General features: G+C 71.2%; 57 protein-coding genes (1 of these 57 cut by a window edge). 34 read left to right on the top strand and 23 right to left on the bottom strand.

Translation table 11 applies throughout. The annotated features are described in order from the left end of the window. A protein-coding gene (locus ABTW72_RS25045) for a FecCD family ABC transporter permease (RefSeq protein WP_502892243.1) crosses the window boundary here: on the bottom strand, positions 1-158 show its beginning. Its footprint begins 955 nt before the window's first position; only the first 158 of its 1,113 coding nucleotides appear in the window; its start codon is at positions 156-158; its stop codon lies beyond the left edge, outside the window. 73 nt (positions 159-231) lie between these two features. Between ABTW72_RS25045 and ABTW72_RS25050 the strand changes: the two genes are divergently transcribed. The 7 genes from ABTW72_RS25050 to ABTW72_RS25080 all read left to right on the top strand — a co-directional run bounded on the left by ABTW72_RS25050 (position 232) and on the right by ABTW72_RS25080 (position 8,091). Then, entirely contained in the window at positions 232-1,263 is a 1,032-nt protein-coding gene (locus ABTW72_RS25050; RefSeq protein ID WP_350862344.1) for an ABC transporter substrate-binding protein, read from the top strand. Between the two features lie 4 nt (positions 1,264-1,267). Then, positions 1,268-2,128, top strand: coding sequence for a siderophore-interacting protein (locus ABTW72_RS25055; protein WP_350862346.1), 861 nt, complete (start codon positions 1,268-1,270; stop codon positions 2,126-2,128). A 98-nt stretch (positions 2,129-2,226) separates the two neighbouring features. Then, entirely contained in the window at positions 2,227-3,765 is a 1,539-nt protein-coding gene (locus ABTW72_RS25060) for a pyridoxal phosphate-dependent decarboxylase family protein (protein WP_350862347.1), read from the top strand. Positions 3,766-3,800: 35 nt separating this feature from the next. Beyond that, entirely contained in the window at positions 3,801-5,078 is a 1,278-nt protein-coding gene (locus ABTW72_RS25065; RefSeq protein ID WP_350862693.1) for a lysine N(6)-hydroxylase/L-ornithine N(5)-oxygenase family protein, read from the top strand. Further along, on the top strand, positions 5,075-5,698 hold the full coding sequence (locus tag ABTW72_RS25070) for a GNAT family N-acetyltransferase (protein ID WP_350862349.1): 624 nt from the start codon (positions 5,075-5,077) through the stop codon (positions 5,696-5,698). Before ABTW72_RS25065 ends, ABTW72_RS25070 begins: the two co-directional genes overlap by 4 nt. Further along, positions 5,695-7,542 carry an IucA/IucC family protein gene (locus ABTW72_RS25075; protein ID WP_350862351.1) on the top strand — a complete coding sequence of 616 codons (1,848 nt, stop codon included), beginning with the start codon at positions 5,695-5,697 and terminating at the stop codon, positions 7,540-7,542. The genes ABTW72_RS25070 and ABTW72_RS25075 overlap by 4 nt, the downstream gene beginning before the upstream one ends. 48 nt (positions 7,543-7,590) lie before the next feature. Continuing rightward, entirely contained in the window at positions 7,591-8,091 is a 501-nt protein-coding gene (locus ABTW72_RS25080; RefSeq protein WP_350862353.1) for an anthrone oxygenase family protein, read from the top strand. Between the two features lie 37 nt (positions 8,092-8,128). Here the strand turns inward: ABTW72_RS25080 and ABTW72_RS25085 are convergent, their stop codons facing one another. Next, positions 8,129-8,602 carry a MarR family winged helix-turn-helix transcriptional regulator gene (locus ABTW72_RS25085; RefSeq protein WP_350862355.1) on the bottom strand — a complete coding sequence of 158 codons (474 nt, stop codon included), beginning with the start codon at positions 8,600-8,602 and terminating at the stop codon, positions 8,129-8,131. A gap of 137 nt (positions 8,603-8,739) precedes the next feature. On the opposite strand from ABTW72_RS25085, the gene ABTW72_RS25090 reads away from it, so the two are divergent. Then, a complete protein-coding gene (locus ABTW72_RS25090; protein WP_350862357.1) occupies positions 8,740-9,300 on the top strand; it encodes an NADPH-dependent FMN reductase in 561 nt (186 codons plus the stop codon). 56 nt (positions 9,301-9,356) lie between these two features. Here the strand turns inward: ABTW72_RS25090 and ABTW72_RS25095 are convergent, their stop codons facing one another. Next, entirely contained in the window at positions 9,357-10,295 is a 939-nt protein-coding gene (locus ABTW72_RS25095; protein ID WP_350862359.1) for an SDR family NAD(P)-dependent oxidoreductase, read from the bottom strand. A 151-nt stretch (positions 10,296-10,446) separates the two neighbouring features. Between ABTW72_RS25095 and ABTW72_RS25100 the strand changes: the two genes are divergently transcribed. Continuing rightward, a complete protein-coding gene (locus ABTW72_RS25100; protein WP_350862361.1) occupies positions 10,447-11,352 on the top strand; it encodes a LysR family transcriptional regulator in 906 nt (301 codons plus the stop codon). Positions 11,353-11,368: 16 nt separating this feature from the next. Here ABTW72_RS25100 and ABTW72_RS25105 read toward each other — a convergent pair whose 3' ends face one another. Further along, positions 11,369-12,286, bottom strand: coding sequence for an RNA polymerase sigma-70 factor (locus ABTW72_RS25105; protein ID WP_350862363.1), 918 nt, complete (start codon positions 12,284-12,286; stop codon positions 11,369-11,371). Further along, positions 12,283-13,485 (bottom strand): NAD(P)/FAD-dependent oxidoreductase, encoded by a 1,203-nt coding sequence (locus tag ABTW72_RS25110; protein WP_350862365.1) that lies wholly within the window; start codon positions 13,483-13,485, stop codon positions 12,283-12,285. Before ABTW72_RS25110 ends, ABTW72_RS25105 begins: the two co-directional genes overlap by 4 nt. Before the next feature lie 125 nt (positions 13,486-13,610). Between ABTW72_RS25110 and ABTW72_RS25115 the strand changes: the two genes are divergently transcribed. Further along, positions 13,611-14,882: an MFS transporter gene (locus tag ABTW72_RS25115; protein WP_350862367.1), complete on the top strand. Its 1,272-nt coding sequence runs from the start codon at positions 13,611-13,613 to the stop codon at positions 14,880-14,882. 103 nt (positions 14,883-14,985) lie between these two features. Here the strand turns inward: ABTW72_RS25115 and ABTW72_RS25120 are convergent, their stop codons facing one another. Beyond that, positions 14,986-15,471 carry a GNAT family N-acetyltransferase gene (locus ABTW72_RS25120; RefSeq protein WP_350862369.1) on the bottom strand — a complete coding sequence of 162 codons (486 nt, stop codon included), beginning with the start codon at positions 15,469-15,471 and terminating at the stop codon, positions 14,986-14,988. A gap of 134 nt (positions 15,472-15,605) precedes the next feature. On the opposite strand from ABTW72_RS25120, the gene ABTW72_RS25125 reads away from it, so the two are divergent. Then, positions 15,606-16,268, top strand: a complete 663-nt coding sequence (locus ABTW72_RS25125) for a fasciclin domain-containing protein (protein WP_350862371.1) — start codon at positions 15,606-15,608, stop codon at positions 16,266-16,268. Positions 16,269-16,320: 52 nt separating this feature from the next. On the opposite strand, the gene ABTW72_RS25130 is transcribed toward ABTW72_RS25125, so the two are convergent. Together ABTW72_RS25130 and ABTW72_RS25135 are read right to left on the bottom strand one after the other, a co-directional pair. After that, the gene (locus ABTW72_RS25130; RefSeq protein ID WP_350862373.1) at positions 16,321-17,337 is read right to left on the bottom strand and encodes a phosphotransferase family protein; all 1,017 of its coding nucleotides are present in this window, start codon (positions 17,335-17,337) and stop codon (positions 16,321-16,323) included. Further along, positions 17,334-18,407: a LacI family DNA-binding transcriptional regulator gene (locus ABTW72_RS25135; protein WP_350862375.1), complete on the bottom strand. Its 1,074-nt coding sequence runs from the start codon at positions 18,405-18,407 to the stop codon at positions 17,334-17,336. Before ABTW72_RS25135 ends, ABTW72_RS25130 begins: the two co-directional genes overlap by 4 nt. 93 nt (positions 18,408-18,500) lie before the next feature. Between ABTW72_RS25135 and ABTW72_RS25140 the strand changes: the two genes are divergently transcribed. The 9 genes from ABTW72_RS25140 to ABTW72_RS25180 all read left to right on the top strand — a co-directional run bounded on the left by ABTW72_RS25140 (position 18,501) and on the right by ABTW72_RS25180 (position 26,823). Then, positions 18,501-18,845, top strand: a complete 345-nt coding sequence (locus ABTW72_RS25140; RefSeq protein ID WP_091398731.1) for a cupin domain-containing protein — start codon at positions 18,501-18,503, stop codon at positions 18,843-18,845. Then, a complete protein-coding gene (locus tag ABTW72_RS25145; protein ID WP_350862377.1) occupies positions 18,838-19,554 on the top strand; it encodes a cupin domain-containing protein in 717 nt (238 codons plus the stop codon). The genes ABTW72_RS25140 and ABTW72_RS25145 overlap by 8 nt, the downstream gene beginning before the upstream one ends. Before the next feature lie 167 nt (positions 19,555-19,721). Then, entirely contained in the window at positions 19,722-20,684 is a 963-nt protein-coding gene (locus tag ABTW72_RS25150; protein WP_350862379.1) for an ABC transporter permease, read from the top strand. A 23-nt stretch (positions 20,685-20,707) separates the two neighbouring features. Beyond that, positions 20,708-21,712, top strand: a complete 1,005-nt coding sequence (locus tag ABTW72_RS25155; RefSeq protein WP_091400123.1) for an ABC transporter substrate-binding protein — start codon at positions 20,708-20,710, stop codon at positions 21,710-21,712. 43 nt (positions 21,713-21,755) lie between these two features. Continuing rightward, complete coding sequence (locus tag ABTW72_RS25160; protein WP_247669117.1) at positions 21,756-22,511, top strand: ABC transporter ATP-binding protein; 756 nt, start codon at positions 21,756-21,758, stop codon at positions 22,509-22,511. Positions 22,512-22,549: 38 nt separating this feature from the next. Further along, positions 22,550-23,701 (top strand): Gfo/Idh/MocA family protein, encoded by a 1,152-nt coding sequence (locus ABTW72_RS25165; RefSeq protein WP_350862382.1) that lies wholly within the window; start codon positions 22,550-22,552, stop codon positions 23,699-23,701. Then, positions 23,698-24,849 (top strand): dihydrodipicolinate synthase family protein, encoded by a 1,152-nt coding sequence (locus ABTW72_RS25170; protein ID WP_350862384.1) that lies wholly within the window; start codon positions 23,698-23,700, stop codon positions 24,847-24,849. The genes ABTW72_RS25165 and ABTW72_RS25170 overlap by 4 nt, the downstream gene beginning before the upstream one ends. Beyond that, positions 24,846-25,649 (top strand): sugar phosphate isomerase/epimerase family protein, encoded by an 804-nt coding sequence (locus ABTW72_RS25175; RefSeq protein WP_350862385.1) that lies wholly within the window; start codon positions 24,846-24,848, stop codon positions 25,647-25,649. The genes ABTW72_RS25170 and ABTW72_RS25175 overlap by 4 nt, the downstream gene beginning before the upstream one ends. After that, positions 25,642-26,823 (top strand): purine-cytosine permease family protein, encoded by a 1,182-nt coding sequence (locus tag ABTW72_RS25180; RefSeq protein ID WP_350862387.1) that lies wholly within the window; start codon positions 25,642-25,644, stop codon positions 26,821-26,823. Before ABTW72_RS25175 ends, ABTW72_RS25180 begins: the two co-directional genes overlap by 8 nt. Here ABTW72_RS25180 and ABTW72_RS25185 read toward each other — a convergent pair. Together ABTW72_RS25185 and ABTW72_RS25190 are read right to left on the bottom strand one after the other, a co-directional pair. After that, positions 26,820-27,344 carry a hypothetical protein gene (locus tag ABTW72_RS25185; protein WP_350862389.1) on the bottom strand — a complete coding sequence of 175 codons (525 nt, stop codon included), beginning with the start codon at positions 27,342-27,344 and terminating at the stop codon, positions 26,820-26,822. The genes ABTW72_RS25180 and ABTW72_RS25185 overlap by 4 nt on opposite strands. After that, positions 27,331-27,768, bottom strand: a complete 438-nt coding sequence (locus ABTW72_RS25190; protein ID WP_350862391.1) for a MarR family winged helix-turn-helix transcriptional regulator — start codon at positions 27,766-27,768, stop codon at positions 27,331-27,333. The genes ABTW72_RS25185 and ABTW72_RS25190 overlap by 14 nt, the downstream gene beginning before the upstream one ends. Before the next feature lie 80 nt (positions 27,769-27,848). Between ABTW72_RS25190 and ABTW72_RS25195 the strand changes: the two genes are divergently transcribed. Further along, complete coding sequence (locus tag ABTW72_RS25195) at positions 27,849-28,034, top strand: hypothetical protein (protein WP_502892244.1); 186 nt, start codon at positions 27,849-27,851, stop codon at positions 28,032-28,034. Positions 28,035-28,064: 30 nt separating this feature from the next. Here ABTW72_RS25195 and ABTW72_RS25200 read toward each other — a convergent pair whose 3' ends face one another. Then, positions 28,065-29,624, bottom strand: coding sequence for an acetolactate synthase large subunit (locus ABTW72_RS25200; RefSeq protein ID WP_350862393.1), 1,560 nt, complete (start codon positions 29,622-29,624; stop codon positions 28,065-28,067). A 133-nt stretch (positions 29,625-29,757) separates the two neighbouring features. Between ABTW72_RS25200 and ABTW72_RS25205 the strand changes: the two genes are divergently transcribed. From ABTW72_RS25205 to ABTW72_RS25215, 3 genes are all read left to right on the top strand, one after another. Then, entirely contained in the window at positions 29,758-29,895 is a 138-nt protein-coding gene (locus ABTW72_RS25205; protein WP_350862395.1) for a hypothetical protein, read from the top strand. 285 nt (positions 29,896-30,180) lie between these two features. After that, positions 30,181-33,252, top strand: coding sequence for a S8 family serine peptidase (locus ABTW72_RS25210; protein ID WP_350862397.1), 3,072 nt, complete (start codon positions 30,181-30,183; stop codon positions 33,250-33,252). Between the two features lie 172 nt (positions 33,253-33,424). Next, a complete protein-coding gene (locus ABTW72_RS25215) occupies positions 33,425-33,934 on the top strand; it encodes a hypothetical protein (protein WP_350862399.1) in 510 nt (169 codons plus the stop codon). A gap of 52 nt (positions 33,935-33,986) precedes the next feature. Here the strand turns inward: ABTW72_RS25215 and pyrE are convergent, their stop codons facing one another. Together pyrE and ABTW72_RS25225 are read right to left on the bottom strand one after the other, a co-directional pair. Next, a complete protein-coding gene (gene pyrE, locus ABTW72_RS25220) occupies positions 33,987-34,511 on the bottom strand; it encodes an orotate phosphoribosyltransferase (protein WP_350862401.1) in 525 nt (174 codons plus the stop codon). 70 nt (positions 34,512-34,581) lie between these two features. Next, positions 34,582-35,226: an alpha/beta fold hydrolase gene (locus tag ABTW72_RS25225; RefSeq protein ID WP_350862403.1), complete on the bottom strand. Its 645-nt coding sequence runs from the start codon at positions 35,224-35,226 to the stop codon at positions 34,582-34,584. Between the two features lie 196 nt (positions 35,227-35,422). On the opposite strand from ABTW72_RS25225, the gene ABTW72_RS25230 reads away from it, so the two are divergent. After that, positions 35,423-35,884: a nuclear transport factor 2 family protein gene (locus tag ABTW72_RS25230; protein WP_350862405.1), complete on the top strand. Its 462-nt coding sequence runs from the start codon at positions 35,423-35,425 to the stop codon at positions 35,882-35,884. A 39-nt stretch (positions 35,885-35,923) separates the two neighbouring features. Here the strand turns inward: ABTW72_RS25230 and ABTW72_RS25235 are convergent, their stop codons facing one another. After that, positions 35,924-37,252 (bottom strand): MFS transporter, encoded by a 1,329-nt coding sequence (locus tag ABTW72_RS25235; RefSeq protein WP_350862407.1) that lies wholly within the window; start codon positions 37,250-37,252, stop codon positions 35,924-35,926. On the opposite strand from ABTW72_RS25235, the gene ABTW72_RS25240 reads away from it, so the two are divergent. Beyond that, positions 37,220-38,293, top strand: a complete 1,074-nt coding sequence (locus ABTW72_RS25240; RefSeq protein ID WP_350862409.1) for a DUF5937 family protein — start codon at positions 37,220-37,222, stop codon at positions 38,291-38,293. The genes ABTW72_RS25235 and ABTW72_RS25240 overlap by 33 nt on opposite strands. A gap of 88 nt (positions 38,294-38,381) precedes the next feature. Here the strand turns inward: ABTW72_RS25240 and ABTW72_RS25245 are convergent, their stop codons facing one another. Continuing rightward, positions 38,382-41,846, bottom strand: coding sequence for a ThuA domain-containing protein (locus tag ABTW72_RS25245; RefSeq protein WP_350862411.1), 3,465 nt, complete (start codon positions 41,844-41,846; stop codon positions 38,382-38,384). A 233-nt stretch (positions 41,847-42,079) separates the two neighbouring features. On the opposite strand from ABTW72_RS25245, the gene ABTW72_RS25250 reads away from it, so the two are divergent. Then, the gene (locus ABTW72_RS25250; protein ID WP_350862413.1) at positions 42,080-42,925 is read left to right on the top strand and encodes an SAM-dependent methyltransferase; all 846 of its coding nucleotides are present in this window, start codon (positions 42,080-42,082) and stop codon (positions 42,923-42,925) included. Between the two features lie 95 nt (positions 42,926-43,020). On the opposite strand, the gene ABTW72_RS25255 is transcribed toward ABTW72_RS25250, so the two are convergent. After that, positions 43,021-44,148 (bottom strand): FAD-dependent oxidoreductase, encoded by a 1,128-nt coding sequence (locus ABTW72_RS25255; protein WP_350862415.1) that lies wholly within the window; start codon positions 44,146-44,148, stop codon positions 43,021-43,023. Positions 44,149-44,236: 88 nt separating this feature from the next. Here ABTW72_RS25255 and ABTW72_RS25260 point away from each other — a divergent pair, with 88 nt between their 5' ends. Both ABTW72_RS25260 and ABTW72_RS25265 read left to right on the top strand, forming a co-directional pair. Next, complete coding sequence (locus ABTW72_RS25260; RefSeq protein WP_350862417.1) at positions 44,237-44,896, top strand: TetR/AcrR family transcriptional regulator; 660 nt, start codon at positions 44,237-44,239, stop codon at positions 44,894-44,896. Between the two features lie 75 nt (positions 44,897-44,971). Then, on the top strand, positions 44,972-45,790 hold the full coding sequence (locus ABTW72_RS25265; RefSeq protein ID WP_350862419.1) for a hypothetical protein: 819 nt from the start codon (positions 44,972-44,974) through the stop codon (positions 45,788-45,790). Between the two features lie 63 nt (positions 45,791-45,853). On the opposite strand, the gene ABTW72_RS25270 is transcribed toward ABTW72_RS25265, so the two are convergent. Continuing rightward, on the bottom strand, positions 45,854-47,407 hold the full coding sequence (locus tag ABTW72_RS25270; protein ID WP_350862421.1) for an NAD(P)/FAD-dependent oxidoreductase: 1,554 nt from the start codon (positions 47,405-47,407) through the stop codon (positions 45,854-45,856). Positions 47,408-47,584: 177 nt separating this feature from the next. Between ABTW72_RS25270 and ABTW72_RS25275 the strand changes: the two genes are divergently transcribed. From ABTW72_RS25275 to ABTW72_RS25290, 4 genes are all read left to right on the top strand, one after another. After that, on the top strand, positions 47,585-48,811 hold the full coding sequence (locus tag ABTW72_RS25275; protein ID WP_350862423.1) for a hypothetical protein: 1,227 nt from the start codon (positions 47,585-47,587) through the stop codon (positions 48,809-48,811). A gap of 34 nt (positions 48,812-48,845) precedes the next feature. Beyond that, positions 48,846-49,286: an EVE domain-containing protein gene (locus ABTW72_RS25280; protein ID WP_350862425.1), complete on the top strand. Its 441-nt coding sequence runs from the start codon at positions 48,846-48,848 to the stop codon at positions 49,284-49,286. 81 nt (positions 49,287-49,367) lie between these two features. Then, positions 49,368-49,940, top strand: a complete 573-nt coding sequence (locus ABTW72_RS25285; RefSeq protein WP_350862426.1) for a GNAT family N-acetyltransferase — start codon at positions 49,368-49,370, stop codon at positions 49,938-49,940. 29 nt (positions 49,941-49,969) lie between these two features. Then, positions 49,970-50,383, top strand: coding sequence for a type II toxin-antitoxin system Phd/YefM family antitoxin (locus ABTW72_RS25290; protein WP_112725106.1), 414 nt, complete (start codon positions 49,970-49,972; stop codon positions 50,381-50,383). A gap of 204 nt (positions 50,384-50,587) precedes the next feature. Here ABTW72_RS25290 and ABTW72_RS25295 read toward each other — a convergent pair whose 3' ends face one another. The 5 genes from ABTW72_RS25295 to ABTW72_RS25315 form a co-directional block, all read right to left on the bottom strand. Then, positions 50,588-51,655 carry an ABC transporter ATP-binding protein gene (locus ABTW72_RS25295; protein WP_350862428.1) on the bottom strand — a complete coding sequence of 356 codons (1,068 nt, stop codon included), beginning with the start codon at positions 51,653-51,655 and terminating at the stop codon, positions 50,588-50,590. Next, positions 51,652-52,467, bottom strand: coding sequence for an ABC transporter permease (locus ABTW72_RS25300; protein WP_350862430.1), 816 nt, complete (start codon positions 52,465-52,467; stop codon positions 51,652-51,654). Before ABTW72_RS25300 ends, ABTW72_RS25295 begins: the two co-directional genes overlap by 4 nt. Further along, the gene (gene modA / locus ABTW72_RS25305) at positions 52,464-53,249 is read right to left on the bottom strand and encodes a molybdate ABC transporter substrate-binding protein (protein ID WP_350862432.1); all 786 of its coding nucleotides are present in this window, start codon (positions 53,247-53,249) and stop codon (positions 52,464-52,466) included. Before modA ends, ABTW72_RS25300 begins: the two co-directional genes overlap by 4 nt. Continuing rightward, complete coding sequence (locus tag ABTW72_RS25310) at positions 53,246-53,668, bottom strand: TOBE domain-containing protein (RefSeq protein ID WP_350862434.1); 423 nt, start codon at positions 53,666-53,668, stop codon at positions 53,246-53,248. The genes modA and ABTW72_RS25310 overlap by 4 nt, the downstream gene beginning before the upstream one ends. 134 nt (positions 53,669-53,802) lie before the next feature. Next, a complete protein-coding gene (locus ABTW72_RS25315) occupies positions 53,803-54,246 on the bottom strand; it encodes a winged helix-turn-helix transcriptional regulator (RefSeq protein ID WP_350862436.1) in 444 nt (147 codons plus the stop codon). Positions 54,247-54,384: 138 nt separating this feature from the next. On the opposite strand from ABTW72_RS25315, the gene ABTW72_RS25320 reads away from it, so the two are divergent. Next, positions 54,385-55,251: an aldo/keto reductase family oxidoreductase gene (locus ABTW72_RS25320; protein ID WP_350862438.1), complete on the top strand. Its 867-nt coding sequence runs from the start codon at positions 54,385-54,387 to the stop codon at positions 55,249-55,251. Positions 55,252-55,298: 47 nt separating this feature from the next. Here the strand turns inward: ABTW72_RS25320 and ABTW72_RS25325 are convergent, their stop codons facing one another. After that, positions 55,299-55,691, bottom strand: coding sequence for an SCO5389 family protein (locus tag ABTW72_RS25325; protein ID WP_179783419.1), 393 nt, complete (start codon positions 55,689-55,691; stop codon positions 55,299-55,301). Positions 55,692-55,800: the final 109 nt, after the last annotated feature.

The following is a 55,800-nucleotide window of genomic DNA, read 5'->3' on the forward strand; positions in this document are numbered from 1 at the left end:
GTGACCAGGCCGGCGGCGCGGGCCGCCCGACGGCCACGCCGGCGCGAGGGTGCGGCCGTTTGCCTGGCCGGCACGGGCGGTGCCGGTCGGGTGACGGTGGGTGTGGCGTCCAGTGTGGGCTCCGGGGTGGTGGCGACACGGCGAACCGCTGTTGACAATGACCGAGGTTAGGCTAACCTAACCCCGCTGCCCTGGTCGACACCGGCCAACCCTTGATCGAAAGACAACACCATGCCCGATGCTCTGTCCGCCCGCCGCCTCTCCCGCCGTGGCCTGCTGGCTGCCGGTGGCGCTGCCACGCTGGCCACCCTGCTCGCCGCCTGTGGCAAGGACGACGCCGCGAAACCCGCCGCCGGCAACGGAGGTGGCCCCTGGTCGTTCACCGACGACCGCGGCACGAAGGTCGAGGCGGCGGCCCGTCCGACCCGCGTGGTGGCCTTCACCGGTGTGGCGGCGGCCCTGATCGATTTCGGTCTCGACAAGCAGCTCGTGGGCGTCTTCGGTGAGACCAGGCGCGCCGACGGCACGGCCGAGCCGCAAGCCGGCGACCTGAACGTCGAGAGCGTCGAGATCCTCGGCAACGTGTGGGGCGAGTTCAGCCTGGAAAAGTACGCGGCGCTGCGCCCCGAACTGCTGGTCACCCACATGTACGACCCGGACGCGCTCTGGTACGTGCCGGACGAGAGCAAGGCCAAGATCCTCCCGCTGGCGCCCAGTGTGGCGATCACCACCGCCCGGGTGCCGATGACCAAGCCCATCGAGCGGTACGCGGCGCTGGCCGAGTCGCTCGGCGCGGACCTGTCCGCGAAGAAGGTCACCGACGGAAAGGCCCGCTTCGACGCCGCCGCCGAGGCGGTCCGGCAGGCGGTCAAGGCCAACCCCGGGATCAAGGTGATGGCCTGCTCCGGCAGCCCCGACCTCTTCTACGTCTCCAACCCGAAGGTCAGCACCGACCTGATGTACTTCGCCGAGTTGGGCGTCGACATCGTGGTCCCCACCAAGCTCGAAGCCGGCGACTACTTCGAGGCGCTGAGCTGGGAGAGCGCCGGCAAGTTCCCGGCCGACCTGATCCTGCTGGACAACCGCAGCACCGCCTTGCAGGCCAAGGACCTCACCGCCAAGCCGACCTGGCAGCAACTGCCGGCGGTCAAGGCCAACCAGGTGAGCCCGTGGGACGCGGTACCCCGCTTCTCGTACGCCGGCTCCGCGCCGCTGCTGGAGAACCTCGCCACCGCCATCCGGAACGCGAAGAAGGTCAGCTGACGCCATGAGTACGAGCGCCACCGCACCGATCGCCTCGCAGTACCGCTTCTACGCGGCGCACGTCGTCCGGGCCCACCGGGTCGGCGCCTCGCTGATCCGGGTCACGTTCGGTGGCGCGGAGCTGGCCGACTTCGCCGGCGGCGGCCGGGACCAGAGCGTCTCGCTGTTCCTGCCGCACCCCGGGCAGCACGCCCCGGTGGTCCCGGTCGAGCAGGGCGAGGACTGGTTCGGCAGCTGGCGGGCACTGCCGGCGGACGTCCGCGCGGTGCTGCGCTCGTACACCATCCGGGAGCACCGCCCGGCCGACGCCGAGGTCGACATCGACTTCGTCAGCCACGGCGACACCGGCCCTGCCTCCCGCTGGGCGGCCCTGGCCGGCCCCGGCGACCGGGTGCTGCTGCTCGGCCCGGCGGTGCCCGACAACCGCAGCGTCTGCTTCCGCCCGCCGGACGCCACGGACCTCGTGCTGCTCGCCGCCGACGAGACCGCGCTGCCGGCCGTCGAGGGCATCCTGGCCTGGCTGCCCGCCGGCACCCGGGTCCGCGCCTGGATCGAGGTGCCCGACGCCGCGGACATCACCGACCTGCCCACCAAGGCCGACGCCGAGATCAGGTGGATCGTGCGGGGCAGCACACCGCCCGGCAGTGACCTGCTGGTCAGCTCCGTTCGCGCCGCCCGGCTCCCCACCGGCGGCACCCCGTACGCCTGGATCGCCGGTGAGTCAGGCGTGGTGCGGGCGCTGCGCCGGCACCTCGTCGACGAGCGCGGCTTCGACCGCCGCAGGGTGACCTTCGCCGGCTACTGGCGACGCGGATCGTCCGAAGAGGACGTGCGTGCCGAGGCGCTGGCCGGCGCCACCGCCTGACTGACGACCCCAACCGATCGGCAGCACTGCCCCGAGGCGCACCGCCGCGCCGGGGACGGTCCCGGCTGCCCCTCGTCGAGAACGTGGAAGGACATCCCGTGACCGTGCCGACGTACCCCGTCGAGACCACCACGCCGCCACCGGCGTCAACCGCCGCGCGGGCCCAACTGCTGCATGGCGGCTCGGTCGAGCAGTACCGCCGGACGATCGCCGACGGCGTCGACCGGGTGGCCCGCCGCGTGGCCACAGTGGACCGTCCCGGCACCGGGATCACGCCGGCCGAGCTGGCCCCCCTGGTCGACCGGGTGGACCTGGACCGTCCGCTGGGCGACGCCGGTGCCGCCCTCGACGAGCTGGAGAACGTCTACCTGCGCGACGCCGTCTGGTTCCACCACCCCCGCTACCTGGCCCACCTCAACTGCCCGGTGGCCATCCCGGCACTGCTCGGTGAGGCGGTGCTCACCGCCGTGAACTCCTCGCTGGACACCTGGGACCAGAGCGCCGGGGCCACCCTCATCGAGCGCCGGCTGATCGACTGGACGGCCGAGCGGATCGGCCTCGGCCCCCGCGCCGACGGCATCTTCACCAGCGGCGGCAGCCAGTCCAACCTCCAGGCGCTGCTGCTGGCCCGGGAGGAGGCCTGCGCCGACGCCATCGGCCCGGCGGCGCGCGCCGAACTGCTGCCCCGGCTGCGCGTGCTCACCTCCGCCGCCGGTCACTTCAGCGTGCAGAAGTCGGCCAAACTGCTCGGCCTCGCCCCGGACGCGGTGATCGCGGTACCCACCGACGCCCGGCGACGGATCCGGCCGACCGCCGTCCGCGAGGAGATCGCCCGGTGCCGGCAGGCCGGGCTGGTGGTGATGGCCGTCGTCGGCACCGCCGGTACCACCGACTTCGGCTCGATCGACCCACTCACGGACCTGGCCGGGATCTGCGCGGCGGCCGGCGTCTGGCTGCACGTGGACGCCGCGTACGGCTGCGGTCTGCTCGTCTCGCCGACGCGCCGGCACCTGCTCGACGGCATCGAGCGGGCAGACTCGGTCACCGTCGACTTCCACAAGTCCTTCTTCCAGCCGGTCAGCTCCAGCGCGCTGCTGGTCCGCGACCGGCGGACGCTGCGGCACGTCACCTACCACGCCGACTACCTCAACCCGGCCCGGATGGTGGAGCAGCGCATTCCCAACCAGGTCGACAAGAGCTTGCAGACCACGCGCCGTTTCGACGCGCTGAAGCTCTGGCTCACCCTGCGGGTGATGGGCCCGGACGCGCTCGGCGGGCTCTTCGACGAGGTCGTCGACCGCGCCGCCGATGCCTGGCAACTGGTCAGCGAGGACCCGCGCTTCGAGGTGGTGACGCGCTCGGAGCTGAGCACAGTGGTGTTCCGCTACCTGCCCACCGGCCCCGGCCGGGAGTTGGCCGACGCCGCCAACCTGCACGCCCGGGAGGCCCTCGCGGCGTCCGGTCTCGCCGTGGTCGCCGGGACCCGGGTGGACGGCCGGCACTTCCTGAAGTTCACCCTGCTCAACCCGGAAACCACAGTCGACGACGTCGGGTACGTGCTCGACCTGATCGCCACCCACGCCGGCCAGTACGTGCACGACCACGTCGACGCCGACCTGACCTGCCCCGTCGGCTGACGCCGGTGACCACGAACCCGCGCCTGGAGACCCCGATGTCCACCCACGACTTCATCGCCATCGGGTTGGGCCCGTACAACCTGGGCCTCGCCTGCCTCACCGCGCCGATCGACGAGCTCGACGGGGTGTTCCTGGAGGCGCGGCCGAGCCTCGCCTGGCACCCCGGCATGCTGCTGGAGTCGGCCCGGTTGCAGACCCCGTTCATCGCCGACCTGGTCAGCCTCGCCGACCCGACGTCGCCGTACTCCTTCCTCAACTACCTCAAGGAGATCGGCCGGCTCTACCCGTTCTACATCCGGGAGAGCTTCTACCCGCTGCGCAGTGAGTACGACGCGTACTGCCGGTGGGCGGCGGCGAAACTGCCGAACCTTCGCTTCGGCCAGAGTGTGACCACTGTGGAGTACGACCCCGCCGACGAGCGGTACGTGGTGCGGGCCAGCACCGGCACGGGGGAGACCGTGCAGTACCGGGCCCGCCATCTGGTGCTCGGCACCGGCACCCCGCCGCACCTGCCCCCGGCCGTGGCCGAGTTGCCCGGTGACGCCGTGCACAACTCCCACTACCTGGAGCACCGCACAGCGCTGCGCACCAAGCGCAGCATCACAGTGGTGGGCAGCGGGCAGAGCGCCGCCGAGATCTACCACGACCTGCTCGGCGACATCGACCGGTACGGCTACCAGCTCAACTGGGTGACCCGATCGCCGCGGTTCTTCCCGCTCGAATACACCAAGCTGACGCTGGAGATGACCTCACCGGACTACGTGGACTACTTCCACGCGCTGCCCGAGGCGACCCGCTACCGGCTGGAGTCCGAGCAGAAGGGCCTGTTCAAGGGAATCAACGCCGACCTGATCAACGACATCTTCGACCTGCTCTACGCGCACAGCGTGGACGGGCCGGTGAACACCCGCCTGCTCACCAACACCGAGCTGGTCAGCGCCGAGCACCAGGACGGGCAGTACACGCTGGGGTTGCGTCAGGTGGAGCAGGAGCGCAACTTCGTGCTGCGTACCGAGGGCCTTGTCCTGGCCACCGGCTACCACTACCGGGTGCCGGAGTTCCTCACGCCGGTGTCAGACCGGATCCGCTGGGACGCGCACGGCCGCTTCGACGTGGCCCGCAACTACAGCATCGACCACAGTGGGCGGGGCATCTTCCTGCAGAACGCGGGCACCCACACGCACAGCATCACCTCACCGGACCTGGGCATGGGCGCCTACCGCAACTCGTGGATCATCCGTGAGCTGCTCGGCCGGGAGTACTACCCCATCGAGAAGAGCATCACCTTCCAGGAGTTCGGGGTGTCGTCGTGACCACCGTCTTCACCCGGGTCGACGACGGGCTCGGTGAGTTCGCGCTGCGGCCGCTCGATCCGGACGCCGACGCGGCGCTGCTGCACGCCTGGGTGACCCACCCGAAGGCGGCGTTCTGGATGATGCAGGACGCCGACCTGGCCCAGGTCACCGAGGAGTACCGGCGCATCGCCGAGCACCCGCACCACGACGCGTACCTAGGCCTGTGGCGGGGGAGTCCCGCCTTCCTGGCGGAGCGCTACGACCCGGCCCACGTCGAACTGGTCGGCCTGTACGACCACCAGCCCGGTGACGTGGGCATGCACTTCCTCTGCGCGCCGGTCGACGCGCCCGTGCACGGCTTCACCAGGGCGGTGATCGGCACCGTCATGGCGTGGCTCTTCGACGACCCGACGACCCGGCGCGTGGTGGTCGAACCGGACGTGCGCAACACCGCCGTGCACGCGCTGAACGCCGCCGTCGGCTTCACCGTCATCGGCCCGATCGCCAAGCCCGAGAAGGACGCGCTGCTCAGCGTCTGCACCCGAGCCCAGTTCCAGGCCGCTGCCGACCGCGCCGCTGCCGACCGCGCCGCTGCCGACCGCGCCGCTGTCACCCGAACCGAAGGAGCCCCGGCGTGACCACCACCGCCGTCCCCACCCACCCGCCCGTCGCCACCGCGCACAACGCCTCCGGCAACCCGGTCGGGCACCTCACCCCGCAGCTCTGGGCCCGGGCCAACCGGCTGCTGGTCCGCAAGGCGTTCGCCGAGTTCACCCATGAGCGGCTGCTCAGCCCCGAAGCTGTGGCCGGCCCCGACGACCGGCAGTGGTACGAGCTCCGCAGCGACGACGGCACTGTCACCTACCGGTTCGCGGCGCGGGTGCTCGCCCTGGCGCACTGGCAGGTCGACGCGGACAGCATCACCCGGCACCGCGACGGCATCGCCCTGGCCCCGGACGCGGTGGACCTCATCGTCGAACTGCGCGACACCCTCGGGCTCTCCGCGCGGGTGCTCCCGGTCTACCTGGAGGAGATCACCTCGACGCTGGCGGGTACGGCGTACAAGCTGGCCCAGGCCGCGCCGACCGCCGCCGAGCTGGCCGAGGCGGACTTCCAGACCATCGAGACCTCGATGACCGAGGGTCACCCCTGCTTCGTGGCGAACAACGGCCGGCTCGGCTTTGGCGTCGACGAGTACCACCGGTACGCCCCGGAGGCCGCCGCGCCGGTGCGGCTGGAGTGGCTGGCCGCGCACCGGGACCACTCGACGTTCAGCAGCGCCGCCGACCTCGACTACGACACGCTCATCGGAAGCGAGCTGGACGCCGAGACCCGGGCCCGGTTCGCGGCCACGATGGCCGATCTCGGGCTGGACCTCGCCGACTACCACCTGATCCCGGCGCACCCGTGGCAGTGGTGGAACAAGCTGGCGGTCACCTTCGCCGGGGAGCTGGCGGAGCGGCGGCTGGTGCACCTCGGCCCTGGGCCGGACGTGTACCTCGCGCAGCAGTCGATCCGCACCTTCTTCAACGTCAGCGAGCCGGGTCGGCACTACGTCAAGACCGCGCTGTCGGTGCTGAACATGGGCTTCATGCGGGGGTTGTCGGCCGCGTACATGGAGGCCACCCCGGCGATCAACGACTGGCTCGCCGACCTGATCGCCGCCGACGAGGTGCTGACCGGCACCGGCCTGACCGTCATCCGGGAGCGGGCCGCTGTGGGTTACCGGCACCGGCAGTACGAGGCGGCGACCGAGCGCACCTCCCCGTACCGCAAGATGCTGGCCGCCCTGTGGCGGGAGAGCCCGGTGCCCGGGCTGGCGCCGGGGCAGCGACTGTCCACCATGGCCGCGCTGCTGCACGTCGACGACGAGGGCGGCTCACTGGCGGCGGCGCTGATCGCCCGGTCCGGCCTGGCGCCCGAGGTGTGGCTGCGTCGCTACCTGGACGCCTACCTGACCCCGCTGCTGCACAGCTTCTATGCCCACGACCTGGCCTTCATGCCGCACGGCGAGAACGTCATCCTGGTCCTCGACGAGCAGGACACCGTCCAGCGGGTGATCTTCAAGGACATCGCCGAGGAGATCGCGGTGATGAGCGACAAGGTCGAGCTGCCGGCGGCGGTGGAGCGGATCCGCGTCGAGGTGCCCGACGACACCAAGCTGCTGACCATCTTCACCGACGTGGTGGACTGCTTCCTGCGGCACCTCAACGCGGTCCTGGTCGAGGCCGGCGTGCTCACCGAGGACGACTTCTGGCGCACTGTCGCGGCCTGCGCCGCCGACTACTTCGACCGGGTGCCGCTCCTGGCCGAGCGGATCCGCCACTACGACCTGTTCGCCCCGGAGTTCACGCTGTCCTGCCTCAACCGGCTACAACTGCGCAACAACCAGCAGATGATCGACCTGGCCGACCCGTCGGCGGCGCTCCAGTTCGTCGGCACCCTCACCAACCCGCTCGCCGCCCACGCTCCGGCCCGGTGACCGCTGTCGCGTTTGGTCAGCGCGCACGTCAACGGGTGCAATAGGCGGATGGGAGTTCTGAGTACCGCGAGCCTGTTCGTCGCCACGCTGACCACCGGCCTGACCGCCGGGCTGTTCGCCGCCTTCGCGTACGCGGTCATGCCGGGTCTGGCCCGCACCGACGACCGGACCTTGGTGCTCGCCATGCGGCGGATCAACGAGTCGATCCTCAACGGTTGGTTCGCGGTGTGCTTCGGCGGCGCGCTGCTGTTCACGTTGCTGGCGGCGGCGCTGCACCTGGCGGACGAGCGTCGCGCGGTGCTGCCGTGGATCGTCGCCGGGCTGCTGCTGTACCTGGTGGTGCTCGGCGTCACCGCCGTGGTCAACGTGCCGCTCAACAACGTGCTGGCCCGCGCCGGCGACGTCGACGACGCCACCGATCTCGCGGCCCTGCGAGCGCGCTTCGAGGTCACCTGGGTACGCGGCAACGTGGTCCGCGCCCTCGCGTCGACCGGTGCCTTCGGGTTGCTGGCGTGGGCGCTGGTGGCCGAGGGCCGGCTGCTCGGCTGAGGCCGGATGGGAGGGCGGCCGACCGGGCCGGCGTGGCTCAGTCGGCCGGCTCTGCCGTGCCGGCCCGCTGGAACGCGCGGGCCAGCTGGGCGAGGTCGAAGCCCTCGAAGTGCTGGAGGAACCGGCGGCGTACGGCAGCCAGGTGGCTGGGCCAGGACTCCTGCAGGCGTGCGTAGCCCGCGTCGGTGAGGACGGCGTTCCAGCCGCGCGCGTCCTCCTCGCACCGTTCTCGTCGGACCAGGCCCTGCGTCTCCAGCCGGATGATCGTGCGGGTCATGCCGCTGAGGGAGAGGTGGCAGAGCGCGGCGAGCTCGTTCATGCGCATCCGCCGGTCCGGTGTCTCGGAGAGGTTCATGAGCGCGGTGTACTCGGTGAGCGGTAGCTGACGGTCACCGACCATGTCCGCGTCGATCGCGCGGGGCAGGACGTGCATCACCTGGCCCAGGGCGCGAACCAGGGATTCCTCGTCTGGGGTGAGGGGTTGCGGAGTCGCTCCGGAGGGGTTGGGCATCCTCCTATCATACTTGTTTGACTGAGCAAATGCTCACCCTCCGTGTGACCACGCCCATAGGTCGGATATTTGCTTGACCAATCAAGCTCCGGTTAGCGTTCCCGTCGTCAGGCAAGGACCTCTGAAAGGCGCCACACATGACCAGGATCGGGATCATCCTCGGAAGCACCCGCCCGGGGCGTAACGGCGAGGCCGTCGCCCGCTGGGTGCTCGAGATCGCCAAGCAGCGCTCCGACGCGGAGTACGAGCTGATCGACCTGCTCGACTACCAGCTGCCGCACCTCGACGAGGCGTACCCGCCCTCGATGGGCCAGTACAGCCAGCCGCACACCAAGCGGTGGGCCGAGACGATCGCGTCGTTCGACGGGTTCATCATCGTCACCCCCGAGTACAACCACTCGACCTCGGGTGCCCTGAAGAACGCGATCGACTTCCTCTACGCCGAGTGGAACAACAAGGCCGTCGGCTTCGTCAGCTACGGCTCGGTCGGCGGGACGCGCGCCGTGGAGCACCTGCGTCTGATCTCCGGTGAGCTCCAGATGGCCGACGTGCGCTCGCAGGTCGCGCTGTCGCTCTTCACCGACTTCGAGAACTTCAGCGTCTTCAAGCCCAACCAGTTCCACCAGGACTCGCTGACCGCCACGCTCGACCAGGTCGTCGCCTGGAGCACGGCGCTCGCGCCGCTGCGCAAGGGCTGAGCGCTTCGCGCCTTCCGGAAACGGCCGTGGGGGATCCCACGGCCGTTTCCGGGCGTTCAGGCACGCTCTGCGCCGGTGAGCAGATCCAGCGAGAGCTGCCACAGCCGCCCCGCCGCCGCCGGATCGATCGCGTGGTCGGCGACGCCGCGCAGCGGGTCCGCCGGGTCGTGGCGCACCGCCTGCTGGCAGTCCTCGAAGTACCGGCCGCCGATGCCCTCCAGCTGCGGCCCGGCGGCGAGCAGCACGGAGGTCGCGGCCCCCTGCTGCGGGGTCTTGAAGTCGAACGCCGGAAGCTGTGCGTAGTCCTCCTCGGTCAGGTGCCGTCCCAGGTTGGTGGCGACCGCGCCCGGGTTGGCCACGTTGACGGTGATGCCGTCGGCGGCCCAGCGCCGGTTCGCCTCGACCGCGAACAGTGCGGTGGCGGTCTTCGACTCGCCGTAGGCGAGCATGCGGTCATAGGGGCGTTCCCGGAAGTTGACGTCCTCGAAGACCATCGGGGCCTGCACGTGGGCGATGGAACTCAGCGACACCACGCGGGCCCGACCGGCCCCGGCGAGCGCCCGGTGCAGCCCGTTGGCGAGGGCGAAGTGGCCGAGGTGGTTGGTGGCCAACTGCAACTCCCAACCCTCCGCGGTGCGCATCTCGGGGGTCGCCGACACCCCGGCGTTGTTGACCAGAATGTGCAGGGGCCCGTCCCAGGCGGCCACGAACGCGGCGACCGATCGCTGGTCGGCCAGGTCCAACGGCGCGACGCGGATCAGCCGGTTCGCGGTCCCTGCGCCGATCTCCCGCGCGGTCCGTTCTCCGGCCGGCACGTCCCGTACCGCCACTGTCACCTCGGCGCCCGCCATGGCGAGCGCCCGGGCGGTCTCCACCCCGATGCCCGACGAGGCACCGGTGACGATGGCGCGCCGCCCGGTCAGATCGACACCGGCCACGACGTCGGCGGCGGTGGATCGGGCGTTGAACGGCGTGCTGACGCGTGTTTCCGGCATGATCGTCTTCCTTCGGTGGGTGTCGTCATGTGGCCTGCCGGCTCGCCGTACCGGCGTACGGTGTGCCGGCGCCACCCTTCGCACCGATCGTGCGCGGAGGTCTGTGCGGACGGCCAACACGCTCTTCCTGGCGTAGCTACAGTCTGTTCCTGTGGCCACACCTGAGCTGCGACAACTGCGGTACTTCCTGGTCCTCGCGGAGGAGTTGAGCTTCACCCGGGCCGCCGCCCGCCTGATGATCGCCCAGCAGTCGCTGTCGCAGCAGATCACCGCCCTGGAACGCGCCCTCGGGGCGAAGCTGTTCGACCGTGACAGCCGCGGTACCACCCTCACCGACGTCGGCGCCCTGTTCGTGCCCGAGGCGCGTGCTGTCGTCGACCGCGCCGAGCAGGCCGTCGCCGTCGTGGGGCGAGCCCTGCGGGGTGAGGTGGGCACCCTCCGGCTCGCCTTCCTGACCACCGTCGCCAACCACCTGCTGCCCCCGGTCGTCCGGGCAGTCCGCCACCACCTGCCCGACCTGCACCTTGCCACCGAGTCCACCAGCATCGCGCCCCTGGTCCAGGGCGTCCTCGACGAGCGGTTCGACGTCGCCTTCACCCGGACCCCGCTCGTTCCGGGCCTGGAATCCAGGAGACTGACGACCGAACCGGTCTGCGCGGTGCTCCCCGAGGGCCACCCGCTCGCCGGGCGCGACGAGTTGACCCTCGCCGACCTGGCGAACGAACCGTGGGTCATGACCCCGCGCAGTTCCTGGGAACCCTGGCACCGCGCCTACGAGGAGCAGTTCCGGGAAGCGGGCTTCGTGCCGACCGTCGTTCAGGAGGAGGCCGGCGTGCAGAGTCTCCTCGGCCTGGTCGCTGCCGGACTCGGCGTCACCCGGCTCGCCTGCTCGGCGGCGAGTCTTCGCCGCACCGGCGTGGTGTTCGTCCCGCTCGCCGGCGCCCACGCGTACACCGAGATGGTGTGGTTGGCGGGCAACACCGCGCCCGCACTGCACCGGTTCCTGGACGTGGTCACGGAACTCGCGGCGACCACCGATCTCACCAGCACCGGCTGAGGGTGAACCGGCCGGCTCACCGCGTCGCGAGGTGGTGGGTGGTGCCGTCGGCGACGGCGCGAAGCTTGTCGGGGTTGGCGACGTTGTGGATGGTGGTGATGCGGCCGTCGGCGTCGATGTCGAAGGAGACCGTGGCGACCACCCGACCCGCACCGCTGAACACCAGACCCGGGCCCCCGTTGATCTCGACCAGGGCGGCGCGCATGTCGTGCGGCGCAACGCCCTGGTAGGTGACGGTGCCGCTGGCCGCGAACCACGCGGCGACCGTTCCCGCACCCCTGACAGGACGCAGGGCCTGGCGGACCTTACCGCCACCGTCGGTCCACAACGTGACGTCCGGAGACAGCAGCTCCAGCAGGGTGTTGATGTCGCCACCGGTCGAGGCGGCGAGGAATCGCTCGGTGACCCCGCGCTGCTGCGAACGGTCCGCCGTGAAACGTCGCCGCTGGCCCCGCACGTGCTCGCGAGCACGGTGGGCGGTCTGCCGGACCGCCGCCTCGGAGCGTTCCACCGCCGCCGCGATCTCCGCGTGGCTGAAGTCGAAGACCTCCCGCAGGACGAACACGGCGCGCTCGATCGGGCTGAGCGTCTCCAGCACCACCAGCATCGCCATCGACACCGACTCGGCGTCGGTGACGGCGTCGGCGGCGTCCGCTTCGGTCAGGACGGGTTCGGGCAACCACGGCCCCGGATAGGTCTCGCGGCGGTGCCGGGCCGAGCGCAGGCGCTGCAACGCGAGGTTCGACACGATGCGGGCGAGGTACGCCCTGGGGTCGGCGACCTGGGAGCGGTCCGCCGAGGACCAGCTGATCCAGGCGTCCTGCACCGCGTCCTCGGCATCGGCCGCGCTGCCGAGGATCCGGTAGGCCACCGAGAACAGCAGGTTGCGATGACTGTGGAACACCTGCTCGTCGGCGTCCGGCGGGTGCGTCACCGCGCGTCCCGCAGGCGGGTGAAACGGCCACCACGCGGCCAGAACGCGCCGGAGGAGGGCAACCGCGACATGCGACGGTAGGTCGACCAGGGCGAAGCGCTCACGGTCTCCTTGTACCAGACCGCCATCCGCCCGGTCAGACACCCGCGGCGTGGGCTGTCGTCGGGGCGGGTGAACTGCACGACGGCGTCGTTTCGGCCCAGGCTCACCGGCGTGTGGTAGTAACCGAACCGGAACGGCCGGGGTTGCCTGCCCCGCAGCGCACGGGCGATCGACACCGCCGCGTGCACGCCGGTCGGCATCCCGCTCTGGCAGGTGCCGTGCAGCACCCCGTAACCCTGCCGGACCGCTGCCGCATCGCCGATCGCGTACACGTCTGGGTGCGACACCGACCGCAACGCGGAGTCGGTGACGACGCGGCCGCGTTCGTCGACGGTCAACCCGGCGGCGGCGGCCAGCGGCGCCACCCGGGTACCACCCGTCCAGAGGACGACGTCGGCCGCCACGGTCTCCGCACCGGCCAGGTCGACCCCGTCGGGCCGGACCCTGGTGACCGCAGCTCCGCTGATCACCTGGACGCCGAGGCGGGTCAGCGCGCGCCGGAGGTACGCCCGGGCCGTCGGGTTCATGCTCGCTCCCGGGTCCTGCCGGCCCACCAGCGTGACACCGGCCTCCGGGTGCCGTTCGGCGATCTCGGCGGCCGCCTCGACCCCGGTCAGCCCGCTGCCGACCACGACGACAGTGCCGGTGCCGAGCCGTGCCAGCCGGTCCGCCAGCGTGGTCGCGCCGCTCGGACCGTCCAGGGCGTACGCGTGCTCCTCGACGCCCGGGACCGCCGTCGTGTCCGTCACGCTGCCCAACGCGTAGACCAGGGTGTCGTAGCGCAGCACCCGGCTGTCGTCGACGCGGACGGTCTTCGCGTGGGCGTCCACCGCCGTCACCCAGCCGCGCACGAACTGCGCACCCGTTCCCGCCAGCAGCTCAGGGATGTCCAGCTCGGCGAGCCGCTGACCGGTCGCCGTCATGTGCAGCCGGAGACGCTCGGTGAACCGCTCCTGTGCGTTGACCACTGTCACCTGCACGTCGGCCCGCCTGGTCCGGGCCGCCAGTTGGGTCGCCGCGGCCATGCCCGCGTAGCCCGCGCCGAGGATCAGTACGCGGTGTGTGCCCGCCGGGACCTGTCGATGTGCTGTGCTCATTGTTCCGCCTCTCTGATCGGACTGACGACCACGAGATGCGTGCCGCTCGCCGGTTCGTGACACGGCAGCGATGTGACGCCCGCCACGGCCACCATCGGAGGGGCCCGTTCACTACCCTTGGCGCGATGAGCCGATCCGTCGCCGCTGGTCGGGCTCCGCTCTGGCGGGACCGGACCTTCGGCACGTACTGGGTCGCCCAGTCGCTCTCGGCGGCCGGCGACTCGTTCGCCTACCTGGCGGTGCCGCTGCTGGTGCTTCAGGCGACCGGGTCGGTGGCGCAGATGGGCCTGCTCACCGCGGTCGCTGGCGCGGCGTCCGTCGTCGCCGGGATCTTCGGTGGGGTGCTGGTCGACCGGTACAACCGCCGCACCCTGATGATCGTGGCGGATCTGACCCGGCTGGTGCTCTACGCCGCGGTGCCACTGGCGTGGCTCGCCGGCCCGCAGGTCTGGCTGCTCTTCGTCGTGCTGCCCATCTGTGAGGCCGCCGGCATGCTGTTCCAGGTCGCCGCGGTGACCGCCGTCCGCAACCTCGTCGACTCCGACCGGATCACCGAGGCCAACGGCCGGTTGCAGGCGACGTACGCGGCGGCGGCCGTCCTCGGGCCGCTGCTCGCCGGTGTGGTGGCGGCCCGCTTCGGCCCGGCCACCGCCATCGCCGTCAACGCGGCGAGCTTCGCGCTCTCGGCGGCCGGCCTGTGGCTGATCCGACTGCGTCCCGTCCAGGTGGACGAGCAGGTGGCCCGGCAACGTCCGCTGGCCGAGTTCCTGGCCGGGGCGCGGTTCCTGTGGCGACAGCCCGTGCTGCGCGCGCTGACCGTCCTGTTGTCGGTCTTCATCTTCCTCACCTACGGCTTCGTCGACGTGCTGATCTACCACGTCACGCACGACCTCGGCGGCTCGGAGGGCACCGTCGGCACGGTGCTCGGCCTGGCGGCGTTGGGCACTGTCGCCGGCGCGCTGCTGGTGGCGCCGCTGCGCCGCCGTCGCGGGTTCGGCCCCACCTGGATCGGCGCGCACGCGATCTGCGGTTTCGCCGTGGCGGGGGTCGGCCTCGCCACCACAGTTCCCGCGGTCACCACGCTGACGGCGGTGTACCTCTGTTGTCTCAGCGTCGGCGGGATCTGTTCGATGTCCCTGCGCCAGGAAATCACCCCCGATCACCTGCTGGGCCGGGTCACGTCGGCGTTCTGGAGCACGCACTACGCCCTCGGTCCGGCCGGCGCTGTCGTGCTGACCTGGGCCGCCGGCCGCCACGGTGCTGCGGCGGTCACGCTCGCGGCGGGCGCGGGGTGCCTGCTGGTCGCGGTCGGCGGCCTCTTCACCCCGATCCGCCGGGCCGGCGCGGAGCCGGCCGCCGGGCAGCCCGGACTGCGCCCGGCCCCGGCCGGCGGCTGAACCCCTTGGTCGATCACGGGCTCGTGGTGGCCGCGTTGTGAAGGCATGCCCCTTTCGTCCACCACCACAAGTCCATGATCGACGCGAGCGGAGCGCGGCGCGGTCAGAACTCCTGGTACATCACGTGCAGGCCGACCCGGCCCACAGTGGGGTGACGGAACGCGCCCGGCACGGTGCCGACCACCTCGAAGCCCTCCCGCCGATACAGCAGCACCGCCGAACCGTTGCTCTCCGCCACGGCGTTGAACTGCATGCCGGCGTACCCCTGCCGGCGGGCCCAGGTGAGAGCGTCGCGGCACAGCGCGGTGCCCACGCCCCGGCCCCGCGCGTCGGCGGCGACCATGAAGCTCGCGGTGGACACGTGCGCGCCCGGCCCGGGCCGGTTGGTGCCCATCTTCGCGGTGCCGAGCACCCGTTCGCCGTCGACCGCCACGACGGTCCGCCCCGGCGCCGCCTCGACCCACATGCCGTACGACTGCTCGGCGGTCATCGCCGGGTCGTAGGGGAACGTCTCCTGTGCCCGGATCACCTCCTCGATGATCGGCCACACCTGCGACCAGTCCCGCTCGACGAACCCCCGAATCAGCACCCGGGGAGGTTAGGCCCGGGCAGGAGCCCCGGACAATCAGTTATCCGCTGGTGCATCTGCGCGGCCTACCCGGTGCGAAGCATGGATCGTGACGAGACGTCACGGATCCGGTCGCTTCGACGAAAGGCCCGCTGATGAAGATCGCACGAATCGCCGCCCGGATGGCGGTGGGTGCCATGGCCACCGCGCTGGCCACCACCGCGGTCGCCGTACCGGCCGCTCAGGCCACCAGCAAGCCCAAGCCGCTCGGCACGACGTCACTCGCCCAGGTGCTCACCCGGGACAGCAGCGGCTTCGACCGCAACTCGCGTGACTTCGACGTGCTGACGGCGGCCGTGCTGGCCGTGTTGGAGGCCAAGCCGAACTCTCCGGTCAAGGTGCTCACCGACGGCACCGCGGCGCTGACCGCGTTCATCCCCACCGACGCCGCCTTCCAGCAGTTGGTCCGCGAGATCACGCAGGCCCGGAAGCTGCCGAGTGAGAGCGCCACCTTCACCGCCGTGGCCGGGCTGGGCATCGACACCGTCGAGTCGGTGCTGCTCTACCACGTGGTCCCGGGAGCCACCATCGACCGCAAGACGGCGGTCCGGGCCGACGGCACGGACCTGACCACCGCACTCGGCTCGACGGTCGAGGTCGACGTGCGCACCTACCTGTACTTCTTCCGCCAGGTGCGGCTTGTCGACGCCGACACCGACGACCGTGACGCGCGGGTCGTCTCCTACGACGTCAACAAGGGCAACCGGCAGATCGCGCACGCCGTGGACCGGGTGCTGCGCCCGATCAACCTGCCCTGACCGCGAGCGGGTGGCGTCCGACCACGCGTCGGACGCCACCCGCGCCGGGCGGTCAGCCCGAGGCGAGCGCGGCCAGCTCCTCGTCGAGCAGGGCCGCCAGCCGGGCGGACCGCCCGGGATGGCTGCGCGTGGTCATCCCGCGGCTGGGCATCTCCACAGTCATCAGCAGGTACAGGTGCAACCGGTAGAGACCGAGCCGGCGGCGTGCCGAAGCGTTCAGCACCAACGGTTCAGCCGCCCTGGCCTGGTAGCCGCGCAGCAGAGGGTGCTCCGGCTCGTCCTCGACGCGTCGGAAGAGCAGCGGCGAAACCAGGTCCAGCAGTGGATCGCCGTAGAGGAACCGCTCGCCGTCCACCAGGCCGCGCAGCCGCAACCGGCCGTCCTCGTCGGGCGCCGCCAGCACGTTGCCGTCCCAGCAGTCGAAGTGCAGCAACGCCGGTCGGCGCACCTCGTCGAGCACGTCGGCGTGCCGCCCCACCAGTGCGTGCAGCTGCTCCGGGGTCACCGGCAGCCGGACGTCCCAGTCGACCGCGTCGGCCAGGAGCGCGTCGAGCATCGCCGTGAACGCCGCCCGCCAGGTCGGCCCCCCGGCCCGGTCGTCGTACCCGAACCGCTCACCGGTCACCCGGTGCAGCGCGGCGAGAGCCACCCCGAGGTCGTAGCGCGCCGGGCCGTCGTCGACCACGACACCGGCCTCGGCCAGGTCGGCCAGCGACCGGCCGGGCAGCAGCGCGGTGACCAACCACTCGCCGTACGCCGGGTCGGTGCCGCGCCGGAGCACCGGGGGGACGGGCACCTGCGGCGCCCGCTGCGCGACGAGCCGAAAGTACCGCTCCTCGGCACCGCAGAGCCCGCGTTCGTAGCGCAGCAGCGGCGTTCCGGCCGGCGGAGCCAGCTTCAGCACCACCCGGCGGTCGTCGTCGAGCAATGCCCACCAGACCGTCGCGTACCCGCCGCCGGCCAGCGGACCGGCGTCCCGGACCCGGGTGTGTGGCCCGAACGACACACCGACCAGGTACGCCACATCGGCGCGCGTGAGGGGCCGCTGGGTTGGGCTGGCACCGGTCACGACGTGCTGTCACCTCGCCGTGCGCGTGGCGCGGAACCCGCGGTGGCGCGGGTGGACAGTGGGACGGGCCCGGCGGTGTCGCGGCGGACCAGCTCGGCGGGGAGCACCTCGACCCGGGGCGTCGGGGCCTCGACGCCGAGCACCAGGGACATCGCCCGCACACCCATGTCGACCAGGGGCAGCCGCACGGTGGTCAGCGCCGGGGTCACGTCCCGGGCGATCGGCATGTCGTCGAAACCCAGCACCGAGATCTGCTGCGGCACGGCCAACCCACGCGCGCGCAGGGTGGCGAGCGCGCCGATGGCCATCGAGTCGTTGAGCGCCACGATCGCGGTCAGCTCCGGGTCGGCGTCGAGCAGTCGGGCGGTGGCCTCGGCGCCACCGTCGCGGTCGAACTCCGCGTACCGGATGCGCCGTTCGGGCAGCTCGCGGCCCTGCTCGGTGAGGGCCTGCCGGAGCCCGGCGAGCCGGTCGGTGGTGGTGGTCAGGATGCGCGGGCCGGCGACCACGCCGATCGCCCGGTGCCCCAGACCGCACAGCTCCCGCCCGGCGAGGTAGCCGCCGGTCCGGTTGTCCGGCATCACGGCGTCGCCGGAGTGCTCGTGTCGGCCGATCACCGCCACCCGCCCGCCGGTGGCCTCGTACGCGGCGAGCTTCTCGTTGAGTTGCCGGGTGAACGCCTCGTCGTGGTAGCCCGAGCCGGCCAGGATCAGCGCCGCCACCTGGTGGCCGCGCAGCAGCTCCACGTATTCCAACTCGCGGTCCGGGTCCCGGTAGCTGTTGCAGATCATCAGCAGCCGGCCCTGGTCGGTGGCGACCCGTTGCAGGCCCCGGGTGATCTCGGCGAAGTACGGGTCGGAGACGTCGTGCACGATCACGCCGACCGCGCTGCGGTGCGAGCGGGCCAGCAGTTGGGCGTGCGCGTTCGGCACGTACTGCAACTCGGCGACGGCGGCGAGCACGCGTTCGCGCAGCTCGTCGGTGACCGGCTTGCTGCTGCCGTTGATGACGCGGGAGGCGGTGGCGGGCGAGACGCCCGCTCGGCGGGCCACATCGGACAGGGTCGCCATGGCCCGCCCCCTCGATCTGTTGACGGCGTTTCGTCGTGCCGGCTAGCGTCACCGTACCGCAGAGAAAGCCCTTTCCCGCAGGGAGGCCCGGCCGTGTCCGATCGCTTCGCGGTACTTCAACTTGACGACCTTCCCGCCCGGCGCTGCTCGTGTGGGACCACCCGCCGGGGTTTCATCGCCGAGAGCGAGGGCCAGGCCAGCGTGCATCTGCTCCAGGTGCAGGACGCGGTGACCCACCACCACCGGATCGCCACCGAGTACTACGTCGTGCTCGCCGGTGAGGGCGAGATCGAGCTGGACGGCGTCCGTCACCCGGCCCGGCCGATGTCCGCGTTCCTGATCAAGCCGGGCTGCCGGCACCGGGCCATCGGCGATCTCACCGTGCTGCTGGTGTCCCTGCCGGCCGCGGACGACACCGACGAGTACTTCGATGCGTGATCGGCCGGCACCGTTGCCCGGTGGGGTCGGGGTGTCCCGGTTGCGCGTCTACGACACCGCGGCCCCGGACGGCCTGGTCGGCGGCACTCCGCACGTGCACCTGTGCTGCACCGAGGGTTACGTGGTGACCGACGGCGAGGGCGCGGTGCAGACCCTGACCACGGCCGGCTACCGGGAGACGCCCTTGCGGCCGGGGGTGGTGGTCTGGTTCGAGCCGGGCACCGTGCACCGCCTGGTCAACACCGGCGGGCTGAGCATCGTGGTGCTGATGCAGAACAGCGGCCTGCCCGAGGCCGGTGACGCGGTGCTGACCTTCCCACCCGAGGTGCTGGCCGACCCGGCCGCGTACGCCGCGGCGGCGGCGTTGCCCGACGGGGGAGCGCCGGGCGCGGACGTGTTCGCCGCGTACCGCCGTCGGGATCTGGCGGTGACCGGCTTCCAGGCGCTGCGGTCCGGCGGTGCGGCGGCGCTGGCCGCGTTCCACGCCGCCGCGATCGCCCTGCGCCAGCCGTTGCTGACGCGGTGGCGGCAGCGGTGGGAGGCCGGCGCGGGCCGCGCCGCCGCCGACACCGCCGCGCAGCTCGACGCCCTGGGGCGGGGGGATCCCGGCCACCTGGGCGACGCCGGGGTGTACGCGGTGAACGAGCCGGTCGAGCGGGGCCGGTTGGGTATGTGCGGCCTCCTCGACACCTACCCGGCGGCCGGCTGACCGTCCCTTCGGGACGGCTGTCGGGCTGGTGCCAGGCATCGGCGGAAACAGATCGAGGAAAGGCCTTGCCCGGCGTGAGGGGGCCGCCTACGCTCCAGGAAAGCGTTTGCCTGATCCGCCGACGGCCCGGTCCACGGGTGCCGTACCGGGCCCCGAGGAGGTTCCGCGTGACCGAGAACTCTTTGGACACGGCGGGCCGGCAGGCCGCCGCCGACCAGGCCGGCGGTGCGCGAGCAGCCGCTGCCGGGCCGGGCAGCGTCGATGCGGCCGGCGGCACGGGTTCGTCCACGGTGGTGACACCGTCATCCGGTGGCGGCCGTCCACCACGTCCCACGCTCGGTCGCCGGGCGGTGACCTTCGCCGACTCGCTCTGGCGCCCGGCGCTGGTGCTCGCGGTCTTCTTCGCCGCCTGGTGGTTCGTGGCGGCCCGCGAGTACGTCCCGAACTACCTGGTGCCCACCCCCGGCCAGGTGTGGGAGACGATGACCACCCAGTGGTCCGAGCTGGCCCGGCACACAGTGGTCACCCTCTACGAGACGGTGCTCGGCTTCGTGCTGGCCGCCGCGTTGGGTCTGGTCACCGCGGTCGCCATCGCCTACTCCCGCACCCTGGACAAGGCGCTCTACCCGATCGTCCTGTTCGCACAGGTCATTCCGAAGATCGCCATCGCGCCGCTGCTGGTGGTCTGGTTCGGCCTCGGCCTCACCCCGAAGATCATCCTGGCGGTGCTCATCGCGTTCTTCCCGGTGGTCATCTCCGGCGTGGCCGGGCTGCGCTCCACCGATCCGGAGCTGCTCGACCTCGCCGCCACGATGGGTGCCGGGCCGTGGCGCACCTTCCGCAAGATCCGCTTCCCGAACGCGTTGCCGCACCTGATGGCCGGTCTGAAGGTGGCCGTCACCCTCGCCGTGGTCGGTGCCGTGGTCGGTGAGTTCGTCGGCGCCAGCGAGGGGCTCGGCTACGTCCTGTTGCTGGCCAACGGCAACCTCGACGCCCCACTGCTGTTCGCCGACCTGATCCTGATGTCGGCCATCGGCATCGTCCTGTTCGTCCTCGTCGAGATCGCCGAGGCACTGCTCATTCCGTGGCACGCCAGCCGCCGGGCCGGCGTGTCCCTCACCACCTCCTGACCGACCCCATCACGGAGGCACCGATGAAACGCACCGCCACCACCATCCTGGCCACCGCCGCCCTGCTCCTCGCCGCCACCGGCTGCGGTGGGGACGATCCCGCCGGCAGCACCAACGCCGACGGCAGCAAACAGGTCACCCTCACCCTCAACTGGGTGCCCTACGGCGAGCACGCGCCCTTCTACTACGGCCTGCAGAAGGGTTACTACTCCGCCGAGGGCATCGACCTGAAGATCCTGCCCGGCAACGGCTCGGGCAACACCGTGAAGCAGGTCGCCCAGAAGCAGACCGACTTCGGTTGGGCGGACAGCCCGGTGCTGCTGAAGTCGGTGGCCAGCGGCATGCCGGTGCGCAGCCTCGGCGCGTACCTGGAGAAGGGACCCTCCTCGGTGGAGTTCTTCACCGAGGAGAACATCAAGACCCCGGCCGACCTCAAGGGCAAGACCGTCGGCGGGACCCCCGGCGACGCCCTCTACGCGACCTTCCCGGCCTGGCTGGAGAAGAACGGCCTCAAGAAGGACGACGTCAAGGTGGTCAACGTCGACGCCGCCGGCAAGATCGCCGCCCTGGCCGAGGGCAAGGTCGACGCCATCATGGGCTTCTTCCACGACCAGGCGCCCACCATCGAGAGCAAGACCGGCAAGAAGGTCGACGTGCTGCTCTTCGCCGACTACGGGATGAACCTGCTCGGCACCGGCCTCATCGCCAACACCCAGACCCTGCAGAAGGACCCGGAGCTGGTCCGCAAGTTCGTCCGGGCCACCCAGAAGTCCTGGGCCGACGCCGCCCGGGACCCGGCCGGCGCGGTGAGCGCGATGACGGCTCTGGCCGAGAACGAGCCAGCGCCCGAGGTGCTCACCAAGCAGCTCACGCTCAACATGCCACTGATCGGCGCGGACGGCCCGCCCGGCGTGAACACCGAGGCCCAGTGGACCGAGACCATCGACCTGATGTCCCGCTACGCCGAGCTGAAGGACCCGGGAGCGCCCAGCGCGTACTGGGACTCCTCGTACGCGGCGCAGGGGTGACCCGGTGACCGCCGCGCCGGCAGCCACCGGCACCGCCATCGGGATGTCCGGGCTGACCGTCCGCTTCACCACCCGACGGTCGCAGACCACCGCGTTGGACGACGTGTCGCTGGACATCGAGCCGGGCGAGTTCGTCACGATCGTCGGCCCGTCCGGGTGCGGCAAATCCACCCTCCTGAAGATCGTCGCGGGGTTGGTCAAGCCGACCAGCGGTGACGTGTCGCTGCTGGAGCGCCCGGTGCGCGGCCCGCAGAAGGAGATCGGTTTCGTCTTCCAGAAGGCCGCGTTGCTGGAGTGGCGCGGCGCCCGCGCCAACATCCTGCTCCAGGCCGAGATGCGCGGCATGGACCGGGCGCAGGCGGCCCGCCGCGCCGACGAACTGATCGAGATGACCGGCCTGACCGGCTTCGAAAAGGCGTTGCCACACGAGCTGTCCGGCGGCATGCAGCAGCGGGTGGCGCTCTGCCGCGCGCTGCTGCACTCCCCGCCGGTGCTGCTGATGGACGAACCGTTCGGCGCCCTGGACGCGCTGACCCGCGAGCAGATGAACGCCGAACTGCACCGGATCTGGCGCGAGACCGGGACCACTGTGGTGCTGGTCACCCACTCCATCGCCGAGGCGGTCTTCCTCGGCACCCGGGTCGTGGTGATGAGTCCCCGGCCCGGCCGGATCATCCGCACCTTCCCGGTCGAGCTGCCGGCGCACCGCGACTACGCGCAGGTGATGTCGGATCCCCGCTTCGACCGGCTCGCCACCGACCTGCGTGGGTTGCTCGGCAGCGCGGCCGCCAACCACTGAGCGCGGATCGGCACGACCAGCACGATGGAAGGAACACCATGACCCGCAGGTCGATCGGCATCATCGTCAACGGCGTGACCGGACGGATGGGCTACCGGCAGCACCTCGTCCGGTCGCTGCTGGCCATCCGCGAATCCGGTGGTGTGGCGTTGGCCGACGGCACCACCATCTGGCCGGAACCGGTCCTGGTCGGGCGCAACGAGACGAAGCTCCGGGAACTCGCCGAGCGGCACGGGCTGACCGACTGGACCACCGACCTGACCTCGGCGCTGGCCCGCGACGACGTCGAGATCTACTTCGACGCGCAGGTCACCCAGCAACGGGAGAAGGCGATCCGGCAGGCCATCGAGGCCGGCAAGCACATCTACACGGAGAAGCCCCTGGCCGAGGACACCGCGGCGGCCCTCGACCTGGCCCGGGCGGCGGACGCGGCCGGCGTCCGCACCGGTGTCGTGCAGGACAAGCTCTTCCTGCCCGGTCTGCGCAAGCTCAAGCGCCTCATCGACGGCGGCTTCTTCGGCCGGATCCTCTCAGTGCGCGGCGAGTTCGGGTACTGGGTCTTCGAGGGCGACTGGCAGCCCGCTCAGCGGCCGTCGTGGAACTACCGGGCCGAGGACGGCGGCGGCATCGTGGTCGACATGTTCCCGCACTGGCACTACGTGCTGGAGGAGCTGTTCGGCCGGGTCACGGCCGTCTCCTGCGTGACCGCCACCCACGTGCCCGAACGGGTCGACGAGGCCGGTCACCCGTACGCGGCCACCGCCGACGACGCCGCGTACGCCACCTTCGAACTCGACGGCGGGGTGATCGCGCAGATCAACTCCTCCTGGGCCGTGCGGGTGTACCGCGACGAGCTGGTGGAGTTCCAGGTCGACGGCACCGAGGGCAGCGCGATCGCCGGCCTGCGCAACTGCCGGGTGCAGCACCGGGCGGTCACCCCGAAGCCGGTGTGGAACCCGGACCTGCCGGCCACCGAGGACTTCCGCTCCCAGTGGGCCGAGGTGCCCGACAACGAGGAGTTCGACAACGGCTTCAAGGTGCAGTGGGAGGCGTACCTGCGGCACGTGGTGGCCGGTGAGCCGTTCCGGTGGGACTTCCTGGCCGGCGCGCGCGGCGTGCAGCTCGCCGAGCTGGGGCTGCGTTCGGCCCGCGAGGGCGGTCGCATCGAGGTGCCGGAGCTGCGCTCATGACCGCCGAGGTGGTGTTGCCGGGCGGGCGACGGCACCGGCTGGCCGGGGGTGGCGGCTTCGCCCAACCGGACGCGCCGGCGACCAGCCGGATCGCGTACGCCGCCGCGCACGTGGTCGCCGATCCGGGCGCGGAGAACGTGCCGGGTGCCCCGGCCGCGGTGGACTGGGACACCACCCTCGCCTTCCGGCGCCATCTCTGGTCGTACGGGCTGGGCGTCGCCGAGGCGATGGACACCGCCCAGCGGGGGATGGGGCTGGACTATCCGGCCACCCGGGAGCTGATCCGGCGCAGCGCCGCCGAGGCCCGCGCGGTCGGCGGGCGGATCGTCGCCGGGGTCGGCACCGACCAGCTGCCGGTCGGTCCGGCCACCCTGGCGGCGGTCACCGCCGCGTACGCCGAGCAGCTCGACGACGTCCGCGCCGCCGGCGCCCGACCGGTGCTGATGTGCAGCCGGCACCTGGCCGCCGCGGCCCGTGGCCCGGAGGACTACCTGCGGGTGTACGACGAGCTGCTGAGCGCCGCCGACGAACCGGTGGTGCTGCACTGGTTGGGTCCGATGTTCGACCCGGCGTTGACCGGCTACTGGGGTGCGGCCGACCTGGACCTGGCCGCCGACACGGTGATCGAGCTGATCAAGGCGCACCAGTCCGGTGTGGACGGCATCAAGGTGTCGCTGTTGGACGCCGACCGGGAGGTCGCGTTGCGCCGCCGCCTGCCGGCCGGGGTACGCCTCTACACCGGTGACGACTTCCACTACCCGGAGCTGATCCGCGGCGACGAGGTGGGTCACTCCGACGCGCTGCTCGGGGTGTTCGCGGCCATCGCGCCCGCCGCCGCCGCCGCGCTGGCCGCCCTCGACCGGGGGGACCTGACGGCGTACGACGAGATCTTCGGGCCCACCGTGCCGCTGGCCCGGCACCTGTTCGCGGCGCCGACCTGGCACTACAAGACGGGGATCGTGTTCCTGGCCTGGTTGGCCGGGCACCAGGACCATTTCACGATGGTCGGTGGCGCACAGTCCGGCCGGTCTCCGGCGCACCTGGCCACCCTGCTCACCCTGGCCGACGCCGCCGGGCTGCTGCCCGACGCCGACCTGGCCGCCGCCCGCGCCCGGGCCTTCTTCACGGTGGCGGGGGTGGAGCAGTGAGCCTCGCGCGGTTCTCGTTCAACCAGGCGACCGCGCAGCGCTGGCCGCTGCCCGAGGTGGTGGCCGGGTGCGTGGCGGCCGGTGTACCAGGCATCGGCCTGTGGCGGGAGCCGGTGGCCGAGTACGGGCTGGCCCGCTCGGCGAAACTGGTCCGCGACGCCGGCCTCGCCGTCACGTCGCTGTGCCGGGGCGGGTTCTTCTCCGCCGACGACTGGCGCGCGGAGAACCTGCGGGCCATCGAAGAGGCCGCCGCCCTCGGCGCCCCGGAGCTGGTGCTGGTCTCCGGTGGGCTGCCGGCCGGCAGCCGGGACGTCGACGGCGCACGGCGTCGGGTCGCCGACGCGATCGGCGACCTGGCCCCACACGCCCAGGCCGCCGGAGTACGGCTGGCCATCGAGCCGCTGCACCCGATGTTCGCCGCCGACCGGTGCGTGATCGCCACCCTCGGCCAGGCGCTGGACATCGCCGAGCGGTTCGACCCGGCGGTGGTCGGCGTGGTTGTGGACGCCTACCACGTCTGGTGGGACGACACGGTGTACGCGCAGATCGCGCGGGCCGCCGCCCGGATCGCCGCGTTCCAGGTCTGCGACTGGGTGACCCCGCTGCCCGAAGGGGTGCTGCTCGGCCGGGCGTTGCCCGGTGACGGCTGCATCGAGCTGCGTCGGCTGCGCGAGGCGGTGGACGCGGCCGGCTACGTCGGGCCGATCGAGGTGGAGGTCTTCTCCGCCGAGGTGTGGGCGCGTCCGGGCGCGGAGGTACTCGACGCGGCGATCGCCGGCTACCTGCGCCACGTTGCCTGACGTCCCCGAACGGCGGTGGCCGGCGGCGGTCGGCGCCTGGCTGGGGATCGGCACCGCACCCGCCACGCTGGTGCTCGGCGCGGCGATGGCCGCCCGACACGGCGGCGCGGTGCCGGTGGTCGGGCTGCTGGTCGGCGGGGTACTGATGGCGGCTCTGCTCTGGGGGCAGGGCCGGATCGGGCTGCGCCGACCGCTCGGCGACGGCGGGACGTTGACCGCGGTGCTGCCCGCGTACCTGGGGGACACCTCGCGCCTGCTGCTGGCGGCGGTGCTGGCCGTGTCGATGGTCGGTTGGAACGGGTTCAACGTGGGGCTCGGCGGGGCCTCGCTGGCCGCGCTGACCCACCTGCCGGGCTGGGCCGGGCCGGTGCTGCTGGAGGTGGCGGTCCTCGCCGTCTCCTGGGCGCCGGCCCGGCTCGGCAACCGGGTCGCGGTGGTCACCACACTCAGCGCGGTGGTGCTGGTCGGCTGGTGCCTGACGGTGCTTCCACCACCCGGTGCGCCGGTCCGTCTCGCCGGTGGCGGGCTCGCCGACGCCGCCGCGCTGATCGGGTACGCGGCCGTGTTCGCGCTGCGCGCACCGGACTTCAGCGTGGGCCTTTCCCGAAGGCGGGATCTGGCCTGGTGCGTGGGGCTGTTGATCGGGCCGGCGCTGCTCGGGGTGCTCGCCGGGGCCGGCCTGTGGCTGCGGACCGGCTCGGCCGACGTGGTCGCGCTGCTCGCCGCCGGCCCGGGGCTGGCCGCGTACGCGAATCTGTTCGTCGCGGTGGCGGTCTTCGCGGCGGCGCTGACCACCACGTACTCCGGTTCCCTGGCGTTGCGTGGTCTGGCTCCCCGCCTGCCGGCGCGGGCGGCGATGCTGCTCGTCGCGGTGCTCGGCGGGATGCTGGCGGTGGCGCGGTTCGATCGGCTGGTGCTGCCCTGGCTGACCCTGCTGGCCGCCGCGTTGCCGGTGCTGGTGGTGCCGATGGCCGTGGAAGCGGCCGCCCGTCGGCGCGGTCGTGTCCCGCGTACCGTGCCCGCCTGGTGCTGGATGCCGCCGGCGCTGCTCGCGGTGGCCTGCACCCTCGCCGGGGTGGGTGTCGCCCCGCTGCTCGGGCTGACCCTGGCCGCGGCGTGCACGCTGCTCTGGCGTCGCCGAGGAGGCGCGGACCAGTCGGTTGGCAGCGCCTAGCGGGTGGCGTGCGGGCCGTGGTCGCTGACCTGGGCGTCGAACCAGTGGTGCAGTGCGTCGCGGAGCCCCGCGTCGTCGGTGGTGTAGGTGGCGCGTGCGCCGTCGGGAATGGCTTCGTACCTGATGGTGATCCGACCGCCGTGTGCCCGAAGCGTTGCCAGGCCGGGCATCTCGGTGCCGTGGATGCGGGCCGGGTCGCTGAAGTCACCGCGCCGGAACCGCTCGACCTCGGCGCTCAGGTGCTGTTGGACGAGGGTGATCTGGCTGCTGTCCCGCGGGTCGTCGGCGACCACGGTCTGCACGCCGCCGGTGTCGGTCCTGGTGAAGCGGTGTGTGGTGCGCTCCAGGTCGAAGGGCATGACCGAAGCGCCTCGCTCGGCGACGTCGGCCTGTCGATCTGAAGTGGTCGTTGTCGGTGTCGACGGTGCCGAGTTGCCGGCGCAGCCGCCGTTGAGCGCGGCGACAGCGACGGCCGCCAGGAGCAGAGCCCGATGGGGACGAGGGTGGTCAGAACGGTTCACCGGTGGCCTCCGCGAGGGTCTGGAGCGCACGCACCACTGCCGTGCGCTGGTCGTCGGGAACGCGATCGAGCAGGGCGGTGAGTCGGGCCCGACGGGCGTCGGCCTGTCGGCCGGCGGCCGTGGTGCCCGCGGCAGTCAACAGAAGCAGGACGCCGCGACCGTCACCCTCGGCTGTCTCCCTGTGCACCCAGCCCCGGTTGACCAGGTTGGTGACCAGGCGGCTGACGCTGCTCTTTTCCAGACGCAGCCGGCGAGCCAACTCCACCTGCCGGATCTGCCCCTCCCGGGCGATCTCCACCATGGCGTGCGCCTCGGACACCGGCAGCGGCTGCCCGCACGGAGTCCGGTCGGGCTGATGGAGGCCGAAGTTGCGGACGAACCGCATCAGTGCCTCCTGCGCCGCGTCGAGCTCGCCAGACCGCATGGTTCGACCGTACAACCAGATGGTTCGACTGTGCAACCATTGTGGAGAGAACTCGCATCTGAACCCACGGGAGACATGGCATGACACCGGAGAGCGACAGTGCGTGGTTCGGCCCGGCCGAGCCACTCCAGCTGGCCCTCGGTCACCGCGCCCTGCCCGAGGTGCTCGACGCCTGCCCCGACTGCCTCCTGCGCGACCGCCGCACGGAAGACTTCCTGACCACGGCCTTTCCCCGGGTGCCGGTCCAGGTCTGGCCCCGCAACTGACCGACGCTCGGCAGCGGTGGGAAACGGGACCTAGGCGACGGCCGGGAGGGTGGCGTCGATGAGGTGCGGCCCTGGCTGGTTCAGCGCCGCGGAGAACTGCTCAGCGAGTTGCTCGGCGGTGGTGGCGCGGGTGGCGGGCATCCCGAACGCGTTCGCCAGCCCAACGAAGTCGATCTGAGGGTTGGTCAGGTCGAACAGCGGATTGGCGTCGGGGTTGACCGAGCCCGGTTGCTTGCTGAAGTAACCCCACTCCTGGCGCAGGATCGCGTACCCGTGGTTGTTGAGGATCACGTTGGTGATGTTCAACCGCTCGCGTACCTGGGTCCAGAGCGCGGTGGCGGTGTACATGACGCAGCCGTCGGCCACCAGCGCCACCACCGGTCGGTCGGGTGCGGCGACGGCGGCACCGACGGCCAGGGGCAGGCCGTCGCCCATGGCGCCACCGGTCTGCATCAGCACGTCGTGTCGGGGAGCGCCGGCGGTGGCGGAGGCGAGGGTGGTGCCGGAACTCACGGACTCGTCGACGATGATGGCCCGCTCGGGTAGCAGCGCCGCGATCACGTCGGCCCAGTTCTGCGGAGTCAGTGCGCCCGTGGGTAGTGCCGGTCGGTGCGGGTCGGTGACCTGGGCCGCCGCGTCTGGTGCCACCAGGTCGGCGAGCTGGACCAGCGCGGCGACGGCGTCCTGGCCGACCTCGGCCAGGACGTGCGTCCGGGCGCCTTCGGGCACGAGGAGACTCGGCTGGTCGGAGTAGGCGAAGAACGAGACCGGTGCCTTGGTGCCCGCGACGATGACGTGCCGCGCTCCGTGCAGTTGGTCGAGCACCTGATCGGGATAGAAGCCGAGCCGGGCGAACGCGGGTAGGCCCGCTCCTCGTTCGACCCGGTTGGAGTAGAGCTCCTGGAAGACCCGTGCACCGGTCGCCGCGGCGATGCGGCCCGCTGCCAGCAGGCCCGCCTCCCGCAGAGTCGTTCCGCCGATCACCAGTGCGGTCGTCTCGCCGCTGCGAAGAGCCTCGGCGACCTGCGTGATCGTCTGCTGGTCGACGGTCGGTGCCGGCCGGGGCAGCACGGGTGCGCCGGCCGCACCTCCGTCGGACCAGGACACGTCCGCCGGCATGATCACGGTGGCGATCTGTCCGGGCGGCTCCAGGGCGGCGGCGAGTGCGGTTGCGGCGTCGGGCCCCGCGCCGGCTGCGTCCTCGGGTCGGCGGACGGGGCCGCGCAGCCATCCGGCGAGGGCGGCGATGTCGGAGTTCAACGGTGGGTCGAACGCGGTGTGGAACGTCGCGTGGTCCCCGACGATGTTCACCACCGGCGAGTTGGCGCGGCGGCTGTTGTGCAGGTTCGTCAGGCCGTACGCGAGTCCGGGCCCGAGATGCAGCAGCGTCGCGGCGGGCTTGCCCGCGATCCGGGCGTAACCGTCGGCCGCGCCGCTGACCACGCCCTCGAAGAGAGCGAGTACGCCGTGCAGTTCGGGAACCGCCTCGAGCGCTCCGACCAGGTGCAGCTCGGTGGTGCCGGGGTTCGTGAAGAGCACCTCGACCCCGCCGTCGACAAGCGTCCGCAGCAGTGCTTCCGCGCCGTTCACACACGTCACCCCATCGCCGGTCGGATCAGCAGCGTTTCGATACTAAGCTCGCATTTCGGACCACTGCTGCCAGGTTCCGGTAAATAGCCCGGTAGGTGAGGAGGGGATTCGATGGGACGGGGATGGGCCGAACGTGGACGCGATCCACGAGGTGAGCCTGGAACTCGACAGCGAGGTGGCCGCCCTCCTGGTGCACCTCGAGGTGCCCGTGCCGGCGGGTCTGTCCGACCAGGGCAGTGGTTCGGTTCGAGGTCACCCTGACCACGCCTGAGCGGCCGTCAGGTAACGAGGCATGGAAGTCGCTCGATCCCGCCTCGGCGGGGCGACGTCGCGCCGCTGCTTGGGCTGGCCCTGGCCGGGGTGTACGCCCTGCTCTTGCGTGGTGTGGAAAAAGTGATCTAGGCGCAGCCAGCAGAACGTGATCTTATACGCACCGGCGATCCGTAACACCGTGCAAACCATCGATTAACCGTCGGCGGCTTAGGTGGGGGAGCGCTCCCATAGGCGGATCGCGATCGTTGAAAAGCTCCACAAGGGAGCAACCGAAAGGAGCCTCGTGGCTACAGGCACGAGCGAAAACAGGCTGCGAAGACTGGCGATACCTACGCTGGTCGTCGCCCTGATCACCGGTACCACCGGTGTAGCGGGAACGGCGTCGGCGGCACCCGCTGGGCCGTCGGGTAACGGCAGTGGCACCGGTTACTTCACCGCCGGGTCCGACCGGAAGGTCACCCTGACCGACGGGGCCGACCGCCGACCCGGCGGCCACCGTGCGGCCACGCCGAAGGCAGCCGTCGACGAGACCGGCTCCGGCATGTACGTCGTCGAGTTGGCCGAGGACCCGTTGACCACGTACACCGGTGGGGTGTCCGGCCTGGCGCGGACCCGCCCGGCGGCGGGTAACCGGCTGGACGTGACGTCGACGCCGTCGCAGGCGTACCGCCGGCACCTCGACACGCAGCGGGGCGCCGTCGCCGCCGCAGCCGGGGTCACTGTCAACGCCGTCTACACCGCCGCCTTCAACGGGTTCTCGGCGAAGCTGAGCGCCCAGCAGGTGAACACGTTGCGGGCGGACAAGCGCGTCCGCGCCGTGACCGCCTCGCGGGCCCTCGGCACCCCCTCGGCGCCGCCCACCGCGACCATGGCGACCGCCGCCAACCCGACGCCCGCCACTTCCGGTGGCGCGGACCAGTCGGCGCCGACGGACCGCTCCGGCCGGCCAACCAAGCCCGGCCCCGGCACGGGCGCGGGCATGGTGATCGGCGTCCTGGACACCGGTATCTGGCCGGAGAGCGCGTCGTTCGCCAAGAAGATGCCCGCCCCCGCGACCTGGCGCGGCACCTGCCAGACCGGCGTCGCCTTCGTGGCCGAGCACTGCAACGGCAAGATCGTCGGTGCCCGCTACTTCGCCGACACCTGGCTCGCCGGCGGCGGCTCCGTGCCCGAGGGTGAGGTGCTGTCCCCGCGCGACATGGCCGGCCACGGTACGCACACCGCCTCCACGGCGGCCGGTCTGCCCCTGTCGAACGTCACCATCGACGGTCGCCGCTTCGGTCCTGTCTCCGGGGTGGCACCGGACGCCCAGATCGCCGTTTACAAGGTGCTCTGGGGCGGCATGGGCTTCGACGCCGACATCATCGCCGGCATCGACGCGGCCGTCGCCGACGGTGTACAGGTGCTGAACTTCTCGATCGGTTCCGACCTCGGCGACTGGGAGGCCAACACCCCCATCGGTGTGGCGTTCCTCAACGCCTCGCTGGCCGGGGTCTTCGTGGCGGCGTCGGCCGGCAACACCGGCATCGTGAGTGGAGCGATCAGCAACGCCGCACCCTGGGTGACCACGGTCGGTGCGGCGGTGACGAAGCTCGACGAGGCCACCGCCAAGCTGGGCGACGGCACGAAGCTGGTCGGGGGCTCGCTGGACGCCCTGCCCGGCGGTGGCGCACGGTCGCTGGTCTTTGGTGACCAGGCCGGCTCGCCGGATCTGGGCGCGGTCTACTGCGAGCCCGGCAGCCTGGACCCCGCCAAGATCAAGGGCAAGGTGGTCGCCTGCGCGCTGTCCGACATGTTCGGCTCCGCCGCCGAGATCAAGGCCAAGGGCGGGGCGGCGATGGTGGTGTTCGACCCGGTCGGCAACTACCGGATCAACTCCATCTTCAACTTCCCCGTGGTCTACCTGCCGACCGAGAAGCAGGCCGGCACGCTGTTCAACTACCTGATGCGCCACCCCACCGACGCGACAGTGTCGTTGCGCACCGGCGGTGACGGCTCCAGCGTCCCGGGCATACCGAGCGTGGCGGACTTCTCCTCCACCGGCCCGGACAAGGTGACCCTCGGCGTCTTCAAACCGGACCTGGTCGCGCCCGGGGCGGACATCATCGCCGCGGTCTCACCGGCGGGCAACTTCGGGCGACAGTACGACGCGTACTCGGGCACCTCGATGGCCTCGCCGTACGTGGCCGGCGCGGCGGCGATCCTGCGCGCCACGCACCCGGACTGGTCACCCGGCGCTGTCGCCTCCGCGCTGCGCACCACCGCCACCGACACTGTCGGCACCAGCAGCCCCCTGGACCAGGGCAGCGGCTTCATCAATCTGCCCCGGGCCACCGACCCGGGACTGGTCATCGAGCCCACGGCGGCGGAGCTGATCGAGTTCAGCGAGACGGCCGAACCCGACGGCAAGGCACTCAACCTGCCGGCCATCTCGTTGCGCGAGTACGACGGGACCCGCCCGGTGACCCTCACCCGCACCCTGACCAACGTGGGCAAGGCGCGGGAGACCTACCGTTCGTCGGTGTCCGGTCTGCCCGGCATGAAGGTCACCGTGTCGCCGGCATCGGTGACCCTGGCGCCCGGCAAGTCCGCGACGGTCACCATCACGCTGCGTCGGGGCAGCGCGCCCTGGGACCGGTACGTGACCGGGTCGATCACCTGGCAGGGTAAGGCGCACAGCGCCCGGATCCCGGTCGCCGCCCGTCCGTGGGGCATCGCTGCCCGGCCGTACGCCGACGACGGGGAGGAGTTCGCCCGAATGGCCAACGGGGCCTCCGGCCTGGTCCAGCCGGGCTTCACCGGGTCACTCGTCGGTCGCAGCACCGGCTACACCCCGATGCGGCGTACGTCGTACTCGATGCCGGCCGGCGTCTACGGCGGCGTGTTCGACCCGAGCGCCACCGGAGTGAAGAAGGTCGACTTCACAGTGCCGGCGAACACCGCCGGCATCATCGTCCAGGCCAACACCGCCGATCCGAACACGAACCTTGACCTCTACCTGTACAAGGGCGACAAGCTCATCTACAGCAGTGACAGGTTCTGGACCAGCGCCGAGCAGGCGTACAAGTTCCTGCCCGAGCCGGGGCGCTACACCGCGTACGTGTTCGCGCAGTACCCCGGTGGCCCGGTCGTCGACTTCGATCTGAGTCACGCCATCATCGGCCGTAACGCCAGGTATTCCGGTGCCACCCTCACGCTGCCCTCCACTTCGGAGCGCGGTCAGGGCTTCAACTTCACGCTGAAGCCGAACAAGCCGCTGGCCGAGGGTGACTTCTGGGCGTACACCGAGTACAGCACCAACGGCACTGTGGTCCCCGGCAACCTCGTCTACACCGAACAGAGTTCCTGGCAGTAACCGTTCAATCGAGCGTGGGGCGGTGCGACGTGCACCGCCCCACACCCGGAACCGCCGGAACGTCTGCCCCTTGTTCTCGGATGTCTTCGCCCGGACCGAATGTCACACTGTCGCGGTGGAGGGCTTTCGGTGTGCGAGCTGTGGCAACACGCTGAGCGTTCCGGTCCGGTTGGTGGAGTTGCCGGCGGAGCCGCACTGGTCGCTCCTGGACTGCCATCACGTGAACCCGCCGCTCCTCGACCCCGGCACCTACGCCGTCGATGAGGCCGCCTATGGCCGTGACCAGGTCACCGGCACCTTCGTTCTCTCACCCGGCGACGTCCGCGGAACACGCTTCGTCCATGAGCTTGTTCGCACAGGCTGCTGGTCAATGGTGGGGTGGAACCCCTGTGTGGCCTGCGAAGGCTGTGGTGCCCTGGTCGCCTCTCGGACGGACGACTGCAGGGTGGCCCAGGAGACGCGCTTCTATCCAGCGATGGTTGACCGGGTGGCGAGTGACGATGAGTCGGACCGCGCCACGGATCCTTTCGCCCTGATTGCCGACTGGGACAGCTCTGCGCCCGACACCAGGCAACACGGCTGGGTGCCCGAACCGATTCGCCCTCGTCCCGAACTCGTCGCGACCCGCTGGGGCGGACGAGGTGTGAAGGAGCACCTTTTTCGAGATGATCCGCCGGCCTGACCAACCGGCCAACGTCGGGCCTCGCCGGTCGGCGTCAGGGGCACCGGAGCTGTCACGCCATCAGGGACGCTTCCAGGTCGCGGCGGGTGAGGGCGGCGTGGAGCTGTAACGACTCGACCGCGAGATTTTCACGACCACCCTGCTCGCGGTCGATGGCGCAGACCACTGTCTCCACCTGCGCGCCGATGGACCGTAGCTGCGCGCACGATGCCAGTAGTGCGCCTCCCGTGGTCACGACGTCCTCGATCAGCACGACACGCTGGCCATCCACCGGACCGCCCTCGGCGACCTTGTTGGTGCCGTACTCCTTGGCGTGCTTGCGCACGAAGACTGTGGGCAGCCCCGTCAGCTGTGACATCACCGTGGCCAGCGGGATGCCGCCCATCTCCATCCCCGCCAGCACATCGCACTCCGGCAGAATGGCCACCATCGATTCGGCGACCTCGCGCAACAGATCCGGCCGCCCTTCGAACAGGTACTTGTCGAAGTACTCCTCGCTGACCTGCCCGGACCGCAGACGGAATCGTCCGGTGAGGTGGCAGGTGTCGTAGACGCGGCGCGCGAGCGGGTGGGTCATCTGCTCAGCCTCGCATCTCGCCTGAATCAACAGCCCGGAGGTTCGGGTCGTGACGGCCGTGGTCCCGCCTTCAGGGCAGCGGGTACGCGGCGAGGTGGTCGGCGAGTTGCTTCGGGTGGCTGAGCGCCACCGCGTGGCCGCCGTCGATCTCGTCCGGGACGACGTCGAGCCGGTCGGCGGCGACCCGGCGCTGGAAGTCCGCCGGGAAGAACCGGTCCTCGCGGGCGAGGAGCACCCTCGTCGGCACGTCCGGCCAGGCGTCCAGGGGCCACGGCTCGTCCCCTTCCGCACTGACCTGGTCCCGGGTGTGTGCCGCTGCCTCCGCGACGACCTCGGCCGGGACACCGTTGTAGAACTGCTGCTCCTCGCTGAGCCCCTCGGCGCTGCGGTAACCGGTGTTGGCCCACCAGTCGCCGGGTCTCTCACCGGGCTTGGGGACCATCGGTGTGAGCAGGACGAGCAGCCGCACCGGCAGCTTGTCGGCGATGAGCGGCGCGGTGAACGCACCGTACGAGTGCCCGACGACCACGAGGTCGCTCCGGTCGCCAATCGCGTCGACGACCGTCTGGCAGAACTCGGTGAACCCTGCGGATCTGTCCTCGATCGGCAGTTCCGGCACGATCACGTCGTGGCCGCGGCTGGTCAGCTCGGGGACAAGAAGGTGCCAGTCCCAGGCGCTGCCCCCGCCCCCGTGGATCAGAACGAAAGTCGCCATACCCGAAGCCTCACACGAGGGTATGACACGCGCCTCTGTCGATGACGATGCACTGGGGTACGGAAGACGAAAGCGCTTCGGGGCAGTCACATCAAGGTTGAGGCCAGTAGGGTGCCGTCGACGGGGTACCGGCCACCCCGGAGGTAGTCCTCGGCGTGGCTCGGGTGACATCTACCGATATCGAAGGAAACCCGGCATGAGCAGCCCGCGCGAAACGTTCCTCCGACTGGTGAACGGTGTCTGCGACGGTCCGTACGAGGACTTGGCCGACCTGTACGCCGAACAGACCGATGTCACACATCCGTTCCACCCGCTCAACCCGCCGGCGCTGCGTAGCCGCGACGAACTGCACGAGCACTTCACCGCGCCGCCTCCGGTCGCCCGGACGCTGCTCCGTAAGCCAGTCGACGTGACGATTCATGAGACTGCGGACCCGGAGGTGATTGTCGCCGAGTTCGCCTATCAGGGGCGGGTAGCCGAGACAGGTGAGGAATTCACGGTGCCCTGCGTCTTCGTGATGCGTGTCCGCAATGGGCTGATCGTCGAGTCCCGAGATTACATCGACCCCATCGCCAGCGCGCGAGCTTGGGGTCAACTCGACAGCCTCTTGACCGCACTCCGTCCGCAAGAAAGCACCTCCATCGAGGGCACAGCCTGACCCTGATTCGCGCCCGACGCCCTGCGCACGCATCTGCCGCTACGAGTGCGTTGGTGCTGGCTCGGCGGAACTGTCGCCGTTGCCTTTCCATCCCTGATCGTCGAAGCCGCACACCGCCCCGTTGACCTGCCGGCTTATCGGTGAGCACAGGATCGGCACCCAGACCAGCGCGAGCGCGGCAGAGGCGACCCACATGGCGGCGCGCGGACCGGCGTGACCGCCAACGAGTGCCGCCGTCGCCGCGCCGAACGTGAGCGCACCGCTGAACACCACGCGCAGCGTCCCGTTGACGCGTCCCAGAAGTCCTGGCGGCGTGACGTGCTGGCGGAACGACATCAACACCACGCTGTCGAAACCGACCTTGAAGATCACCATCGCCCATGCAAGTGCGGCGATCAGCCCCGGAATCGGCCGGCCGATGAGTGGCAAGGCGAGCGAGGCCGGCGCGACGGCGACCCCGATCGCCATGACCGAGCGGCCGGCCCCGAGGCCCTTCGACAACCGCTCCGCGCAGAGCGCCCCGAGCAGGCCGCCGACTCCGCCGACGGTGAGGAAGAGGCCCAGTCGGCCGTCCGACCAGTGTAGTTCCTGCACCAGGACAAGCGGCAGCATCGCGATGGTGCCGGCGGTGGCAAAGTTCACCAGCGCGCCCGCCACGGTGATAGCCCGGAGGGTGCGGTTGCGCCGGACGAATGACAGGCCTTCCCGCACCTCGGTTGCGAGCGGGCGTCGTAGCACTGCGGGGCGTGGCTCCGGCCGTTCGATGCGGCGGATCCACAGCGCCGACCACAGGTAGCCGAGTGCCGTCGCCACCAGGACCGTCGCCGCTGTCGACAGACCGATCAGCCAGCCGGCCAACGCCGGGCCGCCGATCAACGCCATCTGGTCCACGATGCCGAGCCGTCCGTTCGCCGCGACCAGGCGTCCGCCGTCGCCATCCCCGACAAGGTCCGGCAGGTGGCTCTGCATCGCGATGTCGAAGAAGACCGTCGCGACGCCGTTGAGGAACACCACCACCCAGAGCTGGGTGATGGTCAGGACGGATAGCGCAGCGCTGAGCGGCACCGAGCCGATCAGCGCGAACCGGATCAGATCCATCGCGATCATGACTGGGCGACGAGCGACCCGATCCAGCCACGCACCGGCCGGCAGTCCAAGTAGGAGGAACGGAGCGGTGCCCGCCGCAGCCAGCGAACCCGCCTCGGCAGGACCAGCGCCGAGCGTCGTGATGGCGACGAGTGGAACAGCCACCCTGGCTATGGTGAAACCGCCTTTCGCGGCGACAGCGGCGATGAGGTAGCGAGTGAAGTCGCGGGACAAGGCACGGGCGGTCTCGTGGCGATCGCCACGGATCGGTCGGATCGACATGCCCGAACCTTCGGCGGGGGCCACCCTTGCGCGTCAACGATTCAGGCTACGGTGAATCCTCGTGAGGCAAACCTGATGCTGCGACTGTCGATGTCCCTGGGCGATCTCGCCAGCATCAGGTTCGCGATCTCTCCCGCCTGGGAGCTCGTCGCGAGCCTGCGCGTCCTGCGCGATCCGGGCGCGCACGCCGTACACCTGCCCTGGGTGACCCGGCACCGGGCCGCGGTGCTCGCCGCACCCGACCTGCGTGAGCTGCGCGACCTTGTGATCGCGCCCGATCACAAGCTGCCAGGCTTCCTCGCGCCGGCCCCGCACTCGCCCGTCGCCGAGCCCGAGGCCGAGTTCGCGGCGGTGCGGCAGACGCCGGCGGCGATCGTGCGCCAGGAACTGGAGACGGTGTACGGCGACCGGCTGCCAGCCTCGCTGACCGACCTGCGCCGCGCGCCGCGCCGGACCCTGCCCGTGATCGTGGCCCAGATGCGGGCCTACTGGACGCTCACGCTGGGACCGTACTGGGGACGGATCCGTGGGATCCTGGAGGGTGACGTGATGTTTCGGGCGCGGCGGCTCGCGGACGACGGCCCGCACCGAATGTTCCCCGAACTTGACCCCGCGATCTCCTGGTCGGCCGATGTCCTGTCGGTGGACCGGCCCAATCTGGACCTGGCCTACGCACTCGGCGGTCGTGGTCTTGTGCTCGTGCCGTCGCTCTTCGCATGGCCGAACGTCTTCGTCAAGGCGTCTGAGCCGTGGGCTCCGGTGCTGCGATACCCCGCTCGGGGTGTGGGCTCGATGTGGCACAGCGACGCGCCCACGGCCGATCTGGCCCTCGTGATCGGCCAGGCTCGCGCAACTCTGCTGGCGGAGCTGACGACTCCGTCGACGACGACGACCCTGGCCCGTCGCACCGGGCTGACGCCGAGTGGGGTCTCGGCCCACCTATCGCGGCTCGTGACCGCCGGTCTGGTCACTCGGCAGCGAGCTGGGCGGCTGGTCTTCTACGCGCGGACGCGGCGAGGTGACGCGCTCCTCGGCGACTGATGACGGCGCCGAGAAACTCCGGGATCTGGGCGATCGGCTTGGTAGCGCCGGCGGGCGGGGTGGACCCCCGCCCGCCATCGCACGACGGTCAGGTGACGGTGATGGTCAGGTTGAGCGAGCGGGTCTCCCCGCTGGTGTAGGTGACCGTCACCCGGGCGGTGAAGGTCCCCTTGCGGGGGTAGCTGTGGGTCGTCGACCGTAGCGTCGCCCCGTGCGTGACGGCGCTGTTGTCGCCGAAGTCCCACGCGTAGTCGGTGATGCTCTGCCCGGACGGCGCCGTTGCCGTGGCGGTCAGCGTGGTGGTCAGCGGCGCGGCGCCGCCGGTTGGGCTGGCGGCCAGGGACAGCGTCCCACCCGGCTCCTGTTTGACCCCGGCGCCGTTGAACCGCAGCCAGTCCAGGGCGAGCAGGTCCGGGGTGCCGTTGACCTGGGCGGCGTTGACGAACTTCGCGTACAGGGTGGTCGTACCGGTGGGCTTGTTGGTCAGCGTGACAGTGGGGGAGACCAGGTTGTCCCACCCGCCGGTGGAGCCGATGGTGGCCGTACCGACCAGCGTGCCGGTGGGCGAGCCGGTGCGCAGTTCGATGGTGCCGCCGAGCCCGCCGTTGGTCACCCCGAGCGTCACCGAGCCGACGTTGCGCAGGTCCGCCGGCCCGAACGCCACCCAGTCGTTGTGGTCGACCTCGCCGAGCCGCTTACCGGCGCGGGCAGTGGCCCGGTCGTTGACCGTGACGCCGGACTGGGCGCTGAAGTGCTCGGCCTCCTTGCTCTTGGGCTGCAACTGCACGCGGGTCGAGCCGGTCAACGCCGGTACGCCGCCGGCCGCGCCACCGTCGGTGTACTGCGCGGTGATCAGGGTGTAGAGGTTCTGCCCCGGCCCGTGGCCGTCACCGGCGTCCGCCTCGGTGGCGAGTAGCCCGGAGCAACCGGTGTAGACGTCCAGCGGGTGGGCGTGCGAGTCGTGGCCGAGTTGGGTCTGCACGGTGACCTTGGCGCAGTCGATGGTGGACTCCTCCGGGTCGGTGACCGTCACCGTGTACGGGATCTTGTCACCGAAGTCGAAGAACCCGCCGTCGGGCACGGTGATGGTCACCGTCGGTCGGGTGTTGCCGACCACCACGTCGGTGACCGCAGTGGCGGTCAACCCGTTGCCGCTGTTGCGCACGGTCAGCCGGGCGGTGTGCTTCCCGGCCGTCGAGTAGGTGAAGCTCGGGTTGGCGGTGGTGGAGTCGGTGCTGCCGTCGTTGGTGAAGTCCCAGGCGTAGCTGAGCGCCGACCCGTCGCCGGCGGACGAACCGGCCGAGGAGAACGTCACCGCGAGCGGCGTACGTCCGCTGTCCGGGGTGGCGGCCATCTTCGCGGTCGGTGGCCGCCCGTTGGCGACGTAGTCGATCCGGTAGATGCCCGCGCCGGCGTTGCTGCCGCCCCGACCGCTGCCGGTGCCCTCGCCGAAGTCGATGACGTAGAGCGAACCGTCCGGGCCGAACTCCGCCTCGAAGGGCTGGATCCAGCTCATGTTGCCGAAGATCCCGTTGATCGACTGGAGGTCACCCACGGCGGTCGGGCCGAAGCGAGCGTTGCTGAAGGTCTGCGCCGTCTTGTGGATCGACAGCGTCTTGAACCACCTGCGGGTCAGCTCATAGGTGATCCACTTGCCCTCGAAGTACTCGGGGAACTTCGTGGTGCGGGTGTTGGCCGGGTCGTAGTCGTAGACCGGGCCGCTCATCGGCCCGCCACCGCCGGTGCCCAGCTCGGGGAACTGGGTGGAGGCGGAGTACGCGTACCAGACCAGCGCGGACTTCGCCGCCGGCAGGGTGGTCAGGCCGGTGTTGTTGGGTGAGTTGTTCACCGGTGCGGCGCAGTTGAACTTCGCCCCCGAGGTGTTGGTGGCGAAGTTGTAGTCGTTGAACGGGATGTTGTTGCCCACGCAGTACGGCCATCCGAAGTTGCCGGCGCTGGCGATCCGGTTGAACTCGACAGTCCCCTCCGGACCACGGTTGGGGTCGGCGGCGCGGGCGTCCGGACCGTAGTCGGCCACCAGCACCGCGTTGGTCTGGGGTTCGATGGTGATCCGGAACGGGTTGCGCATGCCCATCGCGTAGATCTCCGGCCGGGTCCTGGCGGTGCCGGCCGGGAAGAGGTTGCCGCTGGGCACTGTGTACGTACCGTCGGATTGTGGGGTGATCCGTAGGATCTTGCCGCGCAGGTCGTTGGTGTTGCCGGCGGTGCCCTGGGCGTCCCAGGCGGCGCGGCCGGCACGTTCGTCGACAGGGGTGTAGCCGCTGGAGGCGAACGGGTCGGTGTTGTCACCGATCGCCGCGTAGAGCCGCCCGGCCGCGTCCATGGCCAGCGACCCGCCCATGTGCGAGTTGGCCCGGCCCTCGCCCCGATAGGTGGGGACGGTCAGCAGGCGTTTCTCCGAGGAGAGCGCGACGCTGTTGTTGGCGACAGTGAACCGGGACAGGTTGAGCTGTTTCAGAGTCTTGTCCGACCAGAGCAGGTAGATCCAGCCGTTGCTGGCGAAGTTGCGGTCCAGGGTCATCCCGAGCAGCCCGTCGGACTGGTCGGTCATCGCCGAGGTGTACGCGAAGTCCAGCAGCGTGGTGACCTGGAGGGTGTCGGAGTTGACCACCTTCAGCGCACCGGTGCGCTGGATGTAGTAGACCTTCCGGTCCGGGCCGACGGCCAGCTCGAAGGGGTCGGCCAGGTTCTCGGTGACCAGCCCCACCCGTTCGAAGTTGCTGGTCCTGGTGGCCGAGCAGTCACCGGCGACCGCGCCGGCCGCCCACTCGATGCCGTAGCGCAGGTGTTCCAGGAAGGTCGGGGTGCTGAACTGGGAACTGGCGTGCCCGCCGGCGGTGAACCAGGACCGGCCGCCGTCGTAGCGCTGACACCAGGAGTACGCGTGGTCGACGCCCTCGTCCAGGCCGTTGATCCCGTCACGCACCTTGATCTGGGCCAGGGTGTGCACGTTGCCGGTCGGGTTGGTCCGCCAGTTGTACCACTCCTCGCTCTGCTCCCAGAGCTCCGGCAGGTTGCGCGTGGAGGGGTGCGCGCGGTCGAGCACCTTGACCCGGCCGGGGAAGGTGCCGCCGGTGGACGAGAAGTCGGGGTGGTAGTCGAAGATCGTGCCGACCAGGCCCTCGTACCAGGGCCAGTCGCGTTCGCTGGCCGAGGCGGCGTGCAGGCCGGCCCAGCCGCCGCCGTTGCGGATGAACGTCTGCAACGCGGCCCGCTGGCTGGCGTTGAGCAGGTCACCCGAGGTCGGGAGGCTGTTGGTGTTGTTGAACACGAGAGCGTCGAAGGTGGCGAGGTTGGCGTCGGTGAAGGCCGCCGCGTCGGTGGTGGCGACGACCTCGAAGTTGTGGGCGACGCCGAGCTGCTGGATCGCGGCGATGCCGGCCGGAATCGAGTCGTGGTAGAAGTTGGTGATCTTGGAGAAGACCAACACACGGAAGCGCGGGGCGGCCTCGGCGGGCAGGGCGGTGGTGGTGCTCACCACGGCGGCGATGGCGAGCAGGATCAGGCAGAACGCACGGAGGTGTCGGGGCATGGGGGCGCTCCCTGTCGGACGGTGAGGGGTCGGAAAGCGCTTTCTCGCTGCCCGCATCACGGTACTGACAGCCAGTGACGACCGTCAATAGCCCGCTGGTAAGCGGTTTCCCGCCCCGGTGGCGTCCGCGCGTCGGCGGGCCCCACAGGCCCATGGGTACGGCTTACGATGTCCTCCGGATACGTGCGGTGACTCTACGGATGCACCGTGTCCCGTCGACCTGGGGAGGTCTCGTGACGGTGCCGTCCACGTCGGAATTGCCCGAGGGCCGGGGTGCCGACCGGATCGACACCACGACCGTGCATCCGGCTCGCCGCTACAACTACTGGCTCGGTGGCAAGGACAACTTCGCCGTCGACCGGCAGTCTGGCGACCAGATCGCGGCCGTCTACCCAGGGGTACGCACGCTCGCCCGGGAAAACCGGGCCTTCCTCGGCCGGGCGGTCCGGTTCCTCGCCGAGGAGGTCGGCGTCCGGCAGTTCCTCGACATCGGCACCGGCATCCCGAGCGCCGACAACACCCACGAGGTGGCCCAGTCCGTCGCCCCCGACTCCCGGGTGGTCTACGTCGACAACGACCCGATGGTGCTGGTCCACGCCCGGGCGCTGCTGACCAGCGATCCGGCCGGCGCCACCGCCTACCTGGACGCCGACCTCCGCGACCCGGAGAAGATCCTCGCCGACCCGCAGCTGCACGCCACAGTGGACCTGTCCCGACCGGTAGCCCTGGTGCTCATCGCCGTGACGCACTTCCTCACCGACGACGACCGCCCGCACGAGCAGGTAGCCCGCCTGCTCGACGCACTGCCGTCGGGCAGCTGGCTGGCGCTGACCCACTTCACCACCGACCACATCCCCGGCGAGGTCGTCAGGCGGATGGAGGCCGAGTTCGCCGCCGGCCGGATGAAGCAGGACGCCGTACCCCGCGACCGCGCCGAGTTCGCCCGCTTCTTCACCGGCCTTGAGCTGGCCGAACCGGGCATCGTCCCGGTCACCGAGTGGCGGCCGCAGGTGCCACCGGAGCAGCGTCCGCCCCTGGCCGACGCCTCCATCTACGGCGCCGTGGCCCGCAAGCCCTGACCGGTCGTGCCGAGGTGCCCGAGCAGCACCGGGCGCGTGGTCACGCCTTACGCGGACGTGGCCCTACATCCGTCGTCATGAAGAACTATCGCCTGTCATTCGGCGCGTGCGGGTTCCGCCGGTCGGGTGAAGAAGCGAACGATGTCCTCCGCCGCGGTAGGGGACAGCATCATCGCCTGGACTCGGGCGGACATCTCGGCGATCGGGTGAATCCTGCTGAACATCGATTCTTCGTACGTCCGAATCGCCGAATTCGGGTCGGCGGGGTTGGCGGCGAGCTGGCTGGCGAGTTCCGCGGCGTCGAGCATGGCCTGGTTCGCGCCCTCGCCGACCGGTGGCATGAGGTGCGCGGCGTCGCCGACGAGGGTGACGTCCGGCCGGCTGGTCCAGCGCGTACCGATGGGCATCGCCTCGATCAGGCGTGGCGTCGGCGGGCTCCCGGCGGCCTCGATGAGCGCGGTGAGGCGGGGGTTCCAGCCAGCGAACAGGTCCAGCAGGGCGCGCTTACTACGGTACGAATCCAGGGGCCGGTCCTCGGCGCGCAGCGAGATCCCGACCCGGAGGCTGCCGTCACCGAGACGTTGGGCGGCCAGGATCTGGTTCACCCCGACACACCACAGGTTGCCGGGGCCGACCAGTTCGGCGAGATCGGGATGACGTTGGTCGACGTCCTCGACGTTCAGCTCCACGAGCGTTGCCACGTAGGACAGGTCGACGTCGGTCAGCAGTGACCGGACGACCGAGCGCGCGCCGTCCGCGCCGATGAGGATGTCGCAGCTGGTTCGCTGGCCGTCGTGGAACGTCAGTTCCCAACCCTCGTCGGGGCGGGGGGTCGCCGCGACAAGCCGGTGCCGCCAGGCAACCGTGTCTCCGGGGAGAGAGTCGAGTAGGAGATCACGCAGTGCGCTCCGGTCGATCTCGGGACGTCCGGAGAATGAGCCAGGTTGCGGCTCGTGGTGCACCAGGGTGCGTCCGGTGGGGTCGAGGATGCGGTGTTCCTCGCCGTCGGGCCGCGCCTTCGATCGGAACCGGCCGGCGAGACCCGCCTCGGCCAGGGCCAGTTGCCCGGACTCCGGGTGCAGATCGAGGGCACCGCCCTGGGGTCGCGCGGATCGGCTTGCCTCCCGGTCGTACACCACGGCGTCGATGCCGTGGCGGTGCAGGATCCGAGCCAGCGTCAACCCGCCGAGTCCACCGCCGGCGATCGCAATTCGCGTACTCACGGCGCTACCGTACACTGTATTGGTGGATACACCGTACGGTAGCGGGCCGGTGCCCGTTTGGGAGCGGCCCGAACCTCAGCCGCGCGCGGTGCCGGTGCCGTTGAGTCGCGAGAAGATCGCCGCTACGGCGATCAGGCTTGCCGACGCGCACGGCCTCGACGGGCTGTCATTGCGCAAGATCGCCAAAGAGCTCGGTGTCGGTCCGATGCGGCTCTACGACTACGTGATCAACAAGTCGGAGCTACTCGATCTCATGGTCGACGTCGTCTATGCCCGGATCGCCGAGGTGGGCCAGCGCTCCGGGTGGCGCGACACGGTGCTGGCCATCGCCCACGCGACCCGCGATGCCGCCCTTGACCATGAGTGGTTCTCCGACGTGCTCGGCGGACGGCCGCACCTGGGACCACACGCGCTCGCCGTGGGCGAGGCGACCGCCGCGGCGCTCAGTGCGGCACCCGGCGTGCGTGACATCGACGATCTCCAGCGAGCCGTGGGCGCCCTCAACGCCTTCATCATCGGGTCGGTCCGCAGAGAGGTCACCGAACGACGCACCGCACGTTCCACCGGCACCGATGAAGCTGCCTTCCAGGCCAGCCTCGGCCCCTACCTCACGCGCATGTTGAAGACCGGCAGGTACCCCACCGTGGCCCGGCTCGTCATCGACGGCGCCCACCTCAACGCCGAGGAGACCTTCAATCACAACCTGACCACCATCCTGGACGGCATGACCCGCCAACGCCCAACGTGATCCGGCGCGCTGCGGCCAGCGGCTCGCCAGCGGTACCCACACGACGGCGACACGAGTCCAGACAGGAGCCCACGAGTGCACGTCAGCCTGGCGACGAGTTCCGGGAGGGCCGATCGGTCGAACGAGGACTTCGTCGGTGCGGTTCCCGGCGCTGTCGTCCTGCTCGACGGTGCCGGCATTCCGGGAGCCGAATCGCTCTGCTCCCACGGCGTCGCCTGGTACGCGCACCGCCTCGGCGGCGCGCTGCTCGGCCACCTGTCGCCCGGCGACGGACGAGAGCTCGCCGCGATCCTCGCCACCGCCATCGGCGAGATCGCGGCCGAGCACCGCGACACCTGCGACATCGCGGACCCCAGCAGCCCGCAGGCCACCGTCGCGATGGTCCGCGCCCACCAGGACCGGTTGGACTGGCTCCTGCTCGCGGACTCCTTCCTCGTTGTCGACCAGGTCGGCGGGGGCCCGCTGGTGATCACCGATGAGCGGGAGATGACTGCCCGGCGGGAATGCTCGGCGCCGCTGGCCGGCATCGCTCAGGAAACGCCAGAGTACGACCGGGTGCGGGCCTCCTGCGCCACCGCGCTGCGTGCCCGCCGGAACCAGCCGGGCGGCTACTGGATCGCCAAGGACGACCCGCGCGCGGCGTGGGAAGCGGTGACCGGCAGCCGGTCCCTCGGCGACGTGAACGGTGTCGCGTTGCTCAGCAACGGTGCCAGCCGCATCGTCGACCCGTACGGTCGGACCGACTGGCCGGGCGTGCTGGACCTGCTTCGGGCCAGCGGGCCGGCCGGCGTCATCGCCCGCGTCCGGCAGGCCGAGGCGCAGACCACCGGTGGCGCGGATGCGTACAGCCCGGACGACGCCACAGTGGCCCACTGCACGCACCTGCCGCGTTGAGCACCTGCCCGCAGGGTGCCGATGGTCCGTCCGTCGACTCGTGCCGCGAGAGCGTGCTCGGCTTCACGCGTGAGACGGGGGAGCCGCGACAGGGGCTCGGTCGTCCGACCCCTCCGGCACGGTGATCGGGGCCGCGACGATCCGGCTGGGCACCACCGGAGCGTCCCGGCCGGTGCCCCGCCGGCTGTCGCCGCCGGAGGATTCCTCGTGGTAGTCCTGCTCCACGTTGACCGACCAGACGTCGTGCGTACTGCCGGTGGCGATGTTCTCGGCGGTGAGCATCGCGGTCAGCATCGAGTGGTCCTGGTTGTTGTAGCGGTGCATGCCGTTGCGGCCCACCGGGTGTACGTTCGGCACCGCCTCGGTCAGCCAGGCCCGGATCACGTCCACGTTGTGCTGGTAGCGCTCGTCGTACACCGGGTAGGCCTTGGGCATGCGCACGACGTAGCCGGCTTCCACCACGCCGGGTCGCACCAACCCCAACCGCTCCAGCTCCGCGGTGGCGAGGGCCACGAGGTCGGCATCCGGGGTACGCCACATCTCGTCGTCCTCGAACACGAAGTACTCCAGGCCCAGGCAGGTGCGGCCGTCCTTGACGAGGTACGGCGACCAGGAGCCGAAGTTCTGGATCCGGCCCACCCGTACCCCCGGGTCGTGCACGTAGATCCAGTTGTCCGGAAACGAGAACTCCGCCGGCACGACCAGGGCGACAGTCAGGAAGTCGCGGTAGCGCAGGTCGGCCGCGCAGGCCAGCACCTCCGGCGGCGCCGGCGGATGGAGCGCGGTCACCAGCTCCGAGATCGGCATGGACGAGATCACGTGGTCGGCAGCCTCGGTACGCTGCCCGCCCGCGCCGTTGACCGTCACGCTGATCGCCCGCCGACGGGCCGGGTCGCGGTGCACGGCGGTGACCCAACTGCCGGTGGACAGTTGCCCGCCCCGCTCGCGAACCTGCTCGGCGCAGCGCTCCCACATCATCCCGGGTCCGTACTTCGGGTACTGGAACTCCTCGATCAGGCTGGTCACGTCGGTGCGTCGGCGGCGGGGCAGCAGCGCGTTGCGGATCGCCGTGGCCAGCGACAGGTTCTTGATCCGCTGCGCCGCCCAGTCGGCCTGCAACCGGTCCGCCGGCATGCCCCAGACCTTCTCGGTGTACGTCTTGAAGAAGATCGAGTACAGCCGCCAGCCGAACCGGGCCGACACCCAGCCCTCGAAGTGTGACTGGTCCCGTGGCGGCCGCAGCCGGGCGCGGGCGTACGAGCCGAGGCAGCGGACGGCCTCCGGCAGACCCAGGTTGCGCAGCGCGTTCATGGCGCTGAGCGGGTAGTTGAACAGGGCGCCCCGGTAGAAGATGCGGCTCATCCGGGGCCGGGTCAGGAAGTCCTCGTCCGGCAGGATCTCGTGCCAGAACGCCTCCACCCGGGGCACCTTGGTGAAGAACCGGTGCCCGCCGATGTCGAACCGCCACCCGTCGCGTTCCACGGTCCGACTGATCCCGCCGACCACCTCGTCGGCCTCGAACACCTGAACCGACCGGCCGTGCCGGAGCAGCTCGTACGCCGCGGTGAGCCCGGCCGGCCCCGCACCGATGACCACCGTGCCGTTCTGCTCGCTCATGCTGACGCGCTCCCTGCTCACCGCCATGATTGAGACGCGGCGTCCACCCGCTATGGGCAGAATGTCACACTTAGTGGTAGCTGGTCCTCGCTTCGGCGGGGCGCGCTGCGGCGTACCACGAGAAGAGCGACTTCCCCGCGCGGCCGGCGGACCGGGGGGAGCGGGGGAGCGGGGCGGATGGACCGGTGGCGCGGCGGCGCGACGACGCTTGCCGCCCGGGCGGTCGCGGCCGGCGGCGGCGCAGCGCGCCTGGCCCGCCGGGTGCCGGCGCCCTGGCCGTACGTCATCGGCCTGTTCCTCGGCGCGAAGTTGCTGCTCACCCTGCTCGGGCTGCTGGCCCTGCACGCCTGGGACGACATCCCCGGTGCGCCGCCGGCCGACGAGGCGTTGATGTGGGCGCAACAGCGGGAGATCTCCGGGCACCGGTGGATCTCCTTCTGGTTCGCCTGGGATTCGCTGCTCTACCTGCGGCTGAGTGAGCTGCCGCTGACCGGGCCGTGGCGAGACTTCGGATTCCCGCTGCTGTACCCGTTCCTGGCCCGGCCCCTCGGCGCGGTGCTCGGCGGCGACAACGCGCTGGCCCTGCTGGTGATCAGTAACGTCGCGTTCCTGCTGGCGCTCTGGTACGGCTACCGGCTGGCGGAGCTGCTGCTCGGTGACGCGGAAACGGCCTGCCGATTCACCCGGTACCTGGTGCTGCTGCCGACCGCGTTCCTGTTCCAGGCCGCGCTGACCGAGTCGCTCTTCGTCTGCCTCGCGTTGGCCGCCTTCTACTACGCCGAGCGGCGCCAGTGGCTCCTGGTCGGCGTGATCGGCTACTTCCTGGCCATGAGCCGCTCCGTCGGCCTGCTCGTGGCGCTGCCGCTGGCCCTGGTGCTGCTCCGGCAGCACGGCTGGCGGCTCGGCCCACGCGCCCTGCTCGGCTACCTCCGGATCGGCTGGCCGTTGCTGCTGCTGCCCGCCGGATGGTTCACCTTCATGGCGTACTGCCGGTGGCGGGGTGGGGACTGGTTCGCCTACCAGCACGCCCAGCAGACCGGATGGGGCATCGAGGTGCAGAACCCCGTTCCGGTGCTGCTCAACGGGTTGACCGGGGAGCCGCGCGACGCCGCTCGGGCGTGGTTCGCCGTGGCCGTCCTGGCCGTGCTGGTCGCCGGGTTCCGCCGCCGCGAGCTGGCCTATCTGGTGTACGGCGTCCTCATGGTGCTGGTGCCGCTGTCGATGGGTCCGCCGGTGTACAAGAGCCTGCTGCGCTATCTGCTCGCCGCCTTTCCGGTGGCGCTGGTGCTGGCCCGCTGGGCCCGCCACGCCAGTGTCGACGTGTGGCTGACCGCGACGCTCGCCGTGGTGCAGGGCGTGCTGTTCGTGCTCTGGCTCAGCTACTGGACCCACATGATCATCTGATTGGCGCTGCCGTCGGCCGGGCAAGATGTACGCCGTGACCGAGCCACGGGTACGCCTCGACGACCTGGGCGCCTGGCTGATCAAGGGCAACGCGGACCTGGTCGACCTCGCCGCCCGGTTCGCCCGTGAGCCACTGGTGACGAGCTGGTGCGTGCGTCCCGGCTACCGGGCGCGGTTGATGCGCGCCGGGCAGCCGGTTGTCTTCTGGGCAAGCGGCAGCCGGGGCCGACTGCCGTACGGAGTGTGGGGCGTCGGGCGGGTCACCGGGGCGGCCGAGCCAGGCGCGCCGGGGCACCCGTGGTCGGTACCGCTGGATCTGCCCATCCTCGCCGAACGGGACCGGGTATCCCGGCTGCTGTTGCGCGCCGATGACCGGCTCGCCGCCCTGGAGGTGTTCCGTCAGCCGCAGGCCGCCAACCCCTCCTACCTGACCGTGGCCCAGTTCGCCGCGCTGCGGACCCACCTGCCGGCGTGAGCGCGGAGGGCGGCCGTGCCTCGACCGAGGTGCCTGTGCGAGCCTGCTACCGACGTGAGAAGCGCATTGAGTGGAGGCCCGGTGTTCGCCCTGCCGCTGACCGAGGACGTCGAGCTGCGCCCGTTGAACCCGTGGCGGGCCGAGGAGTTCCTCACCCACCTCGATCGGGCCCGTGAGCACATCCAGCCCTGGGTGTCGCCGTCCTTCGTCGCCACCAATCTGCCGTCGGCCCGTGCGGTGTTGCAGCGCTACGCCGACCTGTGGGCCAGCGACAGCGGTGGCATCTGGGGGTTGTGGTGGCGGGGCACGCTCGTCGGTGGGGTGATGTTCGTGTCGTTCGACGTGACCCGGGGCGTCTGCGAGGTCGGTTGTTGGGTGGAGCCGGCGGCGCAGGGCAGAGGCCTGGTCGCCCCGGCGGTGCGCCGGATCGTCGACTGGGCGGTGCGCGAGCGCGGCATCCAACGGGTGGAGTGGCGTACCAACGCCGACAACACCCGCAGCAAGGCTCTCGCCGACCGGCTCGGCCTGCGCCTCGACGGCACGCTGCGCCAGGCCATCCCGGGTCCGCACGGTCGGATCGACCTTGAGGTCTGGTCGGTGCTGGCCGACGAGTGGTTTGCCCGCCACGCACCGTCCACTGACGACAGCGAATAGTTGTCATACCCGCGCGGCACCATGCATCCATGGCCGTCCCCGCGCTCACCCCTCGTTCCGACCCGCCGCGTTCCGTGCCGCTGCGTGAGGCGCGCACCCGGTTCAGTCAGCTCGTCGCGCTGGCCGAGCTGACCGACGCGGTCACCGTCGTCACCCGCGACGGCGATCCCCGCCCGGTCGCCGCGATCGTCCCCGCCGCAGCCGCCCGCAGCGGCGCCCAGGCCCGCGCTGACGCCGACCGGCTCGCGACGGTCACCGCCGGCTGGGCCCGCCGCCTCGAGGAGCAGCACAGACGCAGCACACAGCGGCACGCCGCCGAGCTTGGCGCGGTCCGCGCGGCGCTGGCCGAGGCGTGGGCCGAGCTGGACAGCCGGGTCGTGCCGGGCAGCGACCCGACGCTGGCCCGGCTGCGCGCCGCACACGCCGACCTGCTCGCCGGCTGACTCGCGTCCGCGTCCGCACCGCGTTGGTCGCACCAGTTGAGGCGTGTGCCGCGCCGCGTGTGCGGCGGTGTCGCGCCGGCTGGCGGTTCCGCGTTGACGGGGCAAGCCGGTCGGTGTCGCGCCCGCCGGCGGTCGGCTCGGCGCGGGCGGCAGCGAGGGACGCGGCGGCCGGGTCCACCCCGGTGACGAGTGGCCGGCGTCGGGTCAACCGGTGGCCGGGTACGCGTGGGTCTCGGTCGCCTTGACCGCCACCCAGACCCGCTGGCCGGGGATCAGCCGCAGCTGGGCGGCGGCGGCGGGCGTGACGTCGGCGGCCACCCCGATCGGTCCGTCCAGTTGCACCCGCACGTTGTCGCCGTGGCGCTGGACGCCGGCCACGGTGCCCGCCCAGGTGTTCCGTGGGCTGCCCTCCGGCCGGGCCGGGTGCAGAGCCACCGCGGCCGGGCGAAACGCCACGAACGCCTCGCCGTCCAACCGGTCGGCGACCGTGAGGGTCAGCTCCGGCGACACCCGCACCCCGTGCCCGTCGGCGCGACCCCGGTACAGGTTGAGCCCGACCAGCCGGGCGACGTAGTCGGTGCGCGGGCGGGCGGTGACGCTCGGCCCGTCGCCCTCCTGGACCACCCGGCCACCCTCGACGATGACCAGTCGGTCGGCCAACGCCAGCGCGTCCAGCGGGTCGTGGGTGACCAGCACCGTCGCGCCAGTGTGCGCCGACAGGTGCCGGTGCAGCTCCGCGCGGGTGTCCAGCCGGGTGCGGGCGTCCAGTGCGGCGAGCGGCTCGTCCAACAGCAGCAGCGACGGCGCCACGGCCAGCGCGCGGGCCAGCGCCACCCGCTGCGCCTGACCACCGGAGAGCTGCCGCGGCCGGCGCTGCGCCTGCGCGTCAAGCCCCACCCGGCCCAGCCACTCCCGGGCCGTGGCGCGGGCGGCCCGCCGCTCGACGCCGTGCCGGCGCGGCCCGAAGGCCACGTTGTCCAGTGCGCTGAGGTGCGGAAAGAGCAGGTAGTCCTGGAAGACCACGCCGATCGACCGGCGTTCGGTGGGCACCCAGCCACCGGTCGCCGGGCGGTCCAGGTCGACGCCGTCGAGGGTGACGTGCCCGTCGGTGAGGGGATGCAGCCCGGCCAGCGCCCGCAGCGCTGTGGTCTTGCCGGCGCCGTTCGGGCCGAGCAGCGCCACCACCTCACCCGGCGCGACCCGCAGCGGCACGTCGAGCCGGAAGGCGCCCCGGTTGACGACGAGCCGCGCGTCGAGAAGTCGGTCGCTCATGCGGTGGTCATCCAGCGGTCCCGCAACGCCACCAGGATGCCCACCGACACGACGAGCAGCACCAGGCTGAGCACGATCGCGGACTCCAGGTCGGTCTCCAACGCCAGGTAGACGGCGAGCGGCATGGTCTGCGTCCGACCGGGGTAGTTGCCGGCGAAGGTGATGGTGGCACCGAACTCGCCGAGCGCCCGCGCCCAGCAGAGCACCGCCCCGGCGGCCAGACCGGGCGCTACCAGCGGCAGCGTGACGTGGGTGAAGGTGGTCCACCGGCTGGCGCCCAACGTCGCCGCGGCCTCCTCGAAGCGGTGGTCGGCGGCGCGTAGCGCACCCTCCACGGCGATCACCAGGAACGGCATGGCGACGAACGCCTCGGCCAGCACGACACCCGTGGTGCTGAAGGGCAGGGTGACGCCGAACGTGCTGTCGAGCCAGCCCCCGAGCAGGCCACGCCGCCCGAAGACCAGCAACAGCGCCACCCCACCGACCACCGGCGGCAGCACCAGCGGCACGGTGACCAGCGCGCGTACCAGCCGACGGCCGGGAAACTCGACCCGGGCCAGCACCCAGGCGAGCGGCACACCGAGCAACAGGCAGAGCGCGGTGGCGAGGGTGGCGGTCTGCACCGACAGCCGCAGGGCGGTCAACGCGCCCGGCTCGGTGAGCCGCTCCGGCAGGGTCGTCCACGGTGCCCGGATCAGCAGCCCCGCCAACGGCAGGACGAGGAAGAGCAGCCCCAACCCGGCGGGGATCAGCAGCGCGATCGGCGCGCGCCCCCGCCGTCGGGGCGCGGCGTGCTCAAGGAGCTGGCTCATGGCGTCTGGAAACCGGCTTCGGCGAGGACCGCCTGCGCCGGCGCCGAGCGGACGTATGCGACGAAGGCCCTCGCGCCGGCCGGATTCGGGGCGTCCTTCAGCGCGACGATCGGGTAGTCGTTGACCGCCCGCGCCGACTCGGGAAACTCCACCGCTGTCACGTCGGCGCTCGCCGCTCGCGCGTCGGTGCGGTAGACCAGGGCCGCGTCGACCTCACCGAGCTTCACCTTGGCGAGCGCGCCCTTGACGTCCTGCTCGAGGGTGACCGGCGTCAGCGCGACGCCGGCCGCGTCCAGGGCGGTGCGGGCCGCCGCGCCGCAGGGCACCTGGTTGGCGCAGAGGGCCACCTTCACGCCGGGCCTGCTCAGGTCGGCCAGCCCGGTCACGCCCCCCGGGTTGCCCCGGGGCACCCCGATGACCAACTGGTTGCGGGCGAAGGTGGTCGGTGTGCCGTCGGCGTTGCCCCCCTCGGTGACAGTGGCCATGTTCGCCGGTGCGGCGGAGGCGAACACGTCCGCCGGCGCACCCTGGTTGATCTGGTTGGCCAGGGCTGAGCTGCCCGCGATGTTGAGGGTCACGGTGCTGCCGGGGTTGGCGGCCTCGAAGTCGTCGCCGATCCGGCGGAACGACTCGGTCAGCGAGGCGGCCGCGAACACCGTCACCGCGCCGATGCCCCGGTCGTCCGCGGCGCCGCCGGAGGCCCGGTCGTCGCCCGCGCCGCAGCCGGCGACGGTCAACGCCATGAGCACGGCCGTCGCCGTACGCGTCGCCCGCGCGCTCATCCGCCCGACCTTGCCCTGCTCGGGGCGGGCGCGGCCCGCTCCACCACCACCGTGGTCGACTTGATCACCGCGACGGCCATCGACCCGACCCGCAGATCGAGCTCGTCGACCGCCTCCCGGCTCATCAGCGACACGACGCGGAACGGGCCGGCCTGGATGTCGACCTGGGCCATCACCGTGTCCTTGCGGACGTCGACGACGATGCCGCGCAGCCGGTTGCGAGCCGAGGAGAACTCGGCGCCCGCGTCCGGGTCGGCGGCCTGGGCGCGGGCGAACGCGGCCAGGTCGACCCCGTCGATCACCCGGTGGCCGTGCTCGTCGCGCCCGGCCGTCAGCCGCCCGGCATCGACCCAGCGGCGGATGGTGTCGCTGCTGACACCGAGCAGGTCGGCCGCCTCACCGATCCGGAACATCGTCACCGGCTCACCCTAGCTGCCGCATCTGCGAGCAGGAAAGGCCGGACCGTGCTGTGTCTGCGTACTTCCGGAGGTTTATCGGACCGCAGATGCGCGACCCGGTGTTGCGTCGTTCCGTCCGGGCGAGGCGGAGCGGCTCAGGCGACCTGGGCGTCGTACGTCGCGCGGTTGGCGAGCACGTCGTCCATGTGCGTTTCGGCCCAGCCCTTCAGGCCGCGTATCACCTCGTGCAGGGAGACACCGAGGTCGGTCAGCTCGTAGGTGACGGTGACGGGCACGGTCGGCACCACGGTGCGGGTGATCAGACCGTCGCGCTCCAGGGAGCGCAGCGTCTGGGTCAGCATCTTCTGACTGACCCCGGCCAGGAGGCGCGACAGCTCCGAGTACCGCATCGGCCGCGGCTCGCCGGCGCAGTCGGCGCCGACCCGGTGCGAACCGTCGCTGCGTAGCGCGGCCAGAACCAACGTGACCCACTTGTCCGCGATGCGGTCGAGCAGCTTGCGGCTCGGACACTGCGCCAGGAAGGCGTCATATTCCGCCTTGGCCTGAACTCTCTTGCGCGCCGCCGTCGTCGTCGTCATCGGACCGCTCCTCCCGCCGCCGGGGCGTTACGCACCTTCAGGTGCCTACTTCCCGTAGTGAAGTTACACCCCGATAGTGGAGCAGGTACACGATGCACCGGCACCGCTCGGTGCGACACGAAAGCCAGAGGTACGAACATGGTCTCCACCTCCCTTCCCGGCGGCACCTGGACGCTGGGAGACCTGCCGGTCACCCGGTTCGGCTACGGCGCCATGCAGCTGGCCGGCCCCTGGGTCATGGGACCGCCGGCCGACCACGGCGGCGCACTCGCCGTCCTTCGCGCGGCCGTCGAGCTTGGCATCACCCACATCGACACCTCCGAGGCCTACGGGCCGCATGTCACCAACCAGCTGATCCGGGAAGCGCTGCACCCGTACCCCGATTCGCTGCACATCGTGACCAAGGTCGGCGCGAACCGCGACCAGCAGGGCGGCTGGCCGCCGGCCCGTGACCCGGAAAGCCTGCGTCGGTCCGTGCACGAGAACATCGAGACCCTCGGTCTCGACGTGCTCGACCTTGTCAACCTCCGGCTCGGTGACGCCGCGGGCCCGCAGCCCGGTTCGGTCGCCGAGGCGTTCGAAACACTCGTCGGCCTTCAGCAGCAGGGCCTGATCCGGCACCTCGGAGTGAGCAACGCGACGCCGGAACAGGTCGCCGAGGCGCAGGCCATCGCGCCGATCGTGTGCGTGCAGAACATGTACAACCTCGCCCACCGCCAGGACGACGAGCTGATCGACGCGCTCGCCGAGCAGGGCATCGCCTATGTGCCGTTCTTTCCGCTCGGCGGCTTCAGCCCTCTGCAGTCCTCAGTGCTCTCGACCGTGGCCGCTCGGCTGGAGGCGGCACCGATGTCGGTGGCCCTGGCCTGGCTGCTACGGCGTTCGCCGAACATCCTGCTGATCCCGGGCACCTCGTCCGCGACGCACCTGCGCGAGAACATCGCGGGCGCCGCACTGCCCCTCTCCGACGACGACCTCGCCGAGCTGGACAAGATCGGCCGCTAGCGAAAAGGGTGGACCCGCCGGCGTTTCCGGCGGGTCCACCAGGGCCGTCAGCAGTTGCGCAGCTCCGGCGACTGGTTGAGCAGTTGGCCGCGGGTCGACACGAAGCGGCGATAGCGCTCCCCGTCGACGGCCGACGGGCGGAACGCGGCGACGCGGTGGCAGTTCTGGAACGCCAGGCGTACGCCGAAGTGCCGTTCCAGGCCGGCGCGGATCGCGTCGCTGGCCAGGGCCCGGAGCAGTTGCCCCCGATCGGCGTCGGTGGGTGGCGGGACGACGTTGTCGGCCAGGTCGTCGTCACCGGCCTCCAGTTCGGCGACCACCCGGCTCACAGTGGCCCAGGCGTACGGGAGTGAGTCACGGACGCAGGCGATGAAGGCCTCGTCGTCGATCGGGCCTCGTTCGGCGGCGTCGAGCAGGGCGGGCGGGACGGTGAGCGACATGGTTCTCCTCCGCATCAGCTAATGATTACCGTTTCCATTAACGGTGTCGACTGAGCAGACCACGTCACCGCAGGGACGTCAACGACCCGCAGGGCGTGCCGCGTGAAAC

Source organism: Micromonospora sp. NPDC127501 (genome assembly GCF_040302185.1).
GTDB lineage: Bacteria > Actinomycetota > Actinomycetes > Mycobacteriales > Micromonosporaceae > Micromonospora.

Coding starts and splice junctions, on each gene's coding strand:
- ABTW72_RS25050 (WP_350862344.1), top strand. CDS start 232: ATGCCCGATGCTCTGTCCGCCCGCCGCCTCTCCCGCCGTGGCCTGCTG.
- ABTW72_RS25055 (WP_350862346.1), top strand. CDS start 1,268: ATGAGTACGAGCGCCACCGCACCGATCGCCTCGCAGTACCGCTTCTAC.
- ABTW72_RS25065 (WP_350862693.1), top strand. CDS start 3,801: ATGTCCACCCACGACTTCATCGCCATCGGGTTGGGCCCGTACAACCTG.
- ABTW72_RS25080 (WP_350862353.1), top strand. CDS start 7,591: ATGGGAGTTCTGAGTACCGCGAGCCTGTTCGTCGCCACGCTGACCACC.
- ABTW72_RS25085 (WP_350862355.1), bottom strand. CDS start 8,602: ATGCCCAACCCCTCCGGAGCGACTCCGCAACCCCTCACCCCAGACGAG.
- ABTW72_RS25090 (WP_350862357.1), top strand. CDS start 8,740: ATGACCAGGATCGGGATCATCCTCGGAAGCACCCGCCCGGGGCGTAAC.
- ABTW72_RS25095 (WP_350862359.1), bottom strand. CDS start 10,295: ATGCCGGAAACACGCGTCAGCACGCCGTTCAACGCCCGATCCACCGCC.
- ABTW72_RS25110 (WP_350862365.1), bottom strand. CDS start 13,485: ATGAGCACAGCACATCGACAGGTCCCGGCGGGCACACACCGCGTACTG.
- ABTW72_RS25115 (WP_350862367.1), top strand. CDS start 13,611: ATGAGCCGATCCGTCGCCGCTGGTCGGGCTCCGCTCTGGCGGGACCGG.
- ABTW72_RS25125 (WP_350862371.1), top strand. CDS start 15,606: ATGAAGATCGCACGAATCGCCGCCCGGATGGCGGTGGGTGCCATGGCC.
- ABTW72_RS25135 (WP_350862375.1), bottom strand. CDS start 18,407: ATGGCGACCCTGTCCGATGTGGCCCGCCGAGCGGGCGTCTCGCCCGCC.
- ABTW72_RS25145 (WP_350862377.1), top strand. CDS start 18,838: ATGCGTGATCGGCCGGCACCGTTGCCCGGTGGGGTCGGGGTGTCCCGG.
- ABTW72_RS25155 (WP_091400123.1), top strand. CDS start 20,708: ATGAAACGCACCGCCACCACCATCCTGGCCACCGCCGCCCTGCTCCTC.
- ABTW72_RS25160 (WP_247669117.1), top strand. CDS start 21,756: ATGTCCGGGCTGACCGTCCGCTTCACCACCCGACGGTCGCAGACCACC.
- ABTW72_RS25165 (WP_350862382.1), top strand. CDS start 22,550: ATGACCCGCAGGTCGATCGGCATCATCGTCAACGGCGTGACCGGACGG.
- ABTW72_RS25170 (WP_350862384.1), top strand. CDS start 23,698: ATGACCGCCGAGGTGGTGTTGCCGGGCGGGCGACGGCACCGGCTGGCC.
- ABTW72_RS25190 (WP_350862391.1), bottom strand. CDS start 27,768: ATGCGGTCTGGCGAGCTCGACGCGGCGCAGGAGGCACTGATGCGGTTC.
- ABTW72_RS25195 (WP_502892244.1), top strand. CDS start 27,849: ATGACACCGGAGAGCGACAGTGCGTGGTTCGGCCCGGCCGAGCCACTC.
- pyrE (WP_350862401.1), bottom strand. CDS start 34,511: ATGACCCACCCGCTCGCGCGCCGCGTCTACGACACCTGCCACCTCACC.
- ABTW72_RS25225 (WP_350862403.1), bottom strand. CDS start 35,226: ATGGCGACTTTCGTTCTGATCCACGGGGGCGGGGGCAGCGCCTGGGAC.
- ABTW72_RS25230 (WP_350862405.1), top strand. CDS start 35,423: ATGAGCAGCCCGCGCGAAACGTTCCTCCGACTGGTGAACGGTGTCTGC.
- ABTW72_RS25235 (WP_350862407.1), bottom strand. CDS start 37,252: ATGTCGATCCGACCGATCCGTGGCGATCGCCACGAGACCGCCCGTGCC.
- ABTW72_RS25245 (WP_350862411.1), bottom strand. CDS start 41,846: ATGCCCCGACACCTCCGTGCGTTCTGCCTGATCCTGCTCGCCATCGCC.
- ABTW72_RS25270 (WP_350862421.1), bottom strand. CDS start 47,407: ATGAGCGAGCAGAACGGCACGGTGGTCATCGGTGCGGGGCCGGCCGGG.
- ABTW72_RS25275 (WP_350862423.1), top strand. CDS start 47,585: ATGGACCGGTGGCGCGGCGGCGCGACGACGCTTGCCGCCCGGGCGGTC.
- ABTW72_RS25290 (WP_112725106.1), top strand. CDS start 49,970: ATGGCCGTCCCCGCGCTCACCCCTCGTTCCGACCCGCCGCGTTCCGTG.
- ABTW72_RS25295 (WP_350862428.1), bottom strand. CDS start 51,655: ATGAGCGACCGACTTCTCGACGCGCGGCTCGTCGTCAACCGGGGCGCC.
- ABTW72_RS25300 (WP_350862430.1), bottom strand. CDS start 52,467: ATGAGCCAGCTCCTTGAGCACGCCGCGCCCCGACGGCGGGGGCGCGCG.
- modA (WP_350862432.1), bottom strand. CDS start 53,249: ATGAGCGCGCGGGCGACGCGTACGGCGACGGCCGTGCTCATGGCGTTG.
- ABTW72_RS25315 (WP_350862436.1), bottom strand. CDS start 54,246: ATGACGACGACGACGGCGGCGCGCAAGAGAGTTCAGGCCAAGGCGGAA.
- ABTW72_RS25320 (WP_350862438.1), top strand. CDS start 54,385: ATGGTCTCCACCTCCCTTCCCGGCGGCACCTGGACGCTGGGAGACCTG.
- ABTW72_RS25325 (WP_179783419.1), bottom strand. CDS start 55,691: ATGTCGCTCACCGTCCCGCCCGCCCTGCTCGACGCCGCCGAACGAGGC.